Annotated in this window: 60 protein-coding genes (1 of these 60 only partly in view); 29 read left to right on the forward strand and 31 right to left on the reverse strand. The window is 61.7% G+C overall.

Annotated elements, in window-relative coordinates:
* Positions 1-149 carry the start of an HD domain-containing protein gene (locus ACWGTI_RS19045; protein WP_454588537.1) on the reverse strand. 463 nt of this gene lie to the left of the window's left edge, so 149 of the gene's 612 nt are visible here — the first part of the coding sequence; it begins with the start codon at positions 147-149; the stop codon falls past the left edge of the window.
* Between the two features lie 112 nt (positions 150-261).
* Here ACWGTI_RS19045 and ACWGTI_RS19050 point away from each other — a divergent pair, with 112 nt between their 5' ends.
* From ACWGTI_RS19050 to ACWGTI_RS19060, 3 genes are all read left to right on the forward strand, one after another.
* On the forward strand, positions 262-888 hold the full coding sequence (locus ACWGTI_RS19050) for a VOC family protein (protein ID WP_454574061.1): 627 nt from the start codon (positions 262-264) through the stop codon (positions 886-888).
* 194 nt (positions 889-1082) lie between these two features.
* Positions 1083-1931, forward strand: a complete 849-nt coding sequence (gene cysE, locus ACWGTI_RS19055; RefSeq protein ID WP_454574060.1) for a serine O-acetyltransferase — start codon at positions 1083-1085, stop codon at positions 1929-1931.
* A 153-nt stretch (positions 1932-2084) separates the two neighbouring features.
* Entirely contained in the window at positions 2085-2288 is a 204-nt protein-coding gene (locus tag ACWGTI_RS19060; protein WP_006200852.1) for a DUF3126 family protein, read from the forward strand.
* A gap of 85 nt (positions 2289-2373) precedes the next feature.
* On the opposite strand, the gene ACWGTI_RS19065 is transcribed toward ACWGTI_RS19060, so the two are convergent.
* On the reverse strand, positions 2374-3099 hold the full coding sequence (locus tag ACWGTI_RS19065; RefSeq protein ID WP_454588538.1) for a hypothetical protein: 726 nt from the start codon (positions 3097-3099) through the stop codon (positions 2374-2376).
* A gap of 115 nt (positions 3100-3214) precedes the next feature.
* Here ACWGTI_RS19065 and ACWGTI_RS19070 point away from each other — a divergent pair, with 115 nt between their 5' ends.
* Complete coding sequence (locus ACWGTI_RS19070) at positions 3215-3583, forward strand: DUF6949 family protein (protein WP_454588539.1); 369 nt, start codon at positions 3215-3217, stop codon at positions 3581-3583.
* Between the two features lie 101 nt (positions 3584-3684).
* On the forward strand, positions 3685-4212 hold the full coding sequence (locus tag ACWGTI_RS19075) for a gamma carbonic anhydrase family protein (protein ID WP_454588540.1): 528 nt from the start codon (positions 3685-3687) through the stop codon (positions 4210-4212).
* A 57-nt stretch (positions 4213-4269) separates the two neighbouring features.
* On the opposite strand, the gene ACWGTI_RS19080 is transcribed toward ACWGTI_RS19075, so the two are convergent.
* Entirely contained in the window at positions 4270-4848 is a 579-nt protein-coding gene (locus tag ACWGTI_RS19080; RefSeq protein ID WP_454588541.1) for an ankyrin repeat domain-containing protein, read from the reverse strand.
* A 33-nt stretch (positions 4849-4881) separates the two neighbouring features.
* Positions 4882-5265 (reverse strand): HNH endonuclease, encoded by a 384-nt coding sequence (locus ACWGTI_RS19085; protein WP_454588613.1) that lies wholly within the window; start codon positions 5263-5265, stop codon positions 4882-4884.
* Between the two features lie 322 nt (positions 5266-5587).
* Here ACWGTI_RS19085 and ACWGTI_RS19090 point away from each other — a divergent pair, with 322 nt between their 5' ends.
* Positions 5588-6193 (forward strand): hypothetical protein, encoded by a 606-nt coding sequence (locus ACWGTI_RS19090; RefSeq protein ID WP_454588542.1) that lies wholly within the window; start codon positions 5588-5590, stop codon positions 6191-6193.
* Positions 6194-6338: 145 nt separating this feature from the next.
* On the opposite strand, the gene ACWGTI_RS19095 is transcribed toward ACWGTI_RS19090, so the two are convergent.
* From ACWGTI_RS19095 to ACWGTI_RS19120, 6 genes are all read right to left on the reverse strand, one after another.
* Positions 6339-6947 carry a transglutaminase-like cysteine peptidase gene (locus ACWGTI_RS19095; protein WP_454588543.1) on the reverse strand — a complete coding sequence of 203 codons (609 nt, stop codon included), beginning with the start codon at positions 6945-6947 and terminating at the stop codon, positions 6339-6341.
* Positions 6948-7212: 265 nt separating this feature from the next.
* Complete coding sequence (locus ACWGTI_RS19100; protein ID WP_454588544.1) at positions 7213-7830, reverse strand: PilZ domain-containing protein; 618 nt, start codon at positions 7828-7830, stop codon at positions 7213-7215.
* Between the two features lie 231 nt (positions 7831-8061).
* Entirely contained in the window at positions 8062-8700 is a 639-nt protein-coding gene (locus ACWGTI_RS19105; protein ID WP_454588545.1) for a PAS domain-containing protein, read from the reverse strand.
* Between the two features lie 118 nt (positions 8701-8818).
* On the reverse strand, positions 8819-9067 hold the full coding sequence (locus tag ACWGTI_RS19110) for a hypothetical protein (protein WP_454588546.1): 249 nt from the start codon (positions 9065-9067) through the stop codon (positions 8819-8821).
* Positions 9068-9170: 103 nt separating this feature from the next.
* Positions 9171-9410 (reverse strand): MoaD/ThiS family protein, encoded by a 240-nt coding sequence (locus tag ACWGTI_RS19115; RefSeq protein WP_454588547.1) that lies wholly within the window; start codon positions 9408-9410, stop codon positions 9171-9173.
* A gap of 59 nt (positions 9411-9469) precedes the next feature.
* Positions 9470-10552 (reverse strand): WD40/YVTN/BNR-like repeat-containing protein, encoded by a 1083-nt coding sequence (locus ACWGTI_RS19120; protein ID WP_454588548.1) that lies wholly within the window; start codon positions 10550-10552, stop codon positions 9470-9472.
* A 272-nt stretch (positions 10553-10824) separates the two neighbouring features.
* Between ACWGTI_RS19120 and ACWGTI_RS19125 the strand changes: the two genes are divergently transcribed.
* Both ACWGTI_RS19125 and ACWGTI_RS19130 read left to right on the forward strand, forming a co-directional pair.
* Positions 10825-11592 carry a rhomboid family intramembrane serine protease gene (locus ACWGTI_RS19125; RefSeq protein WP_454588549.1) on the forward strand — a complete coding sequence of 256 codons (768 nt, stop codon included), beginning with the start codon at positions 10825-10827 and terminating at the stop codon, positions 11590-11592.
* A 112-nt stretch (positions 11593-11704) separates the two neighbouring features.
* A complete protein-coding gene (locus tag ACWGTI_RS19130) occupies positions 11705-12136 on the forward strand; it encodes a CBS domain-containing protein (RefSeq protein ID WP_454574048.1) in 432 nt (143 codons plus the stop codon).
* Between the two features lie 48 nt (positions 12137-12184).
* Here ACWGTI_RS19130 and ACWGTI_RS19135 read toward each other — a convergent pair whose 3' ends face one another.
* Positions 12185-12385 carry a YjhX family toxin gene (locus tag ACWGTI_RS19135; RefSeq protein WP_454588614.1) on the reverse strand — a complete coding sequence of 67 codons (201 nt, stop codon included), beginning with the start codon at positions 12383-12385 and terminating at the stop codon, positions 12185-12187.
* Positions 12386-12603: 218 nt separating this feature from the next.
* Between ACWGTI_RS19135 and gatB the strand changes: the two genes are divergently transcribed.
* Both gatB and ACWGTI_RS19145 read left to right on the forward strand, forming a co-directional pair.
* Positions 12604-14103 (forward strand): Asp-tRNA(Asn)/Glu-tRNA(Gln) amidotransferase subunit GatB, encoded by a 1500-nt coding sequence (gatB, locus tag ACWGTI_RS19140; protein ID WP_454588550.1) that lies wholly within the window; start codon positions 12604-12606, stop codon positions 14101-14103.
* A 4-nt stretch (positions 14104-14107) separates the two neighbouring features.
* Positions 14108-14596: an N-acetyltransferase family protein gene (locus tag ACWGTI_RS19145; RefSeq protein ID WP_454588551.1), complete on the forward strand. Its 489-nt coding sequence runs from the start codon at positions 14108-14110 to the stop codon at positions 14594-14596.
* A 13-nt stretch (positions 14597-14609) separates the two neighbouring features.
* On the opposite strand, the gene ACWGTI_RS19150 is transcribed toward ACWGTI_RS19145, so the two are convergent.
* The 4 genes from ACWGTI_RS19150 to panB all read right to left on the reverse strand — a co-directional run bounded on the left by ACWGTI_RS19150 (position 14610) and on the right by panB (position 19262).
* Positions 14610-16040, reverse strand: a complete 1431-nt coding sequence (locus tag ACWGTI_RS19150; protein WP_454588552.1) for an ArnT family glycosyltransferase — start codon at positions 16038-16040, stop codon at positions 14610-14612.
* Between the two features lie 152 nt (positions 16041-16192).
* A complete protein-coding gene (locus ACWGTI_RS19155) occupies positions 16193-17353 on the reverse strand; it encodes a PAS domain-containing protein (RefSeq protein WP_454588553.1) in 1161 nt (386 codons plus the stop codon).
* A 218-nt stretch (positions 17354-17571) separates the two neighbouring features.
* Positions 17572-18429 (reverse strand): pantoate--beta-alanine ligase, encoded by an 858-nt coding sequence (gene panC / locus ACWGTI_RS19160; protein WP_454588554.1) that lies wholly within the window; start codon positions 18427-18429, stop codon positions 17572-17574.
* Complete coding sequence (gene panB / locus ACWGTI_RS19165) at positions 18426-19262, reverse strand: 3-methyl-2-oxobutanoate hydroxymethyltransferase (RefSeq protein ID WP_454588555.1); 837 nt, start codon at positions 19260-19262, stop codon at positions 18426-18428. Before panB ends, panC begins: the two co-directional genes overlap by 4 nt.
* A 226-nt stretch (positions 19263-19488) precedes the next feature.
* Here panB and ACWGTI_RS19170 point away from each other — a divergent pair, with 226 nt between their 5' ends.
* From ACWGTI_RS19170 to ACWGTI_RS19180, 3 genes are all read left to right on the forward strand, one after another.
* On the forward strand, positions 19489-19887 hold the full coding sequence (locus ACWGTI_RS19170) for an NADH:ubiquinone oxidoreductase subunit NDUFA12 (RefSeq protein WP_454588556.1): 399 nt from the start codon (positions 19489-19491) through the stop codon (positions 19885-19887).
* A gap of 115 nt (positions 19888-20002) precedes the next feature.
* Entirely contained in the window at positions 20003-20557 is a 555-nt protein-coding gene (locus ACWGTI_RS19175; protein WP_454588557.1) for a DUF2155 domain-containing protein, read from the forward strand.
* Positions 20558-20629: 72 nt separating this feature from the next.
* Complete coding sequence (locus tag ACWGTI_RS19180; protein WP_454588558.1) at positions 20630-21010, forward strand: hypothetical protein; 381 nt, start codon at positions 20630-20632, stop codon at positions 21008-21010.
* Positions 21011-21083: 73 nt separating this feature from the next.
* On the opposite strand, the gene aat is transcribed toward ACWGTI_RS19180, so the two are convergent.
* The 6 genes from aat to ACWGTI_RS19210 form a co-directional block, all read right to left on the reverse strand.
* Positions 21084-21701, reverse strand: a complete 618-nt coding sequence (gene aat, locus ACWGTI_RS19185) for a leucyl/phenylalanyl-tRNA--protein transferase (RefSeq protein WP_454588559.1) — start codon at positions 21699-21701, stop codon at positions 21084-21086.
* A 27-nt stretch (positions 21702-21728) separates the two neighbouring features.
* Complete coding sequence (accC, locus tag ACWGTI_RS19190) at positions 21729-23072, reverse strand: acetyl-CoA carboxylase biotin carboxylase subunit (RefSeq protein WP_454574036.1); 1344 nt, start codon at positions 23070-23072, stop codon at positions 21729-21731.
* A 10-nt stretch (positions 23073-23082) separates the two neighbouring features.
* Positions 23083-23547 (reverse strand): acetyl-CoA carboxylase biotin carboxyl carrier protein, encoded by a 465-nt coding sequence (gene accB / locus ACWGTI_RS19195; RefSeq protein ID WP_454588560.1) that lies wholly within the window; start codon positions 23545-23547, stop codon positions 23083-23085.
* Between the two features lie 26 nt (positions 23548-23573).
* Positions 23574-24008 carry a type II 3-dehydroquinate dehydratase gene (gene aroQ / locus ACWGTI_RS19200; RefSeq protein ID WP_454574034.1) on the reverse strand — a complete coding sequence of 145 codons (435 nt, stop codon included), beginning with the start codon at positions 24006-24008 and terminating at the stop codon, positions 23574-23576.
* 151 nt (positions 24009-24159) lie between these two features.
* Entirely contained in the window at positions 24160-24963 is an 804-nt protein-coding gene (locus ACWGTI_RS19205; protein WP_454588561.1) for a DsbA family protein, read from the reverse strand.
* 57 nt (positions 24964-25020) lie between these two features.
* Positions 25021-26433 (reverse strand): M48 family metalloprotease, encoded by a 1413-nt coding sequence (locus ACWGTI_RS19210; protein ID WP_454574032.1) that lies wholly within the window; start codon positions 26431-26433, stop codon positions 25021-25023.
* Between the two features lie 155 nt (positions 26434-26588).
* Between ACWGTI_RS19210 and ACWGTI_RS19215 the strand changes: the two genes are divergently transcribed.
* Positions 26589-27737, forward strand: a complete 1149-nt coding sequence (locus ACWGTI_RS19215; RefSeq protein ID WP_454588562.1) for a pyridoxal phosphate-dependent aminotransferase — start codon at positions 26589-26591, stop codon at positions 27735-27737.
* Positions 27738-27748: 11 nt separating this feature from the next.
* Positions 27749-28678 (forward strand): glutaminase, encoded by a 930-nt coding sequence (locus ACWGTI_RS19220; RefSeq protein ID WP_454588563.1) that lies wholly within the window; start codon positions 27749-27751, stop codon positions 28676-28678.
* Between the two features lie 97 nt (positions 28679-28775).
* On the opposite strand, the gene ACWGTI_RS19225 is transcribed toward ACWGTI_RS19220, so the two are convergent.
* Positions 28776-31751, reverse strand: a complete 2976-nt coding sequence (locus ACWGTI_RS19225) for an Rne/Rng family ribonuclease (RefSeq protein ID WP_454588564.1) — start codon at positions 31749-31751, stop codon at positions 28776-28778.
* A 649-nt stretch (positions 31752-32400) separates the two neighbouring features.
* On the opposite strand from ACWGTI_RS19225, the gene ACWGTI_RS19230 reads away from it, so the two are divergent.
* The 5 genes from ACWGTI_RS19230 to ACWGTI_RS19250 all read left to right on the forward strand — a co-directional run bounded on the left by ACWGTI_RS19230 (position 32401) and on the right by ACWGTI_RS19250 (position 38663).
* Positions 32401-33660 (forward strand): N-acetylmuramoyl-L-alanine amidase, encoded by a 1260-nt coding sequence (locus tag ACWGTI_RS19230; protein WP_454588565.1) that lies wholly within the window; start codon positions 32401-32403, stop codon positions 33658-33660.
* A gap of 214 nt (positions 33661-33874) precedes the next feature.
* Positions 33875-36331, forward strand: a complete 2457-nt coding sequence (locus tag ACWGTI_RS19235) for a penicillin-binding protein 1A (RefSeq protein ID WP_454588566.1) — start codon at positions 33875-33877, stop codon at positions 36329-36331.
* Between the two features lie 130 nt (positions 36332-36461).
* A protein-coding gene (prfB, locus tag ACWGTI_RS19240) for a peptide chain release factor 2 (RefSeq protein ID WP_096445560.1) occupies positions 36462-37593 on the forward strand; the annotation gives its coding sequence in 2 pieces (ribosomal slippage) (positions 36462-36527 and positions 36529-37593; 1131 coding nt in all).
* A gap of 10 nt (positions 37594-37603) precedes the next feature.
* Positions 37604-38011 (forward strand): GFA family protein, encoded by a 408-nt coding sequence (locus tag ACWGTI_RS19245; protein ID WP_454588567.1) that lies wholly within the window; start codon positions 37604-37606, stop codon positions 38009-38011.
* Positions 38012-38282: 271 nt separating this feature from the next.
* Entirely contained in the window at positions 38283-38663 is a 381-nt protein-coding gene (locus ACWGTI_RS19250) for a hypothetical protein (RefSeq protein ID WP_454588568.1), read from the forward strand.
* Positions 38664-38794: 131 nt separating this feature from the next.
* Here ACWGTI_RS19250 and ACWGTI_RS19255 read toward each other — a convergent pair whose 3' ends face one another.
* Complete coding sequence (locus ACWGTI_RS19255) at positions 38795-39664, reverse strand: NmrA/HSCARG family protein (RefSeq protein WP_454588569.1); 870 nt, start codon at positions 39662-39664, stop codon at positions 38795-38797.
* Between the two features lie 103 nt (positions 39665-39767).
* Here ACWGTI_RS19255 and ACWGTI_RS19260 point away from each other — a divergent pair, with 103 nt between their 5' ends.
* The 4 genes from ACWGTI_RS19260 (at position 39768) to ACWGTI_RS19275 (ending at position 42861) form a co-directional block, all read left to right on the forward strand.
* A complete protein-coding gene (locus tag ACWGTI_RS19260) occupies positions 39768-40658 on the forward strand; it encodes a LysR family transcriptional regulator (RefSeq protein WP_454588570.1) in 891 nt (296 codons plus the stop codon).
* 125 nt (positions 40659-40783) lie between these two features.
* Positions 40784-41152 carry a GFA family protein gene (locus ACWGTI_RS19265; RefSeq protein ID WP_454588571.1) on the forward strand — a complete coding sequence of 123 codons (369 nt, stop codon included), beginning with the start codon at positions 40784-40786 and terminating at the stop codon, positions 41150-41152.
* Between the two features lie 152 nt (positions 41153-41304).
* On the forward strand, positions 41305-41955 hold the full coding sequence (locus tag ACWGTI_RS19270) for an OmpA family protein (RefSeq protein WP_454588572.1): 651 nt from the start codon (positions 41305-41307) through the stop codon (positions 41953-41955).
* A gap of 297 nt (positions 41956-42252) precedes the next feature.
* Positions 42253-42861 (forward strand): hypothetical protein, encoded by a 609-nt coding sequence (locus ACWGTI_RS19275; protein ID WP_454588573.1) that lies wholly within the window; start codon positions 42253-42255, stop codon positions 42859-42861.
* Positions 42862-42929: 68 nt separating this feature from the next.
* Here ACWGTI_RS19275 and ACWGTI_RS19280 read toward each other — a convergent pair whose 3' ends face one another.
* Positions 42930-44543 (reverse strand): DEAD/DEAH box helicase, encoded by a 1614-nt coding sequence (locus ACWGTI_RS19280; protein WP_454588574.1) that lies wholly within the window; start codon positions 44541-44543, stop codon positions 42930-42932.
* 364 nt (positions 44544-44907) lie between these two features.
* Between ACWGTI_RS19280 and ACWGTI_RS19285 the strand changes: the two genes are divergently transcribed.
* Entirely contained in the window at positions 44908-45588 is a 681-nt protein-coding gene (locus ACWGTI_RS19285) for an outer membrane protein (protein WP_454588575.1), read from the forward strand.
* A gap of 79 nt (positions 45589-45667) precedes the next feature.
* On the opposite strand, the gene ACWGTI_RS19290 is transcribed toward ACWGTI_RS19285, so the two are convergent.
* A complete protein-coding gene (locus ACWGTI_RS19290; RefSeq protein ID WP_454588576.1) occupies positions 45668-46435 on the reverse strand; it encodes an NAD kinase in 768 nt (255 codons plus the stop codon).
* A gap of 668 nt (positions 46436-47103) precedes the next feature.
* Between ACWGTI_RS19290 and ACWGTI_RS19295 the strand changes: the two genes are divergently transcribed.
* The 4 genes from ACWGTI_RS19295 (at position 47104) to ACWGTI_RS19310 (ending at position 51136) form a co-directional block, all read left to right on the forward strand.
* Positions 47104-48132 carry an extracellular solute-binding protein gene (locus ACWGTI_RS19295; RefSeq protein ID WP_454588577.1) on the forward strand — a complete coding sequence of 343 codons (1029 nt, stop codon included), beginning with the start codon at positions 47104-47106 and terminating at the stop codon, positions 48130-48132.
* 116 nt (positions 48133-48248) lie between these two features.
* Positions 48249-49676, forward strand: a complete 1428-nt coding sequence (locus ACWGTI_RS19300) for an amidase (protein ID WP_454588578.1) — start codon at positions 48249-48251, stop codon at positions 49674-49676.
* Positions 49677-49751: 75 nt separating this feature from the next.
* Positions 49752-50447: a TetR/AcrR family transcriptional regulator gene (locus tag ACWGTI_RS19305; protein ID WP_454588579.1), complete on the forward strand. Its 696-nt coding sequence runs from the start codon at positions 49752-49754 to the stop codon at positions 50445-50447.
* Positions 50448-50593: 146 nt separating this feature from the next.
* Positions 50594-51136, forward strand: coding sequence for a DUF2569 family protein (locus ACWGTI_RS19310; protein WP_454588580.1), 543 nt, complete (start codon positions 50594-50596; stop codon positions 51134-51136).
* A 365-nt stretch (positions 51137-51501) separates the two neighbouring features.
* Here ACWGTI_RS19310 and ACWGTI_RS19315 read toward each other — a convergent pair whose 3' ends face one another.
* The 6 genes from ACWGTI_RS19315 to ACWGTI_RS19340 form a co-directional block, all read right to left on the reverse strand.
* Positions 51502-51855: a Rap1a/Tai family immunity protein gene (locus ACWGTI_RS19315; protein WP_454588581.1), complete on the reverse strand. Its 354-nt coding sequence runs from the start codon at positions 51853-51855 to the stop codon at positions 51502-51504.
* Positions 51856-51963: 108 nt separating this feature from the next.
* The gene (locus ACWGTI_RS19320) at positions 51964-52401 is read right to left on the reverse strand and encodes a hypothetical protein (RefSeq protein WP_454588582.1); all 438 of its coding nucleotides are present in this window, start codon (positions 52399-52401) and stop codon (positions 51964-51966) included.
* A 41-nt stretch (positions 52402-52442) separates the two neighbouring features.
* Entirely contained in the window at positions 52443-52892 is a 450-nt protein-coding gene (locus tag ACWGTI_RS19325) for a hypothetical protein (protein ID WP_454588583.1), read from the reverse strand.
* Between the two features lie 467 nt (positions 52893-53359).
* A complete protein-coding gene (locus tag ACWGTI_RS19330) occupies positions 53360-53782 on the reverse strand; it encodes a hypothetical protein (protein ID WP_454588584.1) in 423 nt (140 codons plus the stop codon).
* Entirely contained in the window at positions 53775-53972 is a 198-nt protein-coding gene (locus ACWGTI_RS19335; RefSeq protein WP_454588585.1) for a hypothetical protein, read from the reverse strand. The genes ACWGTI_RS19330 and ACWGTI_RS19335 overlap by 8 nt, the downstream gene beginning before the upstream one ends.
* 554 nt (positions 53973-54526) lie before the next feature.
* Entirely contained in the window at positions 54527-55072 is a 546-nt protein-coding gene (locus ACWGTI_RS19340) for a hypothetical protein (RefSeq protein ID WP_454588586.1), read from the reverse strand.
* Positions 55073-55430 lie beyond the last annotated feature (358 nt).

Below are 55430 nucleotides of genomic sequence, written 5' to 3' on the forward strand. Positions count from 1 at the left end.
TGCAGCGACGCGCGATAGTCGCCGGCCAGCGCCAGCATCGCCTCGATATGTCCGAGGTTGTGGTAGTGGCGGTCTTCGGCCCGATAGAAGCCTGAGAGGTCCCGCTTCAGTGGTTCGTCGATCAAGGGCTGGTCTTTCAAGTTTGTCATCTGTCCAGTTAACCGATCTCAACCCCTCGGAGTCAAAACCAATCATTTTCAAATCTTGCGCGGGCCGGGGCTCTGGGGAATGTTGCCATTCCATTCAACCAAGGAGGCTGACATGACCAATACCGTGCCGGGGACGATCGACATGAAGCTGGAGGCCGTCATCATCGCCGTTGCCGATGCCGAGCGGTCCAAGCGTTTTTATGGCGATCTGGGTTGGCGGCTCGACGCCGACTTCGTTGTCGGCGATGCGTTTCGGGTGGTGCAGTTCACACCGCCGGGTTCGCCATGCTCGATCCATTTCGGCAAGGGCCTGACATCAGCCGCGCCGGGCTCGGCAAAGGGGCTTTATCTCGTCGTATCCGATATCGTGGCGGCGCATGCCGAACTCGTGGCGCGCGGCGTCGAGGCGAGCGAGGTGTTCCACCGTACCGGGCCCGGGCAGCCGCCGGTCAGCGGCAGGCATCCGGAAGGGCGCAGCTATTCCTCCTATGCCACGTTCAGCGATCCGGACGGCAACAGCTTCATCCTGCAGGAGATCACCCAACGCTTGCCGGGGCGCGTGGACGCCAGCGACACGATATTCACCTCGTCGGGCGAACTTGCCGCGGCGCTACGACGCGCGGCGGCGGCACATGGCGAGCACGAGAAGCGGACCGGCGGACAGCACGATGTGAACTGGCCAGACTGGTATGCCGAATACATGGTGGCGGAACAGGCCGGAAAGCCGCTGCCGACCTGAAAGGCCACAGCGCATGGGCGTCGCGCGCGTCCGTTTTCCGGCGGGGCGGTGATCAAGGGTTCGTTTTCCATGGCGGCTGGAATCTGCGTGAACCAAATCCATTTGATGAAGCACTAAGGAAAATTGAGTTCAATCGTGCTATGATCTGGCCTATATGTGCGGCCGGACAACAAGCCGGCAGGCCGGAGACGTCGATGAACAGCATTACGATTGCCCGCCCCACAATGGTGCAGCCGGTCGATCCGATCTGGCGCTCGATCCGCGACGAGGCGATGGACGCGGTCAACCGCGACCCGCTTCTGGCGGCGTTCCTCTATTCGACCATCCTCAACCAGGAGAGCCTGGAAGAGGCGGTCATCCACCGGCTGGCCGAGCGGCTTGCGCATCAGGACATCGGTTCCGACCTCATCCGCCAGACCTTCAAGTCGATGCTGGCCGACGACAAGGAATGGTCGTCGATCGTGCGCGTCGACATCCAGGCCTATTACGACCGCGACCCGGCCTGCGACCGCTTCATCATGCCGGTGCTCTATTTCAAGGGTTTCCACGCCATCCAGACGCACCGGCTGGCGCATTGGCTATGGAACCAGGGCCGCAAGGATTTCGCGCTCTATCTGCAAAGCCGATCGTCCTCGGTGTTTCAGACCGACATCAACCCGGCCGCCCGTATCGGCAAGGGCATCTTCATCGACCACGCCACCGGCCTTGTCGTCGGCGAGACGGCTGTGATCGAGGACGATGTGTCGATCCTGCACGGCGTGACGCTGGGCGGCACCGGCAAGGCCGGCGGCGACCGTCACCCGAAGATCCGCTACGGCGTGCTGATCGGCGCCGGCGCCAAGATCCTCGGCAATATCGAGGTCGGCCATTGCTCGAAGATCGCGGCAGGCTCGGTGGTGCTGTCACCGGTGCCGCACAACAAGACGGTTGCAGGTGTGCCGGCCCGCGTCGTCGGCGAGACCGGCTGCGACCAGCCTTCGCGCCAGATGGACCAGCTTTTGCCGTCGCAGTCGATGGACCAGGTCGTCAGCTTCGACATTTGAATTTCACATGCTTCCGGCAGGCCGGGCCGAGGCCGGCTGCCGCGCCGGCATCCGCCAGTTCTCGCTCTATCCAGCCGGCTTGCCTTTACATCGCCATTGTCGACGTGCCAGAAGCGCGTTCCAACGAGCAAGCCCGACGATCGGAGAAGACTTTTGAAGCCGGACGAAATCAGAAAGCTGGACGCCTATTTCAAGCGCGTCTTCCAGAATCCCAAACTCGAAGTGAAGGCGCGGCCGCGCAAGGAAGATTCGGCCGAGGTCTATGTCGGCGACGAGTTCCTCGGCATCGTCTTCAAGGACGAAGACGACGGCGATTACAATTTCTCGATGGCGATCCTCGACATCGATCTGGCCTGAGCCAGGGCCTTGCGGCTGGCCGGACCTGCCATGGTGCAGGCCGGCAGCCTTTCATATTCAGAAAATATGCAACGAATTCAGCCAGCTATCTCGCTGCCTTGAGGACGCGCGTGGCCTCGGCGACCATTGCTGCGTCGAGCGCCTGCCAATTGCCCAGAAATTCGCGGGGAAAGCGATAGGTCAGGCTGAGGCTGTCGCCGACTTGGATATCGCGCTCGCAGGGCGCCAGCGATTCCTCAGCAGTCGGTCCGCTCAGGCAGCGGGCGACGAACGGATCCTTGCCGGGTCGGCCGGCAACCGCAAGCACCTCGTTGAGATAGCCTGATTTTTCGCCGAAGCCGTAAATCATCGTGCCGCCGGGCCCGGGCGTTCCGGGCTGGCTGATCAGCGCGCTGTAGATCGGCGCGAAACGGCCGCTCATGTCGCGCGACATCATCTGCGGCTCGAACGACAGGAAGATGATGTTTTTGGTCGTTCCCGTGTGGTTGAAATCGTCGCGGGCGGCTTCGCTGTAACCCTCCATCTGGGGATAGCGCAGATAGAGGTCGAGGCGCGAAGCGATGCCGTCGCGGCGCGCCTGCAGGAAGCGGATGGCATTGGCCGGCACGGCAATGACATTGTTGCCGATCACCACCCGGTGGACCGTGGTGTCGTCGGTATAGCCGGCCATGGCGATCGAGCGGCCGAACCATTTGCCGCCGAGGCTGATCGCCAGCGACAGCAGCGCCAGTGCCGCAAAGGCATAAAAGACCCGCTTCATCAGCACGGAATCGACGACGTTGAATTCTTCGGCGGTCGCTGCCTGCTTCATCGCAATCCCCATAATCGCCGCTTCTGTCCTTGGACGGCACACATGCCGCGGCATGGCTCTTGCTGCGCAGCTGTCGGATGCGACTGTGCGATTTCATGGTAAACGGAAGGTAAAGATGAGCCTGCTGATGCCCGTTCTCTTCGCTTTTGCCGTCGGGCTCACTGCCTGTGGGCTCACCGGATCCGTGATGGAACTGGCGGCCGGCCGCCGGCTTGCCTTTTCCGAGCCCTATGTTTCGCCGGCGCACATCCTGCGCTCGCTGGCCGCAACCGCCTGCGCCGGGCCGTTCATGCTCGCCAACGATGCCCTCGATGCGCGGCGTGAGGGCCGCATTTCGACGCTTATGCTGATGTCCTGCGGCTGCACCGTGATGGCCTGGGCGCTGGCGCTGGGCATCGTGCTGATCGCCATTGCCTCGTGGGGCGTCGGTTCTCCTGGAGCGGTTCAGCTTTTGGTCGAATCGCTGGCCCGCTTTCTGTCTTGAACGGAAAACGCTGCGTGGTTTTCCCTAGGAGAAACCGCTACGCGGTTTTCCCGGGATTGTTTTAGGGTTCGTTCCGGCCCGGGACGAATCGGAGACGAAAAATGCCGACCTATGCGATCGACGGAAAGGCGCCTCGTTTTGAGGATGCCGACAGCAATTGGATCGCGCCGGACGCAACGTTGATCGGCGACATCGAGGTCGGCCGCAATGCCGGTTTCTGGTTCGGCGTGGTCATTCGTGGCGACAACGAGGCGATCGTCATCGGCGCCGACAGCAATGTCCAGGAACACACGGTGATGCACACCGACCCCGGCTTTCCCCTGACGATCGGGCAAGGCTGCACCATCGGCCACCGCGCTTTGCTGCATGGCTGCACGATCGGCGACAACAGCCTGATCGGCATGGGCGCCATCGTGCTGAACGGCGCCAGGATCGGCAAGAACTCACTGGTCGGCGCCGGCGCGCTGGTCACAGAAGGCAAGGAATTCCCCGACAATTCGCTGATCGTCGGCTCGCCCGCGCGGGTGATCAGGACGCTGGACGACGCCGCGGTCGCCAGGCAGCGCGCCTCTGCCGCGCACTATGTCGCCAACGGCAAACGGTTCAAGGCGGGACTGAAGAAGGTTTGAGGCCAGCATAAACGACCGCGTGTCGCGGGGGGAATTGCGGTCCAACTGCTGTTGGTCCTAGCGGCGCCCGGCCATCGCATCGCGCAGCAATGAAGCGCCAGCCTCAAAGCCGGCATTGTCGGCTTCCTCCAGGGGCGTCGTATAGTCATCGATGCGGGTTTCCAGCGCCGGGTCGGCGCCCGCCGTCAAAAGCAGGCGGAGCGCCTCGACACTGCGGATCGCCACCGCATAGTGAAGCGGCGTCCAGTCGTTCACGCCCCGCATGTTCGGGTCCGCGCCACCGTCGATCAGCGCCCTAACGATTTCCAGCCTATCGGATCGGTCGGTGGACAGTGCAGCAATGATTGCTGGAAACCCGCCGTGATCCTGGTAATTCGGATCCGAGCCTGCATCCAGCAAAGTCGAAATGAACCCGACCGGGCTCCAATAAATCGCATATTCCAGCGGATGCCCGAGGCCGAGCTCGAATGGCATGCGCTCGTCGAACCAGCGGTGCGAGCCGCCCAATGCCACGCCGAGCCCCTCGAAATCGCCGACTTTGAAGGCATCGTCGATCGCCTTGAACAGGCGATGGCGCTCGCACCGATCTTCCGGGATTTCCAGCATGGCAATGATCCAGAAGGGGCCTTTGATCACTCATACTGCAGCGATCAAAAGCCATTTGAAATATCATTTTAGCAAGGGGTGACACTCAAGCGGATGCCATTTCCTGGCCGCTACTCGCTTTCGGACGCGCTGCTGGTAAGCAACTGGCGACAACACATCTCGCATCCTATGGCGAGTTTTGTTGCAAAAAACGCATGCTGCAACAATGTTATCGAGGTTCTCTCGGCCGCCTTCCGTTCGCGGTGTCAAATGTTCCGCAGTGCAACGGAGGCGGTTGAGCGGTCCGGCAGGGAGATGATGGCGCTCCGCCATCGCCCTCGGGTCTTCATCCCACATCGGAAAATCGCAGTAGAAGCATCGCCAATTCTGCCTCACTGCTTGCTCTGTTCTAAGTTTTGCCAGTTTGTTTGATTTGCACATTTTGCACATCCATTGCTTCATCAACATGAAGCGGATGTGCAGCAACCGGTAAGCGATTGCCCCTCATTCGGAAGGGATATCCCTCGCACGAGACGACGTTCAGAAAGAGCGCCACTCCGCAGTATTTAGTGGTAGATGCCGAGCGCAAGAACAGCATCCATTAGGTCACCCACAACGGCTCCCAGACGAACTCTAGAACGTCTCCACGTATTAAGATATTTTAGATTTTTGGGAAGATCAAGTCGATCTGGATGCACCAGCCAAGGCGCTCCGTCGCCGGAGCGGTTTAAGAGTTGTAGAAAATCCCATGGGTCGGGTAAGGCAAAAGTACAACCGACGCGAAGCCGAAATGCGTTTCGAGCGCGTATATGAAGCCGTCGAGGGTGATCGGTGCATCTATTGCGGGATGCCGAATGACGGCAAATCTGACCATCAACCTCCAGTGTACGTCCTTCACAGGTTCGCAGAAGGCGGGCTGGTCACGAGAAGGGCAATCCGGGAGCATTTCGGCCGATGCAAGCTGGTCCCGTGCTGTACCATCTGCAACATGGGTCTCGGTGCGTATCATGGCTCCAACGACAACGGTCGGAGGCAGGAGATTGTAAAATGGTTTTTGGTGGATGACCGATTCCCGGAAGACAAGATCGTCTTGTGGGTCGGACACCGGCTGATCCAAGACCGTCTTCAAGGCAGGCGAGGAGAGGAGATTTACAAGTTTCCCGGTGTCGGCCGCATCATCTACATCAACGCCCTGACTGGACTAGTCGAAGGAGAGTTCAGCGGTCCCGCCGAATTTCCAGAATGGTTGCAGGTGACGCAATTTGAACTGGCCGCGTGGCTACGGGGAGCAACAAGACGCAAGTCGCGGTACTTTCTGGATATGGCAAATCTGGAGAGCTATGCGTTAGTGCCTGACGCCCGAGACGATCCTCGCGGTCAGTTCAAAGCTCAATAGTCGCCTCAAGCTTAACCAGAAATGGTGGAGCCGGCCCGGGGACGGGGCCGGCTCCTAAAACCCGGTCGTTGGGGACGGGGAGGGTGGGGACTCGACCGGGCTTTCTCGTCGCGTCCTGAGCGGACGTGTTTCTTGTTTCCGCGTCCTAACGGACGCTGGCAACCGCGTCGGCGCGGCCGTCATTGATCGTTACCCACACGCCGGAATTCTGGTCGGATTGGCGCTTCAGGTAAGTGTAATCGGTGTCGGTCCAGGACAGTACCTTGGACTCCAGATTGTCGAGGATGAACTCGCCAAGGCTGGTGCGCAGGGTGAGCACCGCATGGCCGTCGCCATTCGGCTGGCGCGCCACAGTCATCAAGAGATTGCCGGCGGGAACGCCAAGCGCCATCAATTCGCGGCGCTTCTCCAGCGCATAGTCCTCACAATCGCCGAAGCCGCTGTCGGGGTAGGACCAGACCTCTTCCTTGCCCCACATTTCCATGTCGGTGCGCGGCACAATCCTGATGTTGACCGAATTGTTGATGCTGACGATCGACGCCCACAGCTTGCGGGTCAGTTCGACCGGCGCCTGCTTGGGCGTACGCTGCGCGCACTCCTGCGGCAGCTTCTGGCAGAATTCGTAGTGGCCGACAGGCTGTGTGGTGCGGCCGCCAGTGTGCATGTAGGCCGGTCCCGCTGCTTGCGCCATTCCCCAAGCGGAAAACTGCATCGCCATTGCCAAGAGCAACAGCTTGCCCCACGTCTTCGCCATTTGGTCAGTCTCCCCGTTTGAGGAGACAATGACACGGGTCGATTTATTTCACGCAAAAACCCGAAGTAGACATTGAGTAAAACCCCAATAGAATAAGCGTAAAATTTGATCTATTTTAATATAAAGTCGTTCAGGTCTCGACGCAAAACCGCGGTGTTTAGGGCGTGGACGTGTCGCACTGCGACAAGGAGAACCAGACGGAATGCCGGGCGACAAAAAACCGGCCGGCAAGGGCCGGTTCGTTTCTAGTGCGTGTTGCTGACGTTCATGCGCGCGGGGCGTTGAACTCGGAATCGAGCGTTTCCGGGCGCTGGATGACAGCGAATTCGATGGCGACGCCATCTTCGAAATGGCGTACCACCTGGCCGCGCATGGTGCCTAACATCACCTGGATGCCGATCGCCGGCTTGACGTCGATCTCGACCGCCGCGCCTGACAATGACAGGTCGATGATGCGGCACTGGTACTGGCGGCCGTCGGTAAGCTGCAGCACGCTGGTCGGGTTGCGCGGCGCCACGCGTTCGTGGCGGCGGTCTTCCGGCAGGTCGAGCTCATGCTTGTTGGCGAGCCAGGTCAATTGCGCGGCAAGCTTGTCTTTCTTGCGATCCGAGGCAATGACGGTCATGGCAAAGCCGTCCTGCGAGGTGCGCGTCACCACGCCCTCGATGCGACCGATATGATCGATATAGGCAATGATTTTTTCGCCCGGCATGCCGACGCGCTCGGTGCGCAGCGCTACATTGCCCGGCGACATGTCGACCACCTGGCACGGGTGTTCGGTGCGGTCCTCCAGCATGAAGCGCCCGTAGATCTTGACCCGGACGCGCTGAAAGTTACGCCTTTCGGCGCGGGACGGCGCATATTCGACCGCCGCTGACCTCATGACTGCCTACACCCTGTTGGCATTCCCGCGTCGTGCGTGGAACTTCACGCCAAAACGCTACAGCAAATCAGGTTAACAAAGGGGAAAAGCGGGCCGCCTATACTTAAGATCGGGCCCTGGATTTGAGCCTAGAGCGCGTCCCGTTCGAACGGATTCAGGCGACGCGCGTGCGGCCCTTGTTCTTATGCATGTCGTTTTCTCAAAATCAGGGCCTCTTTTGAGCGATATGCATTATCCCCCACGCCCACCGTCGAACACCACGAGGTGGCGGATGCGTCGCGACCGACCGAGCGCCGAGATGGTCTCTGGCGCTTCGAGCTCGGTAGGCGCCAGCGAAGGAACGGATATTTCCGGCCGGTTTTTCAGGAATATCGGTTCCTTGTCGGGATCGATGACGCGGATGGCGTCGATCAGCGCGTCGGTGATCGGGTCGGCGCCCAGCCAAAACGGCTTTTCGACCGCGCTGATGACGCCGAGGCAGCGCGGGTTCTCGACGCCGCCGTCGAGCGGCAGCGCAAGCAGTTCGAAGCGGTTGGAACGGCCGTTGCGGCTGAGCCCTTCATAGGTGATGAGCACCACGGACTTTTGCTCGAAGACGCCGTGAATGAGCCGCGACATCAGCCGCTGGTCCTTGTCGCGCCACAGGGAGGGAAACGAAAAACCCTTGAGCTCGCGGCCGTACCCGGCGCAAAGCCTGGTGCCGGCAAGCCGAAACACCGCTTCGCCGCGCGTATCCCTTTCCAGGATGAACGTGTCGGCCAAAAGCGTCTTGATATCGGCCGGTTCGACCTCCGAACGCTTTGGGGCAGGACGTCCATCACGCAGTCGGTTCCAATAATGGAACAGCGTGATTGATCCGTTCTGGTTCATGCTATGCAACTCCGCGCAATCTGCCTTCTGATGGTCCCATCGGTGAACAGAAAGGGCGCCCTCCGATGACCTACATGCGTTCCGGAGCAGGATGCGTGCCAGCGTCGTTAACACTTGTTCACGGGTCGGGGACGTTAAGGTTAACAAGTGGTTTACGTTGCGCGCCGACGGTCGTCGTGGCACACAAAAACCACTCCAGAAGCGGTCGTTTCGCGACGATCGGCAGCACTTCAGTCAAGAGTTTTAGGGGGAGCAGGGGCTCGACCGGCCGTTCAAGGGAAACCTTGGACGGTTTCTTTTTTTTGATTCGCGCCTGGTGATTCGCTGTCGAGGCGTGCTGCGGCCAGCCAGCAGCAACATTTGCCAATGGCGTCTTCGAAACGGTCGAGGATCCCGACGTCAAGCTTCCTGCCGTCGGCGAGCGATGAACGTGGCTGCCACCAGCCGGGTCCCCAAGTGATATCCCTGGCCTAACCGCCGCTGATTGCCGTTAGGATAAAAACCTCGGTGCCGGGCGCAAGCCTGGTTTCCAGGGTTGCCTTCTCGCCATCGACGAAAACGTTCATATGACGGCGGATGGCAGGGCGGGAATCGCACATCCGGTCGCGCATGCCGGGCCAGAGCGCGTCCAGCCCGTCGATCATTTCCTTTACAGTCGAGGCCGGCAGTTCGACCCGGCGGCGCGCGCCAGGAAACAGGTCGATGAGCACGCCCGGGAGCCGCGCGATGACATGGTGCACACTGCGGGCTGGGTTGTTCGACATTTGCCCTACTCGCCCACCACCATCGTCTCGACGGACAGGATCGCGGGCAGATGCTGAGCGATCTCCGACCAGTCTTCGCCTTCGTTGGCGCTGGCAAAGAGCGAGCCGCCGCTGGTGCCGAAATAAACTCCGGCCGGCTCGAGGCTGTCGGTCGCCATAGCCTGCCGCAACACGCCCGCATAGCAGTTCTCCTGCGGCAGACCCTTGCGCTCGTCGAGCCATGTGGCGCCCGCATCCTCCGTCTTCCACACCGCCGCCTTTGCGTCCGGCACGTAACGGCCGGCGCTGTCGCCGTTGAGCGGCAGGAGGAAGAGCGTGTCGGCGTCGCGCGGATGCGTGGCCGCAGGAAAACCGAAGGTCGAGGGGAGGCCCTTCTCGATGCTCTGCCAGTTCTTGCCGCCATCGTCGGAGCGGTACATGCCGCAATGGTTCTGCTGGTAGAGCCGGTCGGGTTTGCTGGGCGCCATCACCAGACAGTGCACGCACTGGCCGAATTCTGGATAGTTTTGTCCTTCGGGCAGGAAGTCGGCGCGGGTGCCCCGGTTACGCGGCTCCCACGTCTTGCCGCCGTCCCAGGTGTAGAACACGCCTGCGGACGAGATGCCCACCCAGATCTGCTCCTCGTCTCTGGGGTGCGTGACGATGGAATGGAGGATGAGGCCCGCGCCACCGGGGTTCCAGTCCTTGCGGCTTGGGTGATGCTGCAGGCCCTCGATGTGGCTCCAGGTGGCCCCGCCGTCGTCGGAGCGAAACAGGCCGGCCGGCTGCACGCCGGCATAAAGGCTGCCGTTGCGCCTGGCGAGGCTCCACACCGCCTTGATCGGTTCCTCGCCAGCCGCATAGGCCAAGCCCTCGCTGGAATGCGTCCAGGTCTGGCCAAGGTCGTCCGACTTCCAGACCGCCGGACCGAACCATTCGTTGCCGCCGGCGCCGTAGATCGCGCCGGTCTCGGGGTCGCCGACGACATGGTTCATCGGCCAGTGCTCGCAGAATGGACCGCGCAGCTTCCACGACTCGCGCTTGCCATCGCTCTCGGCGATGAAGGCGCCTTTTTTCGTGCCGATGAGCACGAGGATTTTTTCTGGCATTTTCTCCTCCCGATTGCATCCCTTTCATCAAGGACGGCGGAGCTCCGGCCTGGCCGACAGGGCCAACGATTTTTTTAGTCTAAACCCGTTGAGGCCAAGGTGAGAAGATATGCCGCCTCCCTGGCTCTGCCATCGAGGACAGCGCGATTTGTGCTGTCATCACCTGACGCCGCGCTGAAGCGCGCCATGCGAGGTGTTGGAGGATGCAGGGCAGTTTCAACCGAAGCATCCTTGCTCTAAAGCTCGCGCAACGAATCCCTGGACCCAAGTGAATGAGCGAACCGACAAGCCCCACCGAGATCGAACAGACCGAGGAGGCGCCGCCGCCGCGCCGCGAGCCGGTGTTCAACCTGCCGCCGGTGGTGCTGGTGGTGATCGGCATCTGCGTCGCCGTCTTCCTGCTGCAGCAATATGTGCTGACCGAAGAGCAGCAGATAACATTGCTCACCGACGGGGCCTTCATTCCCGTCCTCTACACCGGCCAATACGGCTTCGACTGGTTCCTCTTCACCCGTCCTTTCACCTATGCCTTCATGCATGGCGGCCTTGCCCACATTGCCATCAACATGGTTGCGCTGGCCGCCTTCGGTTCGCCGCTGGCCAACCGGCTCGGCTGGTTCCGGTTCGCATTGTTTTTCGCCGCCACCGGATTGGCCGCGGTGGTGCTGTTCTGGGCGGTCCACCCATTTGGTGAGGCGCCGCTGGTCGGCGCCTCCGGTGCGATATCGGGCATGATGGGTGCGGCGGCGCGTTTTGGGTTTCGTACCGACCGCTCGTCCGGCAGGGCTGCCTTTGCCGGTCCCGTGCTGCCGATCGCAATCGTTCTGCGCATGCGCGGCGTCGTCAATTTTCTCGGTGCCTGGATGGTCATCAATCTTGTCACTGGCCTTTACGGTCTCGGGCTCGGCGAGGCCGGCCAGATCGCCTGGGAAGCGCATATTGGCGGCCTCGTTGCCGGCTTCTTCGGATTGCGCTGGTTCGACGGGCGCTGGCAGGCGCCTGAATGGGAAATCCCGGAGGACCAGAGCACTCCCGACTAGCTCACCCGCCTGGCGCACTTGAAAAGCAACCGATCACGGCGCACGATGTTCACTCTTATGTGAAGCCGGTCAGGGCGGGAGCTGGCTAGCCAAGCAGGAGGAGGAGGACGCCATGACGGTTAAGGCAATTCTCGAGAAAAAAGGCCATGACGTGTTCACGCTCGGGCCGAATGAAAAGCTGAGCGAAGCCATTCGAATCCTGGTCGACCACAAGATCGGTGCACTGGTCATCACCAATGGCGATCGCAAGATCGTCGGTATCCTTTCCGAGCGTGACATTGTGCGGGTGGTTGCCAAGGAAGGCGCTGCCGCACTTGATATCGCGGTGCGCTCGGCGATGACGCCGAAAGTGAAGATCTGCAACGAGAACCACACGGTCAACGAGGTGATGGAGATCATGACCCGGGGCCGGTTCCGCCATTTGCCGGTGGAAAAGGACGGGATGCTCGACGGCATCGTGTCGATCGGCGACGTGGTCAAGCGCCGCATCGAGGATGTCGAGCGCGAGGCCGAAGAAATCAGGGCCTATATTGCGACGGCCTGACCCGCGAAAGAGACCGCCGACCGGGAATACCGGCCGGCGGGGCTTATCTTATCGGTTGTCGAGTTCGGAGCGGACGAGCTGCAGCCCGCGCCTTGTGATGCGGTAGGGACCGCCATCGCAAGATGAAACCGCTTTCCTTCGCCTCAGTTTTCGAAACAGATCGAGATCGACGCCTGGATAGTGCCAGCCGTCGCGAGTCATGCATTTGACGGTGGCGATCCGTCTTTTGTTGTTCTTTTCGACTTCGATGCGCCCGCTACGAGGTCAGGGCCTTACCGGGACTGAGCGTAAGCGGACATCCACTCTCCATTGGGATGGGCGTCCTATAGGCGAAAGCGGCTGAAAAGGCCAGACTGCGGCTATGCGCTTCTTTGGGCGCTTGTCTCGCGAAGCGGTTTGCACTAGCGAAGGCCAACACCCAAATTCGCGAAATTCGCAATACTCGCGAGCTAGAACCGCAGGCCACCATGACCCTCATCGACACCCGCACGCCCGACGCCAAGCGCCTGATCCCCGGCGCCACCGGCGATTGGGAAATCATCATTGGTCTCGAAGTGCACGCGCAGGTCATTTCGGAAGCAAAATTGTTTTCCGGCGCATCGACCGCCTTCGGCGCGGCCCCCAACGCCAATGTCAGCCTGGTCGATGCGGCCATGCCGGGCATGCTGCCGGTCATCAATGAGGAATGCGTCAAGCAGGCGATCCGCACCGGTCTCGGGCTGAAGGCGCAGATCAACCACAAGTCGGTTTTCGACCGGAAGAACTATTTCTATCCCGATCTGCCGCAGGGCTATCAGATCTCCCAGTTCAAGCAGCCGATCGTCGGCGAAGGCACGGTGATCGTTTCTGTCGGCCCCGACCGCCAGGGCGAGTTCGAGGACATCGAGGTCGGCATCGAGCGGCTGCACCTCGAGCAGGATGCGGGCAAGTCGATGCACGACCAGCATCCGACCATGTCCTATGTCGACCTCAACCGTTCTGGCGTGGCGCTGATGGAGATCGTCTCCAAGCCTGATCTGCGTTCCGGTGACGAGGCCAAGGCCTATGTCACCAAGCTGCGCACCATCATGCGTTATCTCGGCACCTGCGACGGCAACATGGACGAAGGCTCGATGCGCGCCGACGTCAACGTCTCGGTACGCCGGCCCGGTGGCGAGTTCGGCACGCGTTGCGAGATCAAGAACATGAACTCGATCCGCTTCATCGGCCAGGCCATCGACTATGAGGCGCGCCGCCAGATCGCCATCCTGGAGGACGGCGGCAAGATCGAGCAGGAAACGCGGCTGTACGATGCGGTTAAGGGCGAGACGCGCTCCATGCGTTCGAAGGAAGAGGCGCACGACTACCGCTATTTCCCCGACCCGGATCTTTTGCCGCTGGAATTCGACCAGGCCTATGTCGATGCGCTGGCCAAGGACCTGCCGGAACTGCCCGACGACAAGAAGGCGCGGCTGGTCTCTTCGCTCGGGCTGTCGACCTACGACGCCTCGATCCTGGTGTCGGAAAAGCCGATCGCCGACTATTTCGAGCAGGTCGCCAGCGGTCGCGATGGCAAGCTTGCCGCCAACTGGGTCATCAACGATCTGCTCGGGCAGCTCAACAAAGCCGGAAAAGACATTGAAAACGCTCCGGTTTCGCCAGAACAACTCGGGGCCGTCATCGATCTGATCAAGGAAGGCACCATCTCCGGCAAGATCGCCAAGGACCTGTTCGAGATCGTCTGGAACGAGGGCGGCGACCCGCGCCAGCTGGTCGAAAGCCGCGGCATGAAGCAGGTCACCGACACCGGCGCCATCGAGAAGGCGGTCGACGAGGTCATTGCCGCCAACCCCGACAAGGTCGAGCAGGCGCGGGCCAAGCCGACAATGGCCGGCTGGTTCGTTGGCCAGGTGATGAAGGCAACCGGCGGCAAGGCCAACCCGCAGGCGGTCAACGATCTGGTCAAGACCAAGCTCGGCATCGAGTAAAACGATGTTCGTCCGCACCGCTGGGGAACGCGACCTTGCCGCCATCCGCGCGCTGCTGGTCGAAACCTGGCACGCGACGTATGACGCCATTTATGGCGTCGAGCGGGTGACTGAAATCACCGACGACTGGCATTCGATCGCCTCGCTCAAAGCGCGGCTGACCAGGCCGAACTCGGAATTCCTGGTCGCCGACGATGGCAAGCGGCTCGGCGGCATGGCTTTCGCCGCCGCCACGACGGATGCGAAGATCGTGCTGTTGAACCAGCTCTACGTGTTGCCCGCCTGCCAGCGGCAAGGCATCGGCCGCGCCTTGCTGGACGAGGTCGAGGCCAGCTTTCCGGAAGCGAACACTTTGCGCGTCGAGGTGGAGGAGGCCAATGCAACGGCCATAGCCTTCTACCGCTCGAAGGGATTTCTGCCGGCAGGCAGCACCGCCGATTGCGGCGGCGGTTCGGGATTGCCTGCGTTGATCTTCGAGAAGCCGCTGGGATAAGCGTCGGACTGACTCAGTGCTGTCCTTTCAGGACAACCAGATAGCCGCGCTCCACCGGCTGTCGAAAGGCGATCTGCTCGGAGGCGCCTGGATCATTTGGCTGCTTTTCAATGACGTAGCCGCCGGGGTGGGATTTGAGCCACTCATCAGGCTTGTCGGCGTTCTCGAACGGCTTCTCCATGCCTGCAAGGAAACCGACCTCGCCCTGATAGTCGAACGCGACGGCCCAGTCCGCGTCCTTTCGCTCATCGATGAAGCTCGCCAGCGGCGACAGATCGTAGCGTTTGAACGCGGTTGCCGAGGCGACGGCGTGGCCGATGGCGAAAATGGCAAGCATGATCAAGGCCGTGCCTTTCAGCCGGAAGAGTGAAATCTCGCTCATGAAATAGCCAAGCAGAATGGTTGCAAAGGGCAATGCCGGCACAAGATAGTGCGGCTGCTTGCCGGATATGGCGCTGAAGACCAGCAGCACAGCAATGAAAGAGAATGAAAGCAGGCGCAGGGCGCGCAGATCCGGCGACGATGTGTCGATCAGCTTGCGTATCCCGGCGATCGGCTTCAGTCGCCAAACCGGCGGGATAAAGGCCCAGGGCACAAACATGAGCGGCAGCAGCATCAGGTAGAAATAAAACGGCCGGCCATGCGCATTGTGCAGGTTCCCGGTCACCCGGCCCGCCGACTGGTTCCAGACAAGATCGTAAACGAAAGACCCCTTGGTCAGAATCGTCGCCGGCACCAGCCAGATGGACACCGGAATGAGAGCAGCGAGAACTGCAAGGCCCGCTCCGGCAAAGAACCGCAAAGGGGCAAGGCCGGCGCGCCGGTCGCGCCAAAGGGGATAGAGCAGGATGGGCGCGCCGATATGGATGAGCACGACCGGGCCTTTGGCCAGCACGCCGAGCCCGATGAACAGACCCGCCAGCACCGCCCTCCAAAGTTTGCCGCTCCTGGCAAAGGCCAGCAATGACAGCAGGGCGGCCAGCACACAGGCCGTGAGCAGCATGTCGAAGAGGATGAGGGTTGAATAAATGACGAACACCGTGCTGCCGGCAATCAGCCAGGGGATGCGGCTCGATACATCCGGGCGCTCTGGAAAGAGGGTTTTGGCGAGCAAGGTCGTCAACCAGATGACCAGTGACGAGGCAGCGAACACGACGAGCATCGCCGCTGCACGGCTGACGCCGAAGAGGCTCCAGGCGAGGTCGATGAGCCAAAACAGCAACGGCGGCTTTTGCAGATAGGGTGCGAAGTTCATCGTCGGCACGAAGGCATGGCCGCTGATATACATTTCCCACGCGACGGTGAGATAGCGCGTCTCGTCGACCGGCAATAGCGGGCGCAAAGCGAGCGCGATGCAAAGCAGGGTCAGCAAAAAAAGGTAAGGCAGCAGCTGTTCTATGCGTGTCGCTATCAACTCGGGAACCGTGCCAGAGATTGTTGTCACGTCCGGTCGGGCACGATGCGCGCCGTCTCCGGGTCGGGACAGGACCGCACCATGATTTTGGCCGAATTGCAACAATGCCGGCTTAGTATTGTGGATTATGTCGCCTTGCCGGCAAATACTTGAAAAATATGCCGATTAGCCTTGTGTGTGGCTCAGATCGCGCGCAGCGGCGGCGTCAATTCGCGCATCAGTAGCGCCAGCTCTCGTTGGTCGCCGGTGGCGGTCTTGTCGAAGATCGTCGCCAGCTGTGATTTGACGGTGCCGTCCGAGACGCCGCTGGCTGCCGCGATTTCGCGGCGTGTCAGACCGGCGGCGACGTGACCGGCGACGCGCTTTTCCGCTGCGGTCAATGCAAACAGCGCTGCGATCGCTTCCAGCGCCGGCACGGGTGTTGCGCCGGCGGCGGCGATGAAGATGGCGGCGGCGGCACGCTGCGACATGCGGGCCGAAATGTCACGTCGGGCCAGCGGCATGACATGCGCCACCGCCGGAGCCATGGCCCGCACCAGGGGAATGTTCATGCCGGAAGGTCCGAGCGCGAATTCGTTGCGGTTGCCGAGCTGGACGGCGCCGCCGATCGCCGTGTTGGCATTGGCATAGGTGAACGAAAGCTGGCCGCGTATCGAGGACACCGAGGTGTTTTGCGCGAGCAGTGCCTCGGCTGCCGGATTGGCGAAGATGATCTGCATGTCGTCAGCGACGATCAGCACCGGATGGTCGAGGCTCTCGATGATCGAGCGAAAGATGTCGGACTTGCGCCGCTCGGCCTCGAAGAGGTCGCCGATGGTCACCGCACGCCGGACATGGGGTGCGAGGGTGGAAATCAGATCGAGATCCCTGGTTGAAATCTGCGGCCTGTCCTTGTCGGTCACCACCATCAGCATGCCGGTGCGCGCCGGCTGCTTCATCAGCGCCACCCAGAAGAAATCGTCGAGACGGTTGGGTTCCACCCACTCGCGCACGATGCGGCTTTCGGTCCAGGTCTGCCGGGCATCGGGACCTTGCAGCGCATAGACGCTATCGACGGTGAACGGCACGTCTATGTCCATTTTCGGCACCGCCTTGAAGAAAGGCACTTCGGAGGCGTAGTCGCACTGCAGCGGCTCGAGCAGGGCCGGGTCGCCGCAACACACCGAAAACCGCGCCGAATTGCTTGATGTGTCGACGACCGCCAGCATGGCAAGCCGGCCGATCGCCAATTTGCAGATTGATTCAAGCGTCGACTGCCACCGGCCGACATCGGCAATCGAATCGTAAATTGCCTCGACGATCTGCGGCAGAGCGCGACCGTTGATGTTGGGCTGGATAGACATGGAGCCTCGTTTGCATCGCAGCGTAGTGGCAGGTCACACATTATCTACGCTTGAGGTAACACAACATTGCCGGGTACGCCGCGTCTGTGAAACATCTCACAACGACGTTTTGGTGTGTTATCGCTATCAGACCAGCCGATATGACCCTGAATGATCGCTGTTTACGGGCGCTCGCGCCAATCTGCGATACAAATCAAAGTGAATGGTTTTGGAATTTTTCAGGGAATAAATGAGGAAACTTCCACATTGTCGATCAGCCTGGTCTTGCCAAGCCAGGCCGCAGTAAGGAGGCGACCGTCGCTGTCACGCCGCCAGGGGGCGAGGGTCAGGCTCTCGCGCGCCGCGACATAGTCGACCCTGTCGAAGCCTGCATCGAGAAGCGCGGCGGCGGCCTTGGCAGTCACGCTGCTTTCGTCGGTGCCGGATGCAAGTGCCGCCGCCGCCTGGCGCAGGATGACATTGAGCTGGCGCGCGACGCCGAGTTCGGCGGCGCCGAGATAGGCGTTGCGCGACGACATTGCGAGGCCGTGCGCATCGCGCACGGTTGGCGCGCCGACAATATCCACCGGCAGGTCGAGATCGCGGCAGAGTTTTCGAACGACGCAAAGCTGCTGGTAGTCCTTTTCGCCGAAGACGGCGCAATCGGGCAGGGCTTGCAGAAACAGCTTGGCCACAACCGTGGCGACGCCCTCGAAGAAGGTCGGCCTGAAATCCGATTCCAGCCCCGAAGACGGGCCGCCGACCGAAATCCTGGTGGCGAAACCCGCCGGGTACATTTCGGAGACCATCGGGGTGAAGGCAAGATGGGCGCCGGCTTGCGCCAGCTGGTCGAGGTCTCGGGCCAGCTGGCGAGGATACTTGTCGAGGTCTTCGGTGGGCGCGAACTGGGCCGGATTGACGAAGATCGAGACGATGCAGCGATCGGCCGTCGAAAGCGCGGCCCTGACCAGCGAGATATGGCCGTCATGCAGCGCGCCCATGGTCGGCACCAGGGCAACGCTGAGCCCGTCGCGACGCCAGTCGCGGATCACAGCGCGAAGGGCAAGCACAGTCTCGACAACGACAGGCTGGTTCATGCGTTGTCCTTGCCCTCTTTGACTGAAAAGACATGGCCCGGTTCGGGAAAGGTGCGATTGCGCACCTCCGCCGCGTAACGCGCGGCGGCGTCGGCGACCACGCCGCGCAAATCGGCGTATTCCTTGACAAATTTCGGCACCCTGTCGACGGTCAGGCCGATCATGTCGTCGATGACCAGGATCTGGCCGTCGCAATCGCTGCTGGCGCCGATGCCGATGGTTGGAATGGCGACGCGCCGGGTGAGTTCGGCGGCAACAGTCTCGACCGTACCTTCGATGACCAGCGAAAAGGCGCCCGCTTTTTCGACCGCATCGGCGTCGCGCATGAGGGCAGCTACATTCTCCGGCGTACGGCCCTTGATCTTGTAGCCGCCGTCCTTTTCCACCGATTGCGGCTGCAGGCCGATATGACCCATCACCGGAATGCCTGAGGCGACGATGGCCGCGATCTGGCCGCTGACGTCGACGCCGCCCTCCAGTTTGACCGCCTGGCAGCCGGTTTCATCGACGATGCGGCGTGCCGAGGCAACGGCTTGCGCGGCCGAATGCTCATAGCTGCCGGCCGGCATGTCGACCACCACGCAGGCCTTTGCCGAGCCGCGCATCACCGCCTGGCCATGGGCGATCATCATCTCCAGCGAGGCGCCGAGCGTGGTCTTGTGGCCATGCAGCACCATGGCAACGCTGTCGCCGACCAGAAGAAGGTCGACATGGTCGTCGAGCAGGCGGGCGACGGGATAGGTGTAAGCGGTCAGGCAGACGATCGGCACGCCGCCCTTGCGGGTGCGTATCGTCTCCGCGCTGATCCTGCCGACCGACGCGTCTGGGGCCATTCCTCACCTCCCGCACCCGGCGTTGACCAGCGCCGGGCGATGAGAGCTTTAGGAAGACGCAGCCGGCTTGGCAAGTGTGGTGTTCGCAGGTGCGAAATGGATCGACCGCCGCCCATGCGTTCGGCGTGCCGTCAGTGCCGCAGGCAGCGCAAAACCCTTGCCTTCGCGATGGCCTGACGCCATAAGCAGGGAAGCGGGCACCGCCCCGCGCGCCGCGAGGATTTTGATGAAAACCTTCCTTACGCAGTTTTTCACCTGGTGGAACGGCCAGACGCTGGGAACGCGTTTCAACACCTGGCGTCACGGGAGCAAGGTCGGCCAGGACGCTGTCGGCAATGTCTACTATGAAGGCGGCGTCGATTCGGAAGGCCGCACCCGCCGCTGGGTCGTCTACGCCAACTATTCGGAAGCCTCGGCGATTCCCCCGGGCTGGCACGGCTGGATCCATCACCGCGTCGATGTCGCGCCGCCGAGCGACGACTATCGCCCGCGCGAATGGGAAAAGGCGCACGAGCCGAACCTCACGGGTACGCCGGCGGCCTATCGGCCGAAGGGTTCCGTGCTCACCAATCAGCACCGTCCGCAGGTGACGGGCGACTATGATGCGTGGACGCCTGGTTCTTGACCGCCGGCCGGTCTTTTGTCGCCACAATTGGCGTTTAGCTGCTTGCTGGTATGACAACGGCGAATAGCCTCGGGCGTCACAGAATCACCCTGGCCCAAACCACCGGTATATCAGCATGAACATTTTCAGCCTGACATCGATGGCCGGACTGACGGCAGTTGCCGCTGTTGCCATGTGGCCGACCGCGTTTGCGGCAGCCCAGGCGCCTGCCGCGGCGCCGGCAATCTCCGATCGCATCACCAACCCGGTCGCCGAATTCGCCGGCATCGACAAGATCACCGGCCGCATCATAACCTTCGATGTCTATATCGACGAAACCGTGCAGTTCGGCGCTTTGCAGGTGACGCCGCGCATCTGCTATTCGCGGCCGGAGAACGAGGAACCGAAGACCGATTCCTTCGTCGAGGTCGACGAGATCACGCTCGACCGCAAGATTCGCCGCATCTTCACCGGCTGGATGTTTGCCGAAAGTCCTGGCCTCAATGCCGTCGAGCATGCCGTCTATGACGTGTGGCTGAAGGGCTGCAAGCAGAAGTCGGACGTGCCGCCACCTGACGCGGCCAAGGCCGAAACACCCAAGGTCGATACGTCGAAGCCGAAGGCCGAGGCCACTCCGGACACGACTGAGCCGGATGCAACCGAGCCGAACGCCACCAACACCACCAACTGATCCTCCGGAACCGTCTTGCCCGCCATCCGTTGGATGACGGAGAAGCGCAATCAATGTGCATGGAGGTTCCCGATGTCAGCCAGCAAGCCGATCACGGCCAGCAAAAAGGACCTGCTCGAGCTCGAAAAAGGGTTCTGGACAGGCGATGAGGCTTACTATGCGGCCAATGCCGACGTGGAATGCCTGGTGGCATTCCCCGACATGGCGAAGGCGATGGACAATGCCGATCTTGCCAAGACGGCGACCAAGCCCAGGCGCTGGCGCGACCTCGATATCAAACTCAAGGGCATGGTCGAGCCGGGCAGCGACATCGTCATGCTGACCTACGAAGCGCACGCGACACGCGAAAACGGCGAAGCCTATGACGCCCTGGTCAGCACCGGCTATGTCCATCGCGTCAACGGCTGGAAGATGATGTTCCATTCGCAGACGCCGCTGGAGGCCAAGAGCTGATCTGACCGGCCACACTCCGTGACGTGTAGCCCGTGCTCGGCAAGGGCTGCAAAAATATCTCAGACCTCTCCGGTCAGGGGAAAAAGATCGCATCGCCTTTCAGCGCGTCGGCCAGCATCTTCTCGTATCTGCCGCGCGGCACGTCGACCGCACCGAAGCGCTTGAGGTGTTCGGTGGTGAATTGGGTGTCGAGCAGCGCGAAGCCGCGCGCCTTCAGCCGCTCGACCAGATGATAGAGGCAGGTCTTGGAAGCATCGGTCTCCCGGGCGAACATGCTTTCGCCGAAGAACACCCGGCCGAGCGAGACACCATAGAGGCCGCCGACCAGCCGTTCCTCGCGCCATGCTTCGACCGAGTGGCAATGGCCGAGACGGTGCAGTTCGACATAGGCTTCGCGGATCGGCGCGTTGATCCAGGTCGAACGCCGCTCCTCGCGCTTTTCTGCGCAGCCGTCGATCGTCGCCTCGAAATCGAAGTCGAAGCGGATGTCGAACGGGTGCTTGCGGATCGTCTTCTTCAGGCTCTTCGGCGTGTGGAAACCGTCGAGCGGGATGATGCCGCGCGTTTCCGGACGCACCCAGAACACTTCAGGGTCCGAAGCGCTCTCGGCCATCGGGAAGACGCCCGAGGCATAGGCCTTGAGCAAAAGGTCGGTCGGAATGCGATAGCCGGGCGCGTAGGGGCGGGTCATCGCGGCATCATACCGGTAATTTGGGCGCTATTCCTCTTGGGCCAGATACTTTTCCAGCCAGTGGATGTCGTAGTCGCCATTGGCGATGTCGGCATTGCCGACGAGGTCGCGAAACAGCGGCAGCGTCGTCTTGATGCCGTCGACGACGAATTCGTCGAGCGCCCGGCGCAGCCGCATCATGCATTCGACGCGGTTGCGTCCGTGCACGATCAGCTTGCCGATCAGGCTGTCATAATAGGGCGGGATCTTGTAGCCGGAATAGACACCGGAATCGACGCGAATGCCGAGGCCGCCAGGCGTGTGGAAATGCGTGATCGTGCCGGGTGAGGGCGTGAAGGTGCGCGGATCCTCGGCGTTGATGCGGCATTCGATGGCGTGGCCATTGAACTTGATGTCCTCTTGGCGCACCGAAAGCCCGCCGCCGGAGGCTACGCGGATCTGCTCATGCACGAGATCGATGCCGGTGATCGCTTCCGTCACCGGATGCTCGACCTGCAGGCGGGTGTTCATCTCGATGAAATAGAACTCGCCGTTCTCGTAGAGGAACTCGATGGTGCCGGCGCCGGAGTAGCCGAGGTCGGCGATAGCCTTGGCGCAGATACCGCCGATACGGGCGCGCTCCTCGGCATTGAGGGCCGGCGAGGGCGCCTCTTCCCAGACCTTCTGGTGACGGCGTTGCAGCGAGCAGTCGCGTTCGCCGAAATGCACGCCGCGGCCAGCGCCGTCGCCGAAAACCTGCACCTCGATGTGGCGCGGCTTTTGCAGGTATTTTTCGATGTAGACGGCATCGTCGCCGAAGGCGGCACCGGCTTCCGTGCTCGCCGTCTGCAAGGCGATCTCAAGGTCAGCCTCGGTAAGGGCGACCTTCATACCGCGCCCGCCACCACCCGCCGATGCCTTGATGATCACGGGATAACCGATCTCGGCGGCAATGCGCCTGGCTTCCTTTTGATCGGTGACGGCGCCGTCCGAACCGGGCACCACCGGGATGCCGAGCCGCTTTGCCGTGCGCTTGGCCTCGATCTTGTCGCCCATGATGCGGATATGGTCGCCGGACGGACCGATGAAGGTAATGTTGTGGGCGGCAAGGATGTCGGCGAACTTGGCGTTCTCCGACAGGAAGCCGTAGCCCGGATGCACGGCGTCGGCGCCGGTGATCTCGCAGGCGGCGACGATCTGGTGGATGTTGAGATAGCTGTCGCGTGATGGCGGCGGGCCGATGCACACGCTCTCGTCGGCAAGCCTGACATGCATGGCGTCAGCGTCGGCGGTCGAATGCACCACCACGGTCTGGATACCGAGTTCCTTGCAGGCGCGCAGCACCCGAAGCGCGATTTCGCCGCGATTGGCGATGAGGATCTTCTGGAACATCCGGCCCGCTCTACTCGATCACGACGAGCGGCATGCCGTATTCGACCGGCTGGCCGTCCTCGAACAGGATCGCCGTCACCGTGCCGGCGCGCGGCGAAGGAATCTGGTTCATCGTCTTCATCGCCTCGATGATCAGCAGCGTCTGGCCTTCCTTGACCGTCTGGCCGACTTCGATGAAGGCCTTGGCGTCTGGCGAGGGAGCGAGATAGGCAGTGCCGACCATCGGCGAGGGGACCGCGTTCTTGGACGGATCGGCCGCCGCGGGTGCGGCAGCTGCGCTCGCCGCGGGCTGCGCTGCCGGCGCATAGCCTGCTTGAGGTGCTGCAATGGCGTGGACGGCCGCCGGCGCCTGGCGCGATACGCGCACCTTCAGGTCGCCGAGCTCGACCTCGATCTCGGTGAGGTTGGTGTCGTTCAGTATGCCCGCCAGATCGCGGATCAGTTGCTGGTCAACACCGGTCTTCTTTATCGACATTTTCGAGCCTTCTGTTTGTTGGTCGGTCATAGGCGTGCCGCCAGCGCCTGCAGCGCCAGCGAGTAGCCAAGCGGCCCGAACCCGCAGATCATGCCGACAGCGACCGGCGCGACCATGGAGACGTGGCGGAATGGTTCCCGCGCGTGGATGTTGGAGAGGTGAACTTCGGCGACGGGCAACGGCGCAATGGCGCGGATGGCGTCGTGAATGGCGATCGAGGTATGGCTGTAGGCACCCGGATTGATGACGATGCCGGCTGCCTTGTCGCCGGCCTCCTGGATCCAGTCGACGAGGTCGCCCTCATGGTTCGACTGGCGAAAATCGATCTCGAGGCCAAGTGCGGCGCCCGCCTGCCTGCAGTCGTCGGCGATCGCGGCAAGCGTCTTGCCGCCATAGATGCCAGGCTCGCGCTTGCCGAGCGCGTTCAGGTTGGGACCGTTCAGGACGAAAATCGTTTTCAAAAATGCCGACCTTTTCCGGCGCCGGCCTCAAGCCGGCGCGCAGGGCCTTCTATAATGGGCATAGCTGCCCGCGGAAAGAGCACAAAGTGCGATCTTTCACTGTCCACAACAGGCGGAAATCTGCCCGTGAGAAATAGGCCCGCGCGCAAGATCAGAGCGCGGCTTTCGCCGCCTCGATCTTTTCCGCCAGCACTTGCTGGCCGAGCGCGCCGAACACCACCTCGTTGCCGACCACATAGGACGGCGTTCCGGTGATGGCCAGCTTGTTGGCGAGGTCGAAGGTCTTGGAGAAAGCCTCGGTGATGGTCGGGTCCTTCATCTTCTCGCGCAACGTTGCCTCATCGGTGCCGAGAGACAGCGCCACCTTGATGGCCGCCGCCTCTGTGGCGCGGCCCTGGCCGCCGAGCAGTGCGTTGTGGAACTCGCCGTACTTCTCCGGCTTCATGAGATGGAAGGCCATAGAGACGACGCTGGCCTTCTGCGAATCCGGACCGAGGATCGGGAATTCCTTGAGAACGAAGCGCAGGTCCGGATCGGACTTGGTCAGTTCACGCATGTCTTCGATGGCGCGTTTGCAGAAGGCGCAATTGTAGTCGTAGAATTCGACGATGGTGACCTTGCCCTTCGGATTGCCGACGACGCCGTCGAAGGTCGAGTTGAAAATCTCATCCTTGGCCTTCTCGATGACGTGGAGCGCGGCGATCCGCTGTTCTTCCTTCTGCTTGGCCTCGAGCGCGTCCTGCACTTCGAGCAGAACCTCGGGGTTCTTCAGCAGATAGTCCCGGATGATGCCCTCGACCTCGGCGCGGTCGATCTTGGTGTCCGAGGACGCTACCTGCACGATCTGCGCCGTATCGGCCTTGGCGGCCTGCGGACTGCCGGCGACGAACCCGAAAGCCAGCATGGCAAGAGCAGCCGCCACTCCTGTCGTGCCGAGCAGTATTGCCTTGTTCATCATCTCATCCTCTTGCCGGTTCTGGTCTATCCTAGTCGCTGCGGGCGACCGTAAGGTTCACTTCTTGAGTTTGCCTGAAGGGTTGTAGTTTATGATGTCCTGCGCCCGAATCCAGCCGGGCTCGCCGCGCTTCAAGTCCTTTTGCGCGCGCATGGCAAAGATTTTCGCATTCTTGTAGTCGCCGGAATAGAAATGGCCCTCGGCGGTCGCGAGCTCCGCCGAAGGGATGTTGCCGAGCTCGCCATAGGCCTGAGCCAGATAGCGGTATCCGTCGGTATTTTCCTTGTCGCGCCCGAGGCCGTTGTTGATCTGCACCACCGCCTTCTTCAGCGAATCCGGCGTGCCGACGGCCATCAGCGCCTGGCCGAGGGAAACGGGCAGCAGGCCCGACTTCACCGGATCGAGGCTGACCGCCTTGGCATAGGCGTCCGCGGCGTCCTTCGGCTTGTTTGCCTTCATCAGGATGTCGCCGCGCAATTCCTGGAAATAGGGGTTCTTCGGCTGTTCCTTGATCAGCGCGTTGGTCTTGGTCAGTGCCGCGCCCAGATTGCCGTAGAGGTAGGCCATCTGCGCTTCGCCATAGCGCGATGGGAGGCTCCCCGGGGCCTTGCGGATCAGCCGCGTCGCGGCGGCCTGGCCGCCCATATAAGCGGCGATCTTGATGCGCATCATGTCGTGGCGCTGCTGCAGGGCCGGCGGATCGACCTTGTCGACATTGGGGCTTTGCTTGACCAGCACTTCGAGATTGGCGATGCGCTCCTGCGGCATGGGATGGCTGATCCGGTAGGGATCGACCTGCGTGCCGGATAGCGACAGTGCGTTCTGGAAGCGGGCGAAGGTCTTCAGCATGCCCATGCCGGACTGCCCGGTGGCATTGAGATAGGTGATGGCCGAGCGGTCGGCGGTCGACTCTTCGGTGCGCTGGTAGGCAAGAATGCTGCGCTGCGCCATCTCGCCGCCACCGGCAGCGACGCCCATGCCGGCGCCGGCAAGGCCGCGGCTGTTGGTGGTGGCGCCGGCAACGATGGCGCCGGCGCCAAGCAGCGTGGCGATAATGGCCATCGTCTTGGCGCGCTCGAGCTGGTCGCGCAATTTCTGCTGATGGCCGCCGGCGATGTGGCCGGCTTCGTGGGCGATGACGCCGATGATCTCGTTGGGCGTTTCGGCCTGCATCAGCGCGCCGGTATTGATGAACAGCCGGCGCCCCGTGACGAAGGCGTTGAAGCTTTGATCGTTGACCAAAACGATATCGACGCCGTCATTGGCAAGACCAGCCGCCTTGAAGATCGGCCGCGCATAGTCGCGCACCAGCGCCTCGATCTCGGCATCGCGCACCACCGGCACGCCCTGCGCAAATGCTGTCACCGAGCCGGAGATGACAACGGCGGCGGCAAGCAAAAGCGTCGCGAAGCCCCGCGCTGTCTTCGCGATGGAAGATTTGGAAATCGTCGATTTGGGTCGGCTCAGCATGAGGTCCACTGGTAAACGAGTGGGCGAACGATGAAAAGTCACGGCACCGAAACTAGGTGAACTTGTGATCCTCACATCAATCGGGCATTTGTGCGGCGCTGCCATCCGGCTTGATGGCCTGGAGCGGCGGGATCGGGCGGAAAGAGTGAGGTCAAATGGTTGTTTCGCTGTCGCGCCGCGGTGAAGTCGAGCCGTTTCACGCCATGGACATTCTGGCCGAGGCCAACCGGCTGAAGGCGACAGGCGTGCCTGTCGTGTCCATGGCCGTCGGCCAGCCATCCGATCCGGCGCCGGTGGGGGTGAGGGAAGCAGCCGTAAATGCGCTCAAGATCGGCCGCATCGGCTATACCGACGCGCTCGGCCTGGCGGATCTGCGCAAGGCGATCGCCGCGCATTATGGCGAACACTATGGGATCGATGTCGCGCCGGGCCGCATCGCCGTGACGACGGGATCGTCGGCAGCCTTCAATCTGGCCTTCCTGGCCATGTTCGATCCGGGCGACCGCGTCGCCATCGCGGCACCCGGCTATTCCGCCTACCGCAACATCATGGCGGCGCTGGGCATCGAGATCGTAGAGATCGAGTTGGGCTCGGACGCCTATCTGCATGCCGACCATTTGAAATCGGCGCATCGCGAGAAGCCGTTGAAGGGCGTGCTATTCGCCAGCCCCGCCAATCCGACCGGCGCGGTCATTCCCGCCGACGAACTGTCGGCGCTGGTAAGGACTGCCGAAGAACTGGGCATCGCGGTGATATCGGACGAAATCTATCACCGGCTGGCCTATGCCGCGCCGGACACCACGGCGCTGGCCTACGGCAAGGGCGTGACGGTGATCAATTCTTTCTCGAAATACTATTGCATGACCGGCTGGCGCATCGGCTGGATGGTGCTGCCTGAGGCCCTGGTGCGGCCAATCGAGCGCGTCGCCCAGAGCCTTTACATCTCGCCGCCGGAGCTGTCGCAGATCGCGGCGATCGAAGCCTTCAAGGCGACGGAAGAGCTGGAGGCGGTGAAGGCCCGCTACGCCTGGAATCGGGAGCTTCTGATGCAGCGCCTGCCGGAGCTCGGATTTCCGCTGGCGGCGCCCATGGATGGCGCCTTCTATGCCTTCTGCGATGTCACCCGGCACACCAATGACAGCATGGCCTTCGCGCGCAAAATGCTGGCCGAGGCGCATGTGGCGGCGACGCCCGGCCGCGATTTCGATCCGCTGGCCGGACACCGCACTATGCGCTTTTCCTATGCCGGCAGCCATGACGACATGGTCGAGGCGATGGCGCGCATCGAGCGCTGGTTGAAATAGCGGGGACGAGCATGCCGGAACTCGAACAAGCGCTGTCTGAAGTCGCCACTGAGATGGCCGAGCGCACCGATCGCGGCGACGTCGCCACCTACATTCCACAACTCGGCAAGGTCGATCCGAAGAAATTCGGCATTGCGGCGGTGACCAATGACGGTCGCGTGCTGGTCGCCGGCGATGCTGACCAGGCTTTTTCGATCCAGAGTATCTCGAAGGTTTTCACGCTGACGCTGGCGCTCGGCAATGTCGGCGACGCACTCTGGCAGCGGGTCGGACGCGAGCCGTCGGGCAATCCGTTCAACTCGATCGTCCAGCTCGAGCATGAGAACGGCATTCCGCGAAATCCGTTCATCAATGCCGGCGCCATCGTCGTCTCCGACATCCTGCTCGCCGGCCATCAGCCGCGCGAGGCGATCGGCGAGATCCTGCGCTTCATCCAGTTCCTCGCCGACGACGAGACCATCATCATCGACCGCGAGGTCGCGGCGTCCGAGCGCGCCACCGGCTATCGCAACTTTGCGCTTGCCAACTACATGAAATCCTTCGGTAATCTCAACCACGCGCCGGAACTGGCGCTGGGCGTCTACTTCCACCATTGCGCCATTGCCATGAGCTGCCGGCAACTGGCGCTGGCCGGCCGCTTCCTCGCCAATGGCGGCAAGAACCCGGCGACCGGGCACTCCGTGGTCTCGGCCGAGCGCGCACGCCGCATCGGCGCCATGATGCTGACGTGCGGCCACTATGACGGTTCCGGCGATTTCGCCTTTCGTGTCGGCATTCCCGGCAAAAGCGGCGTCGGCGGCGGCATATTGGGAATCGTGCCGGGCGTAGCCTCGCTCGCCGTGTGGTCGCCAGGTCTCAACGCCAACGGCAATTCCAAGCTGGGCTCGATCGCCTTGGAAAAACTGGCCCGGATGATGAACTGGTCGATCTTCGCGCCCTGACGGTTTCGGTCATCTCCAGATACGAAAATCCCGCGCCGTCTTTCGAAAGGCGCGGGATTTTCATTATTCAGACAATCAGTTCAACTGGCTGAAATTCTTAGAAAAAGCCCTTCCGCTGCCACCAGCCGGCACGCTTAGGCTTTTCCTCGGCCTTGGCCTCATCGGCAACGCTGGAGGAAACCACCGGCACCACCGGAGTATCCGCTGCTACGGCTTTGCGCCGCGAAGGACGGGCAGGCGCTTCCTCCTTGGCGGCCGGCACGGGCGCAGGCGTTGCCGCCTCGGCCGGTGCAGCGTCCTCCACAGCCGCGGGCGCCGGTGCTTCGGCTACCGCCTCGGCGGCGATTTCGGCCACAGCCTTCTTCGCCCTCGAGGCGCGCTTCTTCTTGGGCTTTTCGACGACCGGTTCGTCGTCGTTCGCCGCCGCAGGAGCCGCGGCTTCTTCGACCGCTACCGCCGCGACAGGCTCGCTGACCGTCGCATCGGAGGCATCGGCCACCGAAACGTCAGCGGTTTCGCCGCCTTCAGTCTCCGTGCCGCCTTCACCGTCCTCTCGGCGATTGCGCTTGCCGCCGCGCTTGCCGCGCCGGCGCTTCTTGCCCTGGGCGTCGTCTGATGCTTCCACGGTTTCGACGGCGCCAACCGGAGCTTCGTCTTGCGGTGCCGTATTGTCGCCGCCCGGTTCAGAGGCAAAGTCGTCGCTTGCGATAGAGACCGAAGCGCCTTCGGCCGCATGGCCATGCTCGCGCTCGCCGTGCTCGCGGTCGCGATCCTTGCCGCCACGCCGTCTGCGGCGCTTGCGGCGCTTGCGGTCGCGGCCTTCGCCGTCCTCGGCCGATCTCGGCTGCTGCTGCGACTGCGGCTGCGCCTGGCGCGGCTGCTCGGCCTGCACCACAACTTCGTCGTCCTCCTCCTCGATGACGATCTCGTCCTCGGGCTCTTCCGGCTCGACATAGGCCGGAAAACTGCGCGCTTCGACAAAGCCTTCCGGCTTTTCGGCAATGGCGCCGCGGAAGATCGCATAGTGCTGCACACCGACCGCGTCGTCGGCCTCGACGGTGATGGTCAGGCCGAAGCGGCTTTCGAGTTCCACCAGCGTGCCGCGCTTGTGGTTGAGCACGTAGAGCGCGGTTGCCGCCGGTGTCCGCACCGTGATGTGGCTGCGCGAATCCTTGAGCAGGAACTCCTCGATCGCCCTGACCACCATCAACGCGACGGAAGAATCGGAGCGCACATGGCCGGTGCCGCCGCAATGCGGGCAGGGCTTCATGGTCGATTCCAGCACGCTGGCGCGGATGCGCTGGCGCGACATCTCCATCAGGCCGAAATGCGAGATGCGGCCTACCTGGATGCGCGCGCGGTCGTTCTTGAGGTGATCCTTCAGCCGCTTCTCGACGGAGCGGTTGTTGCGGTTCTCCTCCATGTCGATGAAGTCGATGACGATCAGGCCGGCGAGATCGCGCAGCCTCAACTGCCGGGCGACTTCTTCCGCCGCTTCAAGGTTGGTGTGGAGCGCGGTGTCCTCGATCGAGTGCTCCTTGGTGGAGCGGCCCGAATTGACGTCGATGGCGACCAGCGCCTCGGTCTGGTTGATGATGATGTAGCCGCCGCTCTTCAGCGTCACCTGCGGCTGCAGCATGCGGTCAAGCTGCGCCTCGATGCCGTTGCGCACGAAGATCGGCGTCGTGTCGCGGAACGGCTGAACCACCTTGGCGTGGCTCGGCATAAGCATGCGCATGAAATCCTTGGCCTCGCGATAGCCTTCCTCGCCGGAGACAAGAATCTCGTCGATATCCTTGTTGTAGAGGTCGCGCACCGAGCGCTTGATCAGGCTGCCTTCCTCGTAGACGAGGGCAGGGGCGGTGGATTGCAGCGTCAGATTGCGGACGTTTTCCCAAAGCCGCATCAGATATTCGTAGTCGCGCTTGATCTCCGCCTTGGTGCGGCTCTCGCCGGCGGTGCGCAGGATGACGCCCATGCCCTGCGGCACTTCGAGATCGGCAACAACTTCCTTGAGGCGCTTGCGGTCGACCGCGCTGGTGATCTTGCGCGAAATGCCGCCGCCGCGCGCCGTGTTGGGCATCAGCACCGAATAGCGGCCGGCAAGCGACAGATAGGTGGTGAGAGCCGCGCCCTTGTTGCCGCGCTCTTCCTTGACCACCTGCACCAGCAGGATCTGCCGGCGCTTGATGACTTCCTGGATCTTGTACTGGCGGCGCACCGGCTTGCGGCGGCTGCGCACTTCTTCCAGCGCATCCTCGGCGCCGACCGATTCAATCTCGTGGTCGTCGGGATGCGAGGACTGCACCTCTTCCAGCATGCCGCGATCATTGTCGGAGGAGGTGGCTTCGCCGCTGTGATCGGCTGAAACAATTTCGCCGCTAGCCTCGCTGGAGGCCGCCTCGTCGCCGGCCTCAGCCTGCGGGACGGCTTCGGAGATCACATCCGCTTCGACGCTTGCCGCAATCGATGTCGGGCCGCCTTCTGACGGTCCGGTCTCGGATGGCTCGGTGTCGGATGTCTCGGTCTCGGAGGTTCCGCTGTCGCCGTGCCCGGCGTGATCGTCGTGCGCAGCGGAATCAGCGGCGGCATGCTCGGAAGCAGGCTCTTCGGCCACTGCACCCCCGCCGGTGTCGCCATGTTCGCCGTTTTCATCATCGGTGCCGGCGTCGCGCTTGTGTTCGCCGCGCTCTCGGCCTTTGCCGCCGCGCCGGCGGCCTCGCCGGCCGCGATCGCGGCTCTGGCGGTCGTCACCATCATTGTCCTCGTTCTCCTCGTCCTCGGCTTCCTGCGCTTCGGCGCGCAGCAGAGCCTGACGATCGGCGACCGGGATCTGGTAGTAGTCGGGGTGTATTTCACTGAAGGCGAGGAAACCGTGACGGTTGCCGCCATATTCGACAAAGGCTGCCTGTAGGGAAGGTTCGACGCGCGTTACGCGGGCGAGGTAGATGTTTCCTTTGAGCTGCTTCTTGTCCTGGGATTCAAAGTCGAATTCTTCAATACGGTTACCGCGGATAACGACAACGCGTGTTTCCTCCGGGTGGGAGGCGTCTATCAGCATTTTGTTGGGCATTATTACGTTTCCTCCCGGCAGCCGTCAGCCGCAGCTTGCGAGGCAAAGCCCGCTGCTGCGTGTCTGGGATGTGGGTGCCGGATGTCTGGATGTCCGCGGGACGCCGCTTGAGCGCCATGGCGGTGCCGCCCGCAGCCATAATGGCGCGGTTTGATGCGGACCTTTCCATGATTGCGCTTGAAGCCATCGTCACCAGCAGAACCTTTTGAACCAAAGCCCGGACGAACCGGACCAGCTTGTTTGCTCATACAGAGCCGGCGCGGGAACAAACCCGGCCGTTTTCCTCACGCAGGCGATTCCCCCGCCACGGGCGCACACCTGCGAAATTCGTCGCGATCACCTCTAAGCCTTTTCGCTGGAAGCGAAAGGAGCCGCCTTTCATCTGACCTGTAGCGGGAAGCTGCGGGAGAAGCGGTTCCAGGATTGCAGTGATCCACCATCGCTTTTATGATTTGACGGGGTGGAAGGCAACCCCGATTTCGGATGCCGGCAAAAAGCGGTGCCGTAACGGAAGCACAGGCCTAATCCTCAATGAAAAGGCTTGGTTAACCTTCTCTGGATACCAATCGTTAATCGAGTCTGCGGCCTGACCGGCATTTCGACCAACCACGCGGGCGCGAGGCGCCAAACCGGGAGCGACTGCAAAGAGATGGGACTGGCGGGCACCACAGACAAGGGCCATGGCCGTGCAGGCCTTTTGCTGCGCGCTGCTTGTGTGCTTTTGCTGCTGGCGCTTTGCTTCGCCTTTGCGCCGGTTTCACGGGCGGCCGATGCGCCGCTCGGCGCCACCGCCTACAAGATGGCGGGCGACGCCACAAAGATGCGCATCGTCATCGATTTCGACCGCGAGCCCGATATCAAATGGTTCCTGCTGCGCGGTCCCAACCGGCTGGTCGTCGACCTGCCGCGCACGCGATTCGCCATCAGCGCGAAGGACGCCAAGGCGCGCGGCCTGGTCAAGGCGGTGCGCTACGGCGATCAGGGCGAGGGATCGCGGCTGATCCTCACCGGCAAAGGGCCGTTCTCGGTCGATAAGCTCGACGTGCTCAAGAATGACGACGGAACCGGCTACCGCATCGCCATCGACATGTCGGCGGCCTCCGACCGCGAGTTCGATGAAGCCCTTGCCAACCAGGCGCTGACCACCGGCTCGACCGTCTCCACCGACAAGGGCGCCAGGGTCGGTACCGGGCCGGTCTCCAATCCGGGGCATCGCTTCACCGTCGTCATCGATCCGGGCCATGGCGGCATTGACGGCGGCGCCGAAGGCCTCAACGGCACCATCGAGAAAAATGTCACGCTCGCCTTCGCCACCGAATTGGGCGCCAAGCTTGCCGCAGTCGGCAACTACGACGTGTTCATGACGCGCGAGACCGACGAATTCCTGCGCCTCGACGACCGCGTACGCATCGCCCGCCAGCACGAGGCGGACCTCTTGATCTCGATCCATGCCGACACGATCAGCGTCAAGGGCATTCGCGGCGCCACCGTCTACACCGTCTCCGACAAGGCATCCGACCCGGAAGCGCAGGCGCTGGCCGATCGCGAAAACCTCTCCGACCAGTTCGCCGGCATGGTGATCAAGGACGACAACAAGGAAGTCACCGACATCCTGATCGACCTGATCCGCCGCGAGACGCATAATTTCTCGATGAGCTTTGCCCATACTCTGGTCGGCCAGCTTTCCACCAGCGTCGGCCTTATCAACAATCCGCAGCGCTCGGCCGGCTTCAAGGTGCTGAAGGCGCCCGATGTGCCGTCGGTGCTGGTCGAACTCGGCTATCTCTCCAACGCCAAGGACGAGGCGCAACTGCTCGACGCCGACTGGCGCGGCAAGGCGGCGCAGAGCATCACCAACGCCGTCGCTTTGTTTGCTTCCGCCAAGATGGGAACGGGAACCGGGGGCTGAAATGGCCGCCCGGCGCCCACAACCGGAGGCAGCGTTGCAAGACGACAACACAAGGCGGTTTTATTTGCGGCATTGGTGGGCGAAACCCCGCGCTGCCCCATTTTGTCCACATGGTGGCGACATGGGTTTTCCATCACGGATCGGGACCGTTGCGAAGGCTTGCGCGAAAGGCGGCTTCGTCTAGGAAATTCCCGAACCTCGGACTGGAGCGGGCATGATTCGTCTCATCGGCTATTTCTTTGGTATCGGCACGACGCTGGCGCTTCTGGTCGCCGCGGGCGTGGCGATATACATCGCCCATCTGTCGAAGGACCTGCCCGACTACGAAGTGCTGGCCAAGTACGAGCCGCCGGTGACGACCCGCATCCATGCTTCCGACGGATCGCTGATGGCCGAATATGCGCGCGAACGGCGACTCTATCTGCCGATCCAGGCGGTTCCGGACCGGGTCAAGGCAGCGTTCCTGTCGGCCGAGGACAAGAATTTCTACAACCATCCCGGCATCGACATCACCGGGCTTGGCCGGGCCATCTACGTCAACCTGCAGAACATGGGCTCGGGCAGGCGCCAGGTCGGCGCCTCGACGATCACCCAGCAGGTGGCGAAGAACTTCCTGCTGTCCTCGGACCAGACCTACGAGCGCAAGATCAAGGAGATGATCCTGGCCTTCCGCATCGAGCAGGCTTATTCGAAGGACCGCATCCTCGAGCTCTATCTCAACGAGATCTTCTTCGGCTTCGGCGCCTATGGCGTGGCGGGCGCTGCACTGACCTATTTCGACAAGTCGGTCAACGAACTCACCGTCGCGGAAGCGGCCTATCTGGCATCGCTGCCCAAAGGCCCCAACAACTACCATCCCTTCAAGCATGCCGACCGCGCCATCGAGCGCCGCAACTGGGTCATCGACCAGATGGTCGAGAACGGCTACGTGACGCGCGAGGAAGGCGACAAGGCCAAGGCCGAGCCACTCGGCGTCACACCGCGCCGCAACGGCTCCTATCTGTTTGCGGGCGAATACTTCACCGAGGAAGTGCGCCGCCAGATCATCGCCCGCTATGGCGAGAACGCGCTCTATGAGGGCGGCCTGTCGGTGCGCACGACGCTCGATCCGAAGGTCCAGCTCATCGCCCGCAAGTCGATGCAGAACGGTTTGCTCAAATACGATACGCTGCGCGGCTATCGCGGACCGGTGACGCATATCGATGCTTCCGGTGATTGGGGCGTGGCACTGGGCGCCGTGAAGGGGCTGGAGGACGTGCCGGAATGGTCGCTTGCCGTCGTGCTCGACAGCTCGGAGACCGGCCTTTCCATCGGCCTGCAGCCGACGCGGCAGATTTCAGGTGAGATCGTCAAGGAACGCGTCGAGGGCACCGTCAGCAAGGAAGACATGAGCTTTGCCATGCGCCATGTGGTCGATGGCAAGACGGTCAAGGCCAAGTCGCCAGCCGACGTGCTGCAGCCGGGCGATGTCATCTTCGTGCAGAAAAACGAAGGTTCGGAAGGCGCCTACACCTTGCGCCAGGCGCCGGAAGTGGAAGGCGGCCTGATCGCCATGGATCCGCATACCGGCCGCGTGCTGGCCATGGTCGGCGGCTTCTCCTATGCGCAATCGGAATTCAACCGCGCCACGCAGGCGATGCGCCAGCCGGGCTCGTCGTTCAAGCCGATCGTCTATTCGGCAGCGCTCGACAATGGCTATACGCCGGCCTCGGTGATCATGGACGGACCGATCACCATCCAGAGCGGCAACACGACCTGGACGCCAAAGAACTATGACGGCACGGTGGCCGGTCCCGCGACCTTGCGCTCCGGCATCGAAAAGTCGCGCAATTTGATGACGGTGCGACTGGCCAACGACATGGGCATGAAGCTGGTGGTGGAATATGCAGAGCGCTTCGGTGTCTACGATCATCTGGCGCCGTATCTGCCGATGGCGCTGGGCTCCGGCGAGACGACCGTCATGCGCATGGTGTCGGCCTATTCGATCATGGCCAATGGCGGCAAGTCGATCAAACCCTCGCTTATCGACCGCATCCAGGACCGCTATGGCAAGACTGTGTTCAAGCAGGACGAGCGCGGCTGCGAAGGCTGCAATGCGTCCGAATGGAACAACCAGCCCGAACCGGAACTGGTCGACAATTCCGAGCAGGTGCTCGACCCGATGACTGCCTACCAGATCACCTCGATGATGGAAGGCGTCGTCCAGCGCGGCACCGGCGCCACCATCGCCGAACTTGGCCGTCACATTGCCGGCAAGACCGGCACGACCAATGACGAGAAGGACGCCTGGTTCATCGGCTATACGCCGAACCTCGTCGTCGGCCTTTACATGGGCTACGACACGCCGCGCGGCCTCGGCCATGGCGCCACCGGCGGTGGTCTGGCGGCGCCCATCTTCAAGGACTTCATGCGCGTGGCGCTGGACGGTACGCCCAATGTCGACTTCAAGGTGCCGGAAGGCATGAACCTGGTCGCCATCAACCGCAAGACCGGCATGCGTGCCGCGTCGGGTGATCCCGGCACCATCATCGAAGCCTTCAAGCCCGGCACCGGCCCCGCCGACAGCTATTGGGTGATCGGCATGGGTGCCGACGGCTCCAATGGAGCCGGCGGACCGCTGTCGCCGGAGGCTTCGCAAGCCATCCAGGCGCCCGGCGGCGGGCTTTACTGACGACCTGATTTCTTATGTTGAATGGGCTGGCTCGTTGAGCCGGCCCATTTCGCTTTACAGGCAGCAATGCCGTGCCTATGTATCGCGCCGACCCAAGCGCCACTTTAAAAACGGGACAGAACAACCAGCCATGCGCGCGGAAACGCAGAACATTGTCGATGAAATCAGGCAGGCGATAACCCTGCTGAGGAGGCATCTTTGACTGGGATCAGGCCATAAAGCGGCTTGAATACCTGAACGTGCGGGCCGAGGACGCCAGCCTCTGGAACGAACCGCTGGAAGCGCAAAAGCTGATGCGAGAACGCCAGGGCCTCGAAGAAGGCATCGCGGCGGTCAAGGGCCTGACCCAGGCGCTGGAAGACAATATCGGCCTGATCGAGCTTGGCGAGGAAGAGGGCGACGAAGGCGTCATTGCCGAAGCCGAAGCCGCCATCCGCTCGATGCAAGGGGAGGCCAAGGCCCGCCAGGTCGAGACGTTGCTGTCGGGCGAAGCCGACGCCAACGACACCTATCTCGAAGTCCATGCCGGCGCCGGCGGCACCGAGAGCCAGGACTGGGCCTCGATGCTGTTGCGCATGTATACGCGTTGGGCCGAACGGCGCCGCTTCAAGGTCGAGGTGCTGGAAGTGCATGACGGCGAAGAGGCCGGCATCAAGTCTGCCACGCTCTTGATCAAGGGCCATAACGCCTATGGCTGGCTGAAGACCGAATCCGGCGTCCACCGCCTGGTGCGGATTTCGCCCTATGACAGCAATGCGCGCCGCCACACGTCCTTCTCCAGTATCTGGGTCTATCCGGTCGTCGATGACAGGATCGAGATCGACGTCTCCGAATCCGATGTCCGCATCGACACCTATCGCTCATCCGGATCGGGCGGCCAGCACGTCAACACGACGGACTCGGCAGTCCGCATCACCCATATCGCGACGGGCATTGCGGTCGCCTGCCAGGCAGAACGCTCGCAGCATAAGAACAAGGCGAAGGCCTGGGAAATGCTGCGCTCGCGGCTCTACGAGGAAGAGCTGAAGAAGCGCGAGGCGGTCGCCAACGCCACCGAGGCGTCGAAGAGCGACATTGGCTGGGGTCACCAGATCCGCTCCTATGTGCTGCAGCCCTACCAGCTGGTGAAGGATCTGCGCACCGGCGTCGAAAGCACCAGCCCGTCGAGCGTGCTCGACGGCGATCTCGACGACTTCATGGAAGCCTCGCTGTCGCAGCGCATAGAAGGCGGTGCCGGCGAAGCGGTTGCCGATCTAGACTAGGAAGGAACCGATGACTCGCAAGCTCAGCGGAAAGTGCTTTTGCGGCGCGGTCCACTATGAGGTGGCGGACGAATTTGTCTATGCCGCGAACTGTCATTGCTCAAATTGCCGGCGCACCACAGGTTCCGCCTTCAAGCCGTTCGCCGGGATCGAGCGCGACAAGTTCGCCCTTGCCGAAGGGCATCACGGGCTCATCCATTTCGGCGACGACAGCGGCCACGATGCGCATTGCAGTCGCTGCGGCTCGCTGCTCTATTCGCTTGTCCGTGACGGCGCCTATGTCCATGTCGCCATGGGCACGCTGGTCGATGATCCCACCATACGGCCGACCGCGCACATTTTCGTCGGGTCCAAGGCGCCGTGGTTCACCATCGCCGACGACCTGCCGCAATATGAGGGGCACGCCTCCGGCGGCTAATGCCTCTTGGGCACCGCGTCGTTAACCTCTCGTTAACCAAGCCGGCGCACCCTTTTGGACGGCAGATGTCGGCGCTCGGGGTGCGGCACTGTGGTACCCATGCACTTCTTGCGCCGACCAAGGAATCAGCCCAACATCTCGGGCTGAGGGTTGAAAAAAGCATTTATGGCCGGACGCGGCGTATCTGCGAGCTGACGATTCGGCCACTGGGAAGACACGTTCCAAGAACGGGCAAGCAAACGCTTGATGCTCGCTTGAAAGGAACGTTTCCATGTCTGCTGCCATAGTCCGATCGGCCAGAGCCGTTCAACCGGCCGGCCGACTTTTCTTTTTTCCCTTGTTTGCGATCGGCGCGATCGCGGTGCTGACCGCACCGGCCTTCGCCCATGACGCCAAGCCGACAGCGGCGAAGCCGCAAGGCTGGAGTTATCCCTTCGCCTGCTGCGCCAACTATGACTGCCGCGCCACCCACACGGGCGAGGTGCTGGAAAAACCCGAGGGTTATGTCATCGCCGGAACGGGGGAGGTCGTTCCGATGAGCGACAAGCGGGTCAAGGACTCACCCGATGGCGATTTCCACTGGTGCGCGCACCAGGCTGGTCTCGACGCCGGCAAGACGATCTGCCTGTTCGTGCCGCCGCGTTCCTACTGAGTATCGTTGACAAGGTTCATCGGAAGGCAGGCCGTAGGTCCAGAACGTTTTGCTGAGAAGGCTGGCATGTGACATGGGGACATCCTCGGCACTGGCAAGCGCTTCTCAGTTTAGGTGTATTTGTGCTTGCGTCAGACGGAAGCGGCGACTGCTGAGGCGAAGTCGCGATATCGGCGCAGTGGACGGCCCAAAAGCCCAGTCAGGCGCTCGACGTCGCCGTGCTCAGGCAGCATCCCGTCGGTGAAGAAGCGCTCACCCATCAGGCGCATGTCGTAGGCCATCCAGGCGGGCAAGAACTGCTTGAGATTTTGCTCGAAGCCCTCTGTATTGTCGCCGCCGTAGCTGATCGGGCGGCCAAGCACGTCAGACCAGATTGCGGCAATATCCGTCCCGGTCAGCGTCTGCGGACCGACGAGGTTGAGCCGGTCGAGCGCAAGCGGTTCCTTGGACTGTTCGCGGCGCAGCAGCTCAAGAGCTGCGATCTCGGCGATGTCACGGGCGTCGATCATGGCGAGACCCTTGGCGCCGATCGGCATTGGGTAGGTGCCATAACCGGTGATGATGTCTTCGATCGTCAGATCATTCTGGATGAAGTAAGCCGGGCGCAAGATCGTAGCCTTGAAGTCCATCTGCTCGATCATCCGCTCGACGCCGAACTTGCCCGCGAAATGCGGAACGTTCACATAGACATCAGCGTGGATCACCGAGAGATAGACGATCCGCTCGATGCCGGCCGATCGGGCGACGTTCAGTGCGATCAAAGCCTGGGTGAATTCATCCGGTACCACGGCGTTCAAGAGGAACAGGGTGGAAACCCCGGACATGGCTTTGCGCAGCGAATCGACGTCGAGAAAGTCGCCTTGCACGACGGATACGCCAGCCGGGAAGCCGGCTTTCGACGGGTCGCGGACGAGAGCACGCACATCGACGCCGCGCTTGGCGAGGTGTTCGACGACTTGGCGGCCGATATTGCCGGTGGCGCCGGTAACGAGAATAGTCATGAAATTTCTCCTGTTGGATTGCTTGACACCTCCAATATGAGTGGCTCACAAAGCGTCCAGTAGACGGCAATTTTAGACACGTCGTCTCACTGGTGGAACATCGATGGATCTTCTTGCCCTCGCCGATTTCAATCTCGTTGCCCGCCATGGTGGCTTCGGCAAGGCGGCAAGGGCCGCCGGCCGACCCAAGGCAACGCTGTCCCGGCGCGTTGGAGACTTGGAAAGCAGTCTTGATCTGCGCCTGTTTGAACGGGGTGCGCGTAACCTGAAGCTGACCGAAGAAGGACGGGCGCTCTTCGAGCGGACGGGTGCGTTGCTTGCCGAGCTGGACGAGACGGCTTCGGCGATTGCCTCGGGCGGTCAGAGACCCAGGGGTAGATTGCGGATCAGCGCGCCTTTGCATTTTTCGCAGACCGCAATGGGGAGGATCGCTGCCGGGTTTGCCCTCAGGTATCCGGAGGTGAGGCTTGAAGTGACGACCGAGGACCGGCAGGTGGACATGATCGAGGAAGGCTACGATCTGGTCATCCGGGTCAATCCAGATCCCGACGAAAGCCTGGTTGGGCGAGCGTTTCTCCGCGACCGCCTGGTCGTTGTGGCGAGCCCCAACCTTCCTCGTACGACCGCTGGGCTCGCCGCTCCTGGCGTTGCCCGCGGGACAGGCGAGCGGCAAACTTGGCAGGTGAAGACACAAGGTGGCCGGTCGACAATCAGGATCGAACCTGTCCTTGCTTTGTCAACGCTCATCATGGTGCGGGATGCGGTGCGAGCCGGCGTTGGCGCAGGACGGCTTCCCATTTCGTTGGTGGCCCACGACCTGGCCGACGGCACACTGGTGAATTGGGGGGATATTGACGGCCCCGAGATCTCTCTGTGGACGCTCTACCCATCGCGGCGGCTGCTCAGCGCACGAGTGTCTGCGTTCCTGGATTTTCTAAAAGAGGCTTTCCCAAATGGGACGCCGGACGAACTGGCTGCCTATATTGGCAGGTGACGACAGACCGATCAGCCAGAACGCCGCTCGGCTCGATCGATCAAGCCTGCTGACAGACGGTTGTCAGGAGCGTTCCTTTATGTTGCCTTTGCCGCATAGGGCGGCAACGGAGAGGAAAGCGGTTCATGACCATCAAGGCCAGTTGTCACTGCAAGGCGACGACATTCGAGGTTTCGCAGGCGCCCGAGACTGTGACGCAATGCACCTGCTCGTTCTGCTCCAAGCGCGGGTCGCTGTGGGCCTATTACGTTCCCTCGCAATTCAAGCTCACCAGCCCGGCCGAGAACGTCTCCGTCTATGAATGGGGATCGAAAACCGTCAAACATGGGTTCTGCGCCATTTGCGGCTGCGGCACCTTCACGCAAACGCCGGACTGGTCGACCGGCAAGCCGGACTTCGACAATCCCAAGATCTCAGTCAATTCACGGCTGTTTGACGATTTCGACCTCGACAAGGTCGAGGTGGTCGTCATCGACGGCAAGAACCTCTGGTAGGCCGGCGCCAACCGCTTAAGCAGAAGAGTGGCGCAAGCGGGGAAAAGCCGCTTTCGCCGCTCGGTTTTTCGCCGTATTTCATGGTACAAGACCCGTGGAAGGGCTGAAGTGCGCGGCCGCGAGGGCCGCGGTTTGGAGAGGGACGTTATCTCATGAAAAAGACTGTGCTCGTCGCCGTTGCGACGGCTGTGCTGGTGAGCGCCTGCACGACTACTGATCCGTATACTGGCGATCAGAAGATTTCCAACACCGCCGCGGGTGCAGGCCTTGGTGCCTTGGCCGGCGCCAGCCTTGGCCTGCTTGCTGGCGGCAATGACCGCCGCAATGCGCTGATCGGCGCGGGCATCGGCGCATTGGCCGGCGGCGCGATCGGCGCCACGATGGACCAGAACGAAGCGGAATTGCGCCGGCAGCTCGAGGGCACCGGCGTCAGCGTTACCCGCACCGGTGACCAGATCATCCTCAACATGCCGTCCGACATCACGTTCAACGTGGACCAGGATGCGGTGAAGCCAGGCTTCTACCAGGTGTTGAACTCCGTTGCGCTGGTGTTGAAGAAATTCAAGCAGACGACAGTGGATGTGTTCGGCCACACCGATTCGACCGGTGGCGACGAGCACAATTTCGATCTGTCCCAGCGCCGTGCATTGGCGGTCGCCAACTACCTGTCGGGACAGGGCGTCGATTCGCGCCGCTTCGCCGTCACCGGCTTCGGCAAGACCCGCCCGATCGCGTCTAACGCAACGTCGGCCGGCCGCGCGCAGAATCGGCGCGTCGAGATCCAGCTTTCGCCGCTTACCTGATCGCCACCATGATCCCGAAAGTGGGTACCGGTTTTCGGAAAAGATCATGGTCCAATAGGAAAAAAGCATCGAATGCGAAGGCGGCCCCGCAAGGGGCCGTTTTCATTTTGGCTCCCGTGGTCCGCCAAAAGATCTAAAGCATTAGAGTTTTCTAATAATCTCTTTCCGGAGACCTTGGAAAGGATTAGCATTGGCACTGTTCCAGAGAGGGGATGGGGCGGGTACAAACGGCCGCGCAATCATCATCTATTCGGCCCCGGTCTTGCACGGCCAGATCATGAAATCTGGGAGGAATGCATGACAAGAACAGCTCGTCTTGGGCGTTACGGCGTCCTCGTTTTGACAGGTCTAGTCTCTGCTTGGTGCGTGGCCGCCACGGCTCGCGCCGAAGACGCCAACAAGGCCGACATCGAAGCCTTGAAGAAGTCACTCGCCAAATATGAGGACTACACGGCCGCCATCCGCGACCTTTATCTGTCGACCGAAGGTTGCGTCTACTTCAGTGGCGAAAAGATACCCGGCACGATGGATTATCCAAAGGGCGCCATGGGCATCCATTTCGTCAATGTTCCCAGCGTCGGCCAGAAGCTCGACCCGATGAAACCCAATGTCTTGATCTACGAGCCGACCAAAAAAGGCTTGAAGCTGGTGGGCGTGGAATGGCTGGTGCCACTGACGCCGGACGTCAAGGAAGCCCCCAAGCTATTTGGTCAGACCTTCATGGGACCGATGGAAGGGCACTATCCGCTCATTCCGAGGGAGTTCGTCCACTACGACCTGCACGCCTGGTTGTTCAGGGACAACCCGAACGGCATGTTCAGCCCGACGAACCCGAAGGTGAAATGCAGCAAGGCCGAGTTTCCGATGCTGGAAAAACCGACAAAGATGATGCCCGGCCCGATGTGACGGGACGGAAATGATCGCGGCAGGCAAGCCGGGTGATCGGCTTGCCTCGCGAAACCGAAAACCGGAAATCAGACCTTGGCGACGATCTTCATGAAGGCCGGCATGTCATCGCCGAAGCCGACGGTGCCGTCATTGTCTTCGCCGCCGCGGTTGCTGCGGGCAGGGCGGCTGTTGTTGGCACGCTGCGGCCTCGTGTCGCCGCGTTCGGGAGCACGGCTCTCGTTGTTGCGATCGGAGACCTTGCGCTCGCTGTTATCGGAGCGGATCGCTTCCTTGCGCTGATGCCGTTCGCCGATGTCGGCGACCGCGGCTTCGGCTGCGACTGGCTGTTCCTCGCGTGCGGCATCTGCCGCCGGCGTGTCATCGCTGCGCTTGGCGTGGCGCTCGCGTGGCCTGCGCTCGCCGTTGTCTTTGCGATCATGGGCCTTGCGGTCGTCATCCTTGCGGCCGGCGCGGCGCGGGGCGCCACGGCCACGGCGGGGCGCTTCGTCCCCGCTACCCTCGCTGGCGACCACCGTCGACAGGTCGCCGTCATGCCACTCGATCTTGTTGCCGATCAGCCGCTCGATGGCATCGATGTATTTGGTGTCCGACCTGGTGGCGATGGTGAAGGATTTGCCCGAGCGTCCGGCGCGACCGGTGCGGCCGATGCGGTGGACATAGTCCTCGGCGTGGATAGGCACATCGTAGTTGAAGACGTGGCTGACATCGGGGATGTCGAGGCCGCGCGCGGCGACGTCGGACGCCACGAGATAGCGCAATTTGCCGTCGCGGAAATTGGCCAGCATCTGCATGCGGGCGCGCTGGTCCATGTCGCCATGCAGGGCGCCGGCGTCGAAATCATACTTCAGCAGCGAGCGGAACAGCTCCGACACTTCGACCTTGCGGTTGCAGAAGATGATGGCGTTCTTCAGCTCGGCGTCTTCGGCCTTCATCAGATTGCGCAGCGTCTCGCGTTTGTCCCACGGCTTCGAGCCGGACTTGACCAGGCGCTGGATGATGCTGGTGGCGGTCGATGCGGCCTTGGAGACCTCGACGCGCACCGGCGCATGCAGGAACTTCTCGGTAAGCTTGGTGATCTCCGGCGGCATCGTCGCCGAGAAGAACAGCGTCTGCCTGGTGAACGGGATCATCTCGCAGATGCGCTCGATGTCGGGGATGAAGCCCATGTCGAGCATGCGGTCGGCTTCGTCAATGACGAGGATCTCGACGCCGTTGAGCAACAGCTTGCCGCGTTCGCGGTGGTCAAGGAGGCGGCCTGGCGTGGCGATCAGCACATCGGCGCCGCGCTCCAGCTTCTTGTCCTGTTCGTCGAAGGAGACGCCGCCGATCAGAAGCGCGATGTTGAGCTTGTGGTTCTTGCCGTATCGAACGAAATTCTCTTCGACCTGCGCGGCAAGCTCGCGCGTCGGCTCGAGGATCAGCGTGCGCGGCATGCGGGCGCGGGCCCGGCCTTTTTCGAGGCGGGTCAGCATCGGCAGCACGAAGGAGGCGGTTTTGCCCGTGCCGGTCTGGGCGATGCCCAGAATATCCTTGCCGAGCAGCGCATGCGGGATGGCGCCGGCCTGGATCGGCGTCGGCTGGGTGTAGCCGGCATCGGTGACTGCGGAAAGGACCTTCGGCGACAGGCCAAGGTCTGAAAAGGTCAACGCTTCTGGAGCGGTCGTGGTGTCTGAGGACAAGTGTTGATGTCTTTGGCTGGTTCGGGGAAGCGCAACGGCATCCGTCGCGGCAAGCACAGCGTGCCTGCAAGATTGGTATTGCGATTAGGCGCAAGCCCGCGATTTGTCAACAGAAACGGGCGGGATTGGCACGATTGTGAAAATGTAACCTTAATCGCGGTGTTTAACGTTGCAGATGACCGTACGCTCCCCGATGCGCCAACTCGCCCGATGGCGGATGTGATGCAAGCTTGCAACGCTGGCGGGCGTTCTCTAGTCCTTGCACCTCTAAAGACCTGACTAAGCAATTGACTTCTATATTTCTGCAGCCAGAGTCCGCACAGTTGATTTCGCTCGCTTCAGTGACTCTCTCAGGACAAAGACTATGAAAAGCGCTCTCCTTGCCGTGGCATTCGCGGCGATTGCCCTGACGCCTGCTCTTGCCGCGGATGCGTTGGTCGAAGCGCCTGTAGCGGCGGTCCATGACTGGACCGGCGTCTATCTGGGTGGCGTTGTTGGTTATGGATGGGGCACGACGCACGCCCTGGACGACGGATCTCCCTCCGACGGTATCAAGTACGATGGCGTTCTGGGTGGCATAGCCATTGGCTACAACAAGCAATTCGGCAACATCGTCGCAGGCGTTGAGGCAGATTTTTCGGCCTCCGGCCTGAAGGGGTCGGGCGACGGCGGGACTGGCTGGGGGTGCGGGACGACCGATACCTGCACATTCAGCACACAATGGCTTGGCACTGCGCGTGCTCGTGTTGGATATGCGGTAGAGAATTTCCTTCCCTACGTCACCGGCGGCCTCGCCATTGGCAGGGTAAAGGGAGAACTGTCAGGTTTTTGTCCCGGTGATGAATGGTGCGGCAGTGACACCAAGACTGGCTGGACGGCCGGCGGTGGCCTGGAATGGGCCTTCAATCAGAACTGGTCAGCCAAGGCGGAATATCTTTATACCGATCTCGGCACAGGCCATTTTGGCACCGGAAATGGCGGCGATGGTTTCGAGGCCAAGTTCAAGTTCAACACCGTTCGGCTCGGCGTGAACTATCATTTCTAGCATTGCGTCTCGCAACGCTTGAAAGGGGCGTCGCCGCGGCGCCCTTTTTTGTTGGCGCCTGCGCATCTCAGGGACCGGCTCAGTACCGGAACTGTTCGGCGAGGATGCGCTCGTTCCATGAATGATTGGGGTCGAAGAGCAGGGTGGCGGTCGCCGTCAGCGATTCCCTCACCGTCACCGACGCCACCGCTTTCACTTCAGTGTGGTCGGCGGCGGCGTTCACCGGCCGCTTTTCCGGCTCCAGAATGTCGAAGCGCACGGTCGCCTTGTTGGAGAGCAGCGCGCCGCGCCAACGGCGCGGCCGGAACGGGCTGACCGGGGTGAGCGCCAGGAGCGGCGCGTCGAGCGGCAGGATCGGCCCGTGCGCCGACAGATTGTAGGCGGTGGAGCCTGCCGGCGTTGCGATCATAACGCCGTCGCAGTTCAGTTCCTCGATGCGTACCTGTTCGTCTACGGTGATGCGGATCTTTGCCGTCTGGTAGGATTGGCGCCACAGCGCCACTTCGTTGATGGCCAGCGCCGAAACCGCCTCGCCCCCATGCGTCTCCGCCAGCATCTCCAGCGGCCGGATCGTTTCGGCGACAGCGGCCGCGATGCGTTCGGTGAGACCGCCGACGCGGTATTCGTTCATCAGGAAGCCGATGGTGCCACGGTTCATGCCGTAGACCTTCTTTCCCGTGCTCATCGTGTCGCGCAGGGTCTGCAGCAGGAAACCGTCGCCACCCAGCGCCACGATCACCTCGGCGTCCTCCTGAGAGGCCTGGCCATAGCGGGCCGACAGGCTTTCCATCGCCGCCTTGGCATCGGCGGTGTCTGAGGAGACGAAGGCGAGACTGGCTTTGCTCATGACTTCCCGATGGCGGTCGGCGGCGGTTGCGTGGGGTAGCATGGGCAAGCGCATCTGCAAAGGGAGGCAGCGTCCGGTCCCACTTCGGCTGCGCCGGAACGAAATTCGGTCCCTCGCGCTTCATGTCGCCGGAGCGGCGAATGTGATGGTTAAGATGGAGCTTAAACACTCGTAAAGCCCGATAGATCATGTTAGCCGGCAGAGGATGGGTGGCTGGGGGGCTAGCCAGTCGAGACCTGTCTATTGCCGGTGACACGCCTGATTATCGTCTTCCTCGTGTTGGGAAGTTTCGCACTTCTCTTCGCCGAACTTGTGCGACAGTCCGAGGACTCCAGGCCAAGGCCGACGGCCTCACGCTGCGGCGACGCCGGCATGCCATGCCCGCAAAACGCATTGTAGGCTAAAGGCGCAGCCTATCCGCCGACGGCGATCCATCGCTCATTGCGCGACAATCTGAAAGATTTGACGGCATCGACCATGCGTCGTCGACGTTTGGCCGATGCTGTCGCCATGCGAGCAAAAAGATATTGACTGTATGTTTAGTAATTAATACCGTTGCGAACATACCGAGTTGGTCAGCCGGCATTTGCCGGTGAATGGCCACCAGGACGAAGGGAACATACGGACTCGAGGCGGCAACGCCGGTCCCAACAATGGGAGAACTAAGCATGCAGCTGAAATTGACTGCGGCGGCGCTATCGCTGCTGGCCATGACCGGCATTGCCCGCGCCGATGGCGAACTCCAGATCTACAATTGGGGCAACTATACCAGCCCGGAGCTGATCAAGAAGTTCGAAGAGACCTACAAGATCAAGGTCACCGTCACCGACTACGATTCCAACGACACCGCACTTGCCAAGGTCCGCCAGGGCGCCTCCGGCTACGACATCGTCGTGCCTTCGGCCAGTGTCATTCCGATCTGGATCAGCGAAGGCCTGCTCCTGGAAACCGATCCCAACCAGATGGAGAACTTCAAAAACGTCGATCCGAAATGGGTCGACGTGCCGTTCGACCCCGGCCGCAAATACACCGTGCCGTGGCAATGGGGCACGACCGGCATCTCGGTCAACAAATCGGTCTATGCGGGCGACCCGAACACCTCAGCACTTTTCCTCGACCCGCCGCCGGAGCTCGTCGGCAAGATCAATGTCGTGCCCGAAATGGGGGACATCATGTTCCTCGCCATCGCCTATGAGGGCGGCAAATACTGCACCGACGACATGCAGGTGCTGAAGAAGGTGCATGACAAGCTGGTCGAGGCCAAGGCGAAATGGCTCTCACTCGATTACGCCGCCGTCGATGGTCTCGGCAGGGGCGACATTGCAGCGGGCGTCAACTGGAACGGCATTTCGCTACGCGAGCGGCTGGAGAACGACAAGATCGTCTACGGCTATCCCAAGGAAGGCTTTCCAATCTGGATGGACAATGTCGCGGTGCTCAAGGATGCCAAAAACGTCGAGAACGCCAAGCTTTTCCAGAATTTCATCATGGACCCGAAGAATGCCGCACTGATTTCGGCCTTCGCGCGCTACGCCAATGGCATCAAGGGCTCCGAGGCCTTCCTGCCGGACGATATGAAGGGGGCGCCCGAAGTGGATGTTCCCGCTGAATTTGCCGCCAAGGGCCAGTTCATGCCGGCCTGTCCGGCCGACGTGCAGGCGCTGTATACCAAGATCTGGACCGATCTGCAGAAATAGCATCGACCGCCAGCCCAAACCTGACGAACAGCACCTGATGAACAACCATCGGGCCGCGAAGCCGCGGCCCGGCCTTCATGCCAAAAAAGCGGTCCACCGATCGCGGGAGAACCTTGATGTCCGATCTCGACCTTTGCTACATGCCGGCCAGCGAGGCGTTGCGGCTGTTCAAGGCGAAGAAACTTTCGCCTGTCGAACTGATGCAGGCGACCATAGATCGCGCCGAGGCGACGAAGTCTGTCGTCAACTGCCTCACTTTCACTCACTTCGACGAGGCGATGGCGCTCGCCAGGAAGGCGGAGGCGAAATACGCCAAGGGCGCCCGCACTGGCGCGCTGGAAGGCCTGCCGATCGGCATCAAGGACGAGAGCTACATCAAGGGCAAGCCGACATCGCATGGCTCGCTGCTGTCCAGGGATGCCATTGGCGGCCACACCTCGACGATGAATGAGCGCATCATCAAAGCCGGCGGCATTGTGCACGCCCGCACGGCGACGCCCGAATTCAGCTGTGCCGGCTATACCTGGTCGAAGCGCTGGGGTGTGACGCGCAACCCCTGGAACCCGGATTTTACGCCGGGCGGTTCATCGGGCGGCGCCGCCGCGACGCTGGCGTCCGGCACATCATCGATCGCCACCGGCTCCGACATTGCCGGCTCGATCCGCATTCCGGCCTCGGCCTGCGGCCTTGTCGGCTTCAAACCGCCTTACGGCCGCAATCCGGACGAGCCACCCTTCAACCTCGATTTCTACTGCCACACCGGTCCGCTGGCCCGGAACGTCAGGGATGCGATCCTGCTGCAGAATGTCATGGCCGGGCCGAGCCCGCTCGACATCGCCACGCTGCGTCCCAAACTTCGGCTGCCCAACGACTACAAGCCGATCAAGGGCTGGAAGGTCGCCTTCTCGATGGACCTTGGCTCCTTCGAGGTCGATGCCGACGTGCGCAAAAACACGCTCGCCGCCTGCGATGTGTTCCGCTCGCTCGGCGCCACCGTCGAGGAAGTCGACCTCGGCTGGAACGACGGGGTGCTGAAGGCCGGCATGACCTATTTGGAGCATCTGTTCGGCGCGTCGCTGTCGCAATTGCTGGCGGAGCACGGCAGCGACATGACCAGCTATGCCAGGCGGTTCGCACAGGACGGGCAGAAGTCGAAGGCCACGGATTTTGTCGCGACCCTCGACGTAGCCGCCAGGATGTACCAGACCCTGGGTCCGTTGCTGGAGACCTACAATGTGCTGATCTGCCCGACCAACGCGCTTCCTGCAGTGCCGGCGGAGTTCGATCAGACCAATGGGACGGTAGAGATCAACGGGAAGCAAGTGGACCCATCGCTGGGCTGGGTGATGACGACGCCATTCAACATGATGAGCCGCTGCCCGGTTCTGTCTGTTCCATCGGGCCGCGCCGCCAATGGCGTGCCGACGGGCATCCAGATCGTCGGCCGCACCTATAGCGATGCCGATGTTTTCCGGGCCGCGATGGCCTTTGAGACGGCTCAGGGTCAATGGTACACGAATGCCGGGACACGCCCATCGATCTGAGTCCGCAATGGACCGGCGTGCCCCAATGTCAAGCAGCGGCGGATAATTCCGCCGCGGAGGAAAGGCCTGACGATCATGGCGCAACGCAAAGCCACCGCGCAGGCGGGCAAACGCAAGGCAACAACCAAAGGCAGGGAGTCGGCAAACGACGCCGCGCCGCCCCGGGATCGTCGGCGCGAGCGCGGCGAAGCCAGCGTCCAGCGCATCATCGACGCCACCGTCGAGCTTATCGCGGAGGAGGGGCTGGCCAGTGTCACCATGCAGCGCATAGCCGAACATGTCGGCTCGTCCAACGCGCTGGTGGTCTTCCATTTTCGCAGCAAGGAGAACCTGTTCCGGGCGGTTCTGCAGTATCTCAGCGACCAGTATGACGCGCTGTGGCTGACGCGGGTGCGGGCGCCCGGCCTGTCGACGGTGGAACGGGTCCTGGGCGCGGTCGGCTGTGCGCAGGATTTCGCAAGGCAGCACCCGAAATGGGTATCAGTCTTTGTCGCATTCTCCAGCGACCGCAAGAGCATGCAGATCTACAATGAAATCGGCCTGCCCAGCGATCTCGCCTACACCGCCGAAGCGCGCGATTTTCTGATCGAAATTGCGCGTGACGGCGGCTACACCGGCGTCGACATCGACACGCTGTCGGAGAGCCTGAACTATCTGGTTCACGGCGCCTGGTATTGGGATCACCTCAACCCGTCCGGCCGCGACACCGACGTGCTGCGTAAGACCATGCTGCTTTTGTTGCACCAGGCATTTCCTCGGGATTTCGGGTGAGGGATGAGCCAAATTTGCGAGCGGCAAGGGTCGTCCGCGATTTAGACCCAAAAAGTCTTCGGGATGCCTTGATCCCTGTGAAAATGCTTGCACAATCCAGGGGTGTACGTTAAACAACCTGGAGGTGCATTCAAGGGGTGGGCAAAATGTGGCATTGGGCGATACTTCTCTTGCTGATTGGAGTGCCCGTTTTCTTCGCCGTCCGGTCGTCACGCAAATCCTCACAGAGCCCGGAAGACCTCGTGGGATTTGGCGGCTGGTTGATCCTGCTGGCGATCAGTCTGTCCCTTTCGCCGCTGCGCACACTTGTCGACATGGCCAGTTTGGTCAAAACCTACCAACAGCTTGTTACAGTTCCTAACGGGGCCTTGGCTGTTTATGGCGAGGCCGCCCTCAATCTGGCATTTCTGGCGCTTCAGCTGGTCGTGCTTGTTTCGATGCTACGGCGAAGCCATCGCTTCCCGCAGCTGTTTATATGGCTGTGGTTTGCGATTCCTCTCTTGTTCGTACTGGACACAGTTTGGATATCGACCGTGCTCGGTGTTCCGGTAAACCAGTTGCTTGCCGGAGGGGCACTGGTTACACCTTTGGCATCCTTCATAGTCACCGGGCTCTGGGCCGCCTATGTCAACAGATCGGTGAGGGTGAGGAACACGTTCAGTGGCGATACGGCAGCGACGTTCTCTTAGAAGGTCAGCTGGGTCGAAGGTTGCGAGTTGGCCTGCTGTGGTGCTGCCAGCCGATCGTCATCGTTCGCCACGGCTTCCGAGGACACTTCTTCGTCTAACGAGCTTCGGGTGGCCTGCCATCCGAAGCTCGAAGAGCGAAGGATGGTGCCCCCGGACGGCGCTAAATGCCAAATCCAACTGAGGCGTTCCACCCGAACTTACCGTGAGAAATCAAGGGGGTAGAAGGGTGTCTTCCCCCGAAGCGGTTAAGCTCAGTGTACCTCTTTTTGCCCGAGCGGTGTACCTTCTGTCAAGGCGGGGCAGGCGGCCACAATCTTCTCATGCTGTGGACAAAAGACCCACGGCTGTGAAGGCGTTCTCGATCACTACTTAGGACAGGGCCACGCGTCGGTGAGCGCTGTAAATGCCAAGTAACTAGCTGGGACTTGGCGGTCCTGGGGGTGACTGTCGATGTACCTGCACATCACGTCGAAGAGCTGCTCCCCTGTTACATCTTGCGGAGGGCAGAAGAGGCGACTGGCTCCCGACTGCTCTCCGACGTCGTACCCGTCGAGAAGTCCGAAGACGTAGCCATACGCGAAAGCTGGTGGCTGCTTCTTGCATTCGTTCTGAAGTTGATTACCGCTCCGCCATGCCCCCTCTGCCACGGCCTGTGATGCGTTGAAAGCGAAGGCCAAAGACATCAGAAGGGCCGTCGCTAAGGTGCTAGTGCTTCGCATATCTTGGTCCTTCTGGGGGGCTGCCCCGCCGCAACTCTTGGGGCGATGCAGCGGGGCGGGCGAAACGTTAATACAAGTCGGCGCTGGTGTCGCGCCGCGCGATTGCAACTATTCGTAAGTGAAGGCTGTCCCCGTCCTCCGGGCCGCTGCTATGGCCTGAGCATGGCCATGGAAGACGTGCCATTCACCCTTGGCCGCAGCCCTTCGCAGCGCCGGGTAGTCTGCCTCGTCGACATGCTCGAAATAGGTCTGAAGGTTCAGCCCATGCTGCCGCAGAATGTTCCTATCCAGATGCTGGCGAAATGCAGTCTCGACAACAGCCGCCTCCACCTCCTCGATCCCGAAGGCTTCTCCGGTCGGAATTTCTCCGGTCTCCGCATAGGCGTCGACGATGAACTGCTGTTGAGGTTCGCTGTGGGTTTCCCTGAAGCGATCAAGGCTCTCGTCGGCCATGCGTACAAACTCGGCATGCTGCTTCTCTTCCTTCTGGTCGGCTGTCAGCTCCTCGTCATCGGTCTCGGTCTTCTCATCTTCCCCGGCGGGCAACGGAGCGGAATCAACCGCCCCATCACTCTCGGCCCCCGAGGTTACCTGAAAGACTTCGGCGCCGCGTAGCCTCGGGCAGCCAGCCCATCGACCACGGCCTTGTTGAACTCGGCCAGCGTGATCTGCCCCGTCTCGGCCATGTCCTTGGCCTGAGCGAACGACAGTTCCATGCCGCTGAGCGAGGGCACACGAACGGTCGTCTTCTCGACCTCTGACATCGGCGGGATTACCCCGACGTCCTGAGACCGGATCGCCCCTTGGGTCTTCACTCCTAGACGCTGCGCGGCGATTTGCTGGTTGAACTTGGACATCGAGAGTTCGACCGCACGGTCAATCTCTTCCTTCTGAGCGCGTTCCTTGGCCTCGAACGCAAGGGCCGCCTGCTTCGCCTTGTCAGCCTCGGCCTGCGCTTCCTGTGCCCTGAACATGGCCTGAGCCACGGGCGTGTTGTCGTTCTGGTACTTGTTCGGGTTGTCGATGTAGTCGGTCATTTCCTCGTTCCTTCAACGTTGGTGTGAACCCCGGAGCGGAATGCCCCGAGGCTTGATCTGCTTGGTTCTGTGGTGGTGGTGGTGATAGACGCGGTCAGCGTCGAGGCGTGAACCCATAGGTGGCCGTCTGTGAGCCTTCAGGGGATGCGGTAGGTGTTGCTGGGGTAGATGGTTCGGAAAGGCTGCCGCTGCCTCCGGCGGACTCTCTGCGGGACGCTGTGGGCCGCATCCACACCTCGCCAATTCTCCGGGCGACCGCTACAGCCTCCAACTCGGGATAGCCATAAACCTCAAAGCACCGCGCGGCCGCCGAAGAAAAACAACTTGTCCAGTCGATGCCGATGCCCGGCAACCTCCGATCAAGCTCTGATGAGATTGACCAGTCGTCGGCCTTCAGCCACTCGATCAACGCAAGAGCCGCCTCCCGCGTCGGGTAGGTCTTCACCCAGTCCCGCCGCCTGACCTGATCAAGGTTCAAAGCGCGCGTTCCGGTCATTGCGCCACCGTAGCGGCCCGTGCTTCACGACCAGTGGCAGATGGTCATGGAAAGTCTCACCATGCTCACTGCCCGCCGTCGACGCCTCCAGCATGTCCAACACCGTGAGAGCCTCGCGCGATGGGTGCCGAAGCGGCAAGCTGTCGAGCCAGTCCAGAACCTCTTGGCTGACATGCCCAACAAGGCCCGACTTCATCGCACCGTTGCCGACAAGGCGTTTAAGTTCGCCGTTCAGCATCGTCCGGCTGGTGAGGTATGCACGGTCGGTCCATTCGCCGGTGGACTGAGCGCCGCGCCTACGGGTCCGCTTCTTCTCGACCGCCTGGACGATCCATTCTCGGTCGGTCTCGACCACTCGGATTGTGGGGATGATCTCCACGTGACGTTCAGTCATTGGCCGGCATCGCCTTCAAAGACTGCCGCCACTCCGCGAACAGCTTCCGCACCTCCTTACGCTTCCGGTTGATGGTCTCGCGGTTCCGGTGATAGGCCCGGCTGTCGAGTTCCCTGTTGCGCTCCGGGTTCTCCGCGCGCCACTTGCTCTTGTACTCACGCCATTTCCGACGTGTTGCTTCGTCTTGCATTTGTTGATCCTTGGTGATGATGAGGTGGTTATCGGGTGAGCCCCCAAAGGTGCCCCTGACGGTTCCCTGACGTGGGAGACCACAGAGGTGGAGACCACGGGAGGAAGTCCGTCGGGTGGCTCTGTCTTCAAGTGAGACTTCGGGGGGTAGCTCTAAATCACCTTCGTTACGAAGGCTCAGGCTAGAGACCATTCCGAAGGTGGAGTGAAGATGTGCTGGGGGTGATCAGGTACTAAGGAGGCACGTTCCATGGTCTGCGGAGCGAAGCGACCAATGAGGGTGTCTCTAGGGTTCTCTGTTACAGAGGGTTTCTAGAGGTGTGTCTCATGTCCCTGGGCAGCCTCAGGAACACTTCAGCACAGGATTGGATCATCTTCGGTCAGCCTATCGAAGATAGCGAACCCGAAGGGCTGGCCAATGGTATCACCTGAAGGGGGAAGCCCTGAAGGTTCTGCTCTAAATAGGAATGTTGCCTCCTTCACGGCACCTTAACCGTTTGATACTAAATCACAAATCGGTCTGGCCGGGGAGGCAGATGCACCTTAATTGCACTGTTAGTTCAATGATTGAACAATCTTGCCGACAGCCTGTCGCGTGATCCCCAGCAGCCCGGCAATTCGCTTCTGAGAGAGGATGCCGTCCGATCGGTATCTGCGGACCTTGTCCTTCGTCGGAAGGCACCTGAACGGCTCATCGCCGAGCCACGACGCCTCGGCCTCGGACACCGAGCCGTTGGCCACAAGGTGAGCCTCGACATCGAACGGAGCTTTGCCCCGCTTGATCCGGTTATGGTCCTCGATTGCCTTCCGCTTGGCGATCTCCTGGCACTCAGCCGCAAGGGTCATTGAGGGGTTGCTGAGGTGCGACCTGACAGAGCGTAGCGAGATGCCCAGCACCCGCGCTACGGCTGGACCCGAGAAGCCACGTTCGGTGAGGATGAGGGTGGCCTGATGGTTGAAATCGGTGTCCCGCTCGGTGTCGCTGGAGGTGACCTTCGCGTAGAATGGCGAGGACCAGCGCGGGCCTTTCTTTCGGTATTCCTCCTGCTCCATGATCCAGTGACGGGAGATGTTAGGGATGATGTTTATGGGATCGAACATAGCGGTTCCTTTGGGTTGATGGGGGCATTTCTGCTGCCCTGAGCCGTCCAGTCAAAAAGGGGAGGACAGATAAGGCCACACACGCGCCTCACCAAAGCTGCCCCGCCAAGCGCCACATCCCGTCGCCCCGGAAGGAGCGAAACAGGGCAACAGGCAGTCGCAACAGGGAGAACTGCACGGGGCAGCTTGGGTGAAGAGCGTTGGGCCGTGCTAGTTGGTGGGTTATTCGCCTCGGTAGTGCCAGTAGGGGCCTTAATCGCCCTCGTAGTGCTAGTGGTGTCCCTATCAGCCTTCGTAGTGCTACTGGGTGGGTATGTCCTCGGTGAGGAAATCGCCTTCACGTAGCTAGTGGAGGCCT

It is taken from the genome of Mesorhizobium sp. ArgA1, assembly GCF_053714375.1.

Coding starts and splice junctions, on each gene's coding strand:
- ACWGTI_RS19125 (WP_454588549.1), top strand. CDS start 10,825: ATGAGCGAACCGACAAGCCCCACCGAGATCGAACAGACCGAGGAGGCG.
- ACWGTI_RS19305 (WP_454588579.1), top strand. CDS start 49,752: ATGGCGCAACGCAAAGCCACCGCGCAGGCGGGCAAACGCAAGGCAACA.
- ACWGTI_RS19070 (WP_454588539.1), top strand. CDS start 3,215: ATGAGCCTGCTGATGCCCGTTCTCTTCGCTTTTGCCGTCGGGCTCACT.
- ACWGTI_RS19065 (WP_454588538.1), bottom strand. CDS start 3,099: ATGAAGCAGGCAGCGACCGCCGAAGAATTCAACGTCGTCGATTCCGTG.
- ACWGTI_RS19215 (WP_454588562.1), top strand. CDS start 26,589: ATGGTTGTTTCGCTGTCGCGCCGCGGTGAAGTCGAGCCGTTTCACGCC.
- aat (WP_454588559.1), bottom strand. CDS start 21,701: ATGACCCGCCCCTACGCGCCCGGCTATCGCATTCCGACCGACCTTTTG.
- ACWGTI_RS19090 (WP_454588542.1), top strand. CDS start 5,588: ATGCGTTTCGAGCGCGTATATGAAGCCGTCGAGGGTGATCGGTGCATC.
- panB (WP_454588555.1), bottom strand. CDS start 19,262: ATGGCCCCAGACGCGTCGGTCGGCAGGATCAGCGCGGAGACGATACGC.
- ACWGTI_RS19075 (WP_454588540.1), top strand. CDS start 3,685: ATGCCGACCTATGCGATCGACGGAAAGGCGCCTCGTTTTGAGGATGCC.
- ACWGTI_RS19100 (WP_454588544.1), bottom strand. CDS start 7,830: ATGAGGTCAGCGGCGGTCGAATATGCGCCGTCCCGCGCCGAAAGGCGT.
- gatB (WP_454588550.1), top strand. CDS start 12,604: ATGACCCTCATCGACACCCGCACGCCCGACGCCAAGCGCCTGATCCCC.
- ACWGTI_RS19050 (WP_454574061.1), top strand. CDS start 262: ATGACCAATACCGTGCCGGGGACGATCGACATGAAGCTGGAGGCCGTC.
- ACWGTI_RS19120 (WP_454588548.1), bottom strand. CDS start 10,552: ATGCCAGAAAAAATCCTCGTGCTCATCGGCACGAAAAAAGGCGCCTTC.
- ACWGTI_RS19230 (WP_454588565.1), top strand. CDS start 32,401: ATGGGACTGGCGGGCACCACAGACAAGGGCCATGGCCGTGCAGGCCTT.
- cysE (WP_454574060.1), top strand. CDS start 1,083: ATGAACAGCATTACGATTGCCCGCCCCACAATGGTGCAGCCGGTCGAT.
- ACWGTI_RS19325 (WP_454588583.1), bottom strand. CDS start 52,892: ATGACCGACTACATCGACAACCCGAACAAGTACCAGAACGACAACACG.
- accC (WP_454574036.1), bottom strand. CDS start 23,072: ATGTTCCAGAAGATCCTCATCGCCAATCGCGGCGAAATCGCGCTTCGG.
- ACWGTI_RS19335 (WP_454588585.1), bottom strand. CDS start 53,972: ATGCAAGACGAAGCAACACGTCGGAAATGGCGTGAGTACAAGAGCAAG.
- ACWGTI_RS19180 (WP_454588558.1), top strand. CDS start 20,630: ATGTCAGCCAGCAAGCCGATCACGGCCAGCAAAAAGGACCTGCTCGAG.
- ACWGTI_RS19290 (WP_454588576.1), bottom strand. CDS start 46,435: ATGAGCAAAGCCAGTCTCGCCTTCGTCTCCTCAGACACCGCCGATGCC.
- ACWGTI_RS19105 (WP_454588545.1), bottom strand. CDS start 8,700: ATGAACCAGAACGGATCAATCACGCTGTTCCATTATTGGAACCGACTG.
- accB (WP_454588560.1), bottom strand. CDS start 23,547: ATGTCGATAAAGAAGACCGGTGTTGACCAGCAACTGATCCGCGATCTG.
- ACWGTI_RS19130 (WP_454574048.1), top strand. CDS start 11,705: ATGACGGTTAAGGCAATTCTCGAGAAAAAAGGCCATGACGTGTTCACG.
- ACWGTI_RS19295 (WP_454588577.1), top strand. CDS start 47,104: ATGCAGCTGAAATTGACTGCGGCGGCGCTATCGCTGCTGGCCATGACC.
- ACWGTI_RS19235 (WP_454588566.1), top strand. CDS start 33,875: ATGATTCGTCTCATCGGCTATTTCTTTGGTATCGGCACGACGCTGGCG.
- ACWGTI_RS19340 (WP_454588586.1), bottom strand. CDS start 55,072: ATGTTCGATCCCATAAACATCATCCCTAACATCTCCCGTCACTGGATC.
- panC (WP_454588554.1), bottom strand. CDS start 18,429: ATGAACCAGCCTGTCGTTGTCGAGACTGTGCTTGCCCTTCGCGCTGTG.
- ACWGTI_RS19155 (WP_454588553.1), bottom strand. CDS start 17,353: ATGTCTATCCAGCCCAACATCAACGGTCGCGCTCTGCCGCAGATCGTC.
- ACWGTI_RS19175 (WP_454588557.1), top strand. CDS start 20,003: ATGAACATTTTCAGCCTGACATCGATGGCCGGACTGACGGCAGTTGCC.
- ACWGTI_RS19205 (WP_454588561.1), bottom strand. CDS start 24,963: ATGAACAAGGCAATACTGCTCGGCACGACAGGAGTGGCGGCTGCTCTT.
- ACWGTI_RS19220 (WP_454588563.1), top strand. CDS start 27,749: ATGCCGGAACTCGAACAAGCGCTGTCTGAAGTCGCCACTGAGATGGCC.
- ACWGTI_RS19270 (WP_454588572.1), top strand. CDS start 41,305: ATGAAAAAGACTGTGCTCGTCGCCGTTGCGACGGCTGTGCTGGTGAGC.
- ACWGTI_RS19265 (WP_454588571.1), top strand. CDS start 40,784: ATGACCATCAAGGCCAGTTGTCACTGCAAGGCGACGACATTCGAGGTT.
- ACWGTI_RS19085 (WP_454588613.1), bottom strand. CDS start 5,265: ATGTTGATGAAGCAATGGATGTGCAAAATGTGCAAATCAAACAAACTG.
- ACWGTI_RS19330 (WP_454588584.1), bottom strand. CDS start 53,782: ATGACTGAACGTCACGTGGAGATCATCCCCACAATCCGAGTGGTCGAG.
- ACWGTI_RS19300 (WP_454588578.1), top strand. CDS start 48,249: ATGTCCGATCTCGACCTTTGCTACATGCCGGCCAGCGAGGCGTTGCGG.
- ACWGTI_RS19315 (WP_454588581.1), bottom strand. CDS start 51,855: ATGCGAAGCACTAGCACCTTAGCGACGGCCCTTCTGATGTCTTTGGCC.
- ACWGTI_RS19275 (WP_454588573.1), top strand. CDS start 42,253: ATGACAAGAACAGCTCGTCTTGGGCGTTACGGCGTCCTCGTTTTGACA.
- ACWGTI_RS19250 (WP_454588568.1), top strand. CDS start 38,283: ATGTCTGCTGCCATAGTCCGATCGGCCAGAGCCGTTCAACCGGCCGGC.
- ACWGTI_RS19255 (WP_454588569.1), bottom strand. CDS start 39,664: ATGACTATTCTCGTTACCGGCGCCACCGGCAATATCGGCCGCCAAGTC.
- ACWGTI_RS19170 (WP_454588556.1), top strand. CDS start 19,489: ATGAAAACCTTCCTTACGCAGTTTTTCACCTGGTGGAACGGCCAGACG.
- ACWGTI_RS19245 (WP_454588567.1), top strand. CDS start 37,604: ATGACTCGCAAGCTCAGCGGAAAGTGCTTTTGCGGCGCGGTCCACTAT.
- ACWGTI_RS19095 (WP_454588543.1), bottom strand. CDS start 6,947: ATGGCGAAGACGTGGGGCAAGCTGTTGCTCTTGGCAATGGCGATGCAG.
- ACWGTI_RS19285 (WP_454588575.1), top strand. CDS start 44,908: ATGAAAAGCGCTCTCCTTGCCGTGGCATTCGCGGCGATTGCCCTGACG.
- ACWGTI_RS19260 (WP_454588570.1), top strand. CDS start 39,768: ATGGATCTTCTTGCCCTCGCCGATTTCAATCTCGTTGCCCGCCATGGT.
- ACWGTI_RS19225 (WP_454588564.1), bottom strand. CDS start 31,751: ATGCCCAACAAAATGCTGATAGACGCCTCCCACCCGGAGGAAACACGC.
- ACWGTI_RS19210 (WP_454574032.1), bottom strand. CDS start 26,433: ATGCTGAGCCGACCCAAATCGACGATTTCCAAATCTTCCATCGCGAAG.
- ACWGTI_RS19145 (WP_454588551.1), top strand. CDS start 14,108: ATGTTCGTCCGCACCGCTGGGGAACGCGACCTTGCCGCCATCCGCGCG.
- ACWGTI_RS19310 (WP_454588580.1), top strand. CDS start 50,594: ATGTGGCATTGGGCGATACTTCTCTTGCTGATTGGAGTGCCCGTTTTC.